This is a genomic window from Photorhabdus sp. P32 (genome assembly GCF_038085095.1).
Lineage (GTDB): Bacteria > Pseudomonadota > Gammaproteobacteria > Enterobacterales > Enterobacteriaceae > Photorhabdus > Photorhabdus luminescens.
The window spans coordinates 1-49,001 of record NZ_JAZGJN010000266.1 but is presented as its reverse complement, the minus strand read 5'-3'; the positions used below and the strand labels follow the sequence as shown (position 1 = coordinate 49,001).

Here is a 49,001-nt window from a genome sequence, read left to right as displayed (position 1 = left end):
AATTCACATATATTAAAAATTAATATTATGTGGAATGTTTTTTTATTAAATTTTAATTAATTCGCTTATTGATGATCGATATTAATTATTATCTATATGAGTAAATATATTTATAGGTAAGATTCATAAATATTTATATTATTATTTTTATATTATATTTTTTAATTTGTTTTTCTACACATTGATTTTTATTATTAAAAATTAAATTGTGAATTATTATTTCAATATTAGTGCCTTGATTAATTTGTAATTTATATATTACTTAAATTTGAGGTGGATAATCAGTCCTCCGAAATGGGCAGGAATCCGGCACTGGACAGTCAGTCGCTAACATCTAATGAGGAACCCCTACTGAAGTTCAGTAAGGGGTAATGTATTATAAATAAACTCAAAACCAATGGCGGTATATAAGTTTATGCACGAGATGATCTTTGTGAAACTGAATTTTCCGAAAGCAATTCTTGTGCTAGAGAAATAGTTCCAATAATGAATTTAGGAACAGTTTACCTTTTTGCGTAATTTGCCAGTGTGTTGCTGTTTCAGAGAGATAGCCTGCTGCTAAGGCTTGTTCAATTTGAACACGGATTGAAGCCTCAGATAACCCGGTGAAATCACTGAAATCTTGTTTGGGCATCATTTCCAGTAAACGGAATCGGTTCATAAAAAATTCAAATGGCCGATCTTCATTTTCTACTTGATTCTGTTTATCCAGATAGCGCCCTTGCATATATCCGCGGGGGTGTTTGGTTTTCACTGTACGCAGAATACGGCCATCTTCAAATGTGATTTTTCCATGAGCGCCACAGCCAATACCAAGGTAATCCCCAAAACGCCAGTAGTTAAGATTATGCTGGCATTGATAGCTTGGTTTGGCATAAGCAGAAGTTTCGTATTGCTGATAACCTGCTGCTGTCAGCAATTGGTGACCTTGTGAAAAGATATCCCATAAAGCATCATCGTCGGGCAGAACCGGAGGGCGAGAGCCAAAGCGGGTATTAGGTTCAATAGTCAACTGATACCATGAAAGATGCGGTGGTGATAACGCGATTGCCTGATGTAAATCATCCAGCGCCTCATCAAGGCTTTGGTTCGGCAAACCATGCATCAAATCCAGATTAAAACTGCGTAGCCCCAGACTAGCGGCTAAATGCGCTGCCCGTTTGGCTTCATCCGGCCCGTGAATACGGCCAAGGCGTGCTAGTTTATCCGGGCTGAAACTTTGCACGCCAATGGATATTCGGTTAATACCCGCTTGCTGATAACCACTAAAGCGGTCGGCTTCCACAGTACCCGGATTGGCTTCCATAGTAATTTCAGCTTGCGGCGATACCGGTAGGAGAGCACGGACGCCATCCAGCAATTGTTGCATTGCCTGTGAGCTAAGCAAGCTAGGGGTTCCACCACCAATAAAGATAGTGGTAACTTCCCGTTCATTGACCATTGGCAGATCTGTGTTCAGATCTGCCAATAAATGGTCAACATACTCCTGGTGCGGAACGTCGCCTTTCAAAGCATGAGAGTTGAAATCACAGTAAGGGCACTTTTGTACACACCACGGAATATGGATGTAAAGACTCAGTGGTGGGAGCTTAAGCATTACTTAGTGTATCCAACATCATCTTTAGTGCCTGACCACGGTGCGAAACGGCATTTTTTTGTTCACCAGTTAATTCAGCCGCGGTACAACCTAATTCTGGTATGTAAAAGATGGGATCATAACCGAACCCGCCATTACCGGCAGGTTTACGTGCGATAATCCCCGGCCAGCGGCCATGAAATACCAGTGGTGTTGGATCTTCCGCGTGGCGCATATAAACCAGCACACAGTTAAACTGAGCTTGACGTTGATCATCAGGAACATCTTTCATCGTATCTAGCAATTTTTCTAGATTTTGCTGATCGGTGCTGTTTTCACCTGCATAGCGCGCTGAATAGATGCCTGGAGCGCCGCCAAGGATGTCTACGGATAGACCAGAGTCATCCGCAATCGCCGGTAGGCCGGTAATTTGCGCGGCGTGACGGGCTTTAAGAATGGCATTTTCAATAAATGTCAGACCGGTTTCTTCGGCTGAGTCTACGCCTAATTCAGTTTGAGCGACAATATCCAGACCAAAATCAGCCAGTAATTGTGCCAGTTCACGAACTTTTCCGGGGTTGCCGGTTGCCAGAACGACTGTTTGCATTATTTTGAATCCAATTTAATTCTTATTTACTGTATCAGCCATGAAAGAACATCAGCGCGAAGATAGTTCAGTGCGTAGAGGATCAAAATGACGATCATGGCTGAAAAATCAAGGCCGCCCATTGTTGGGATAATACGGCGGATAGGCGCCATCAACGGTTCTGTCAGTTGCATCAGAACATAGTCAATCGGATTGCGCCCCTGGCTTATCCAACTTAGTAAAGCACGTGCCAGCACTAACCAAAATACCAGTTTACCTGCTGCTGTCAGCAATTCGATTAATCCGATAGGAAGGAAAAGTGTGTGGAAAACAACCTCACCGGTATTGAACAAAGGTTGCATGATAAATTTAAACAATACCAGAACGTAAGCGACAACAATGGAAGCGGTATCGAGCGAACCAATAGCGGGTATAACTCGGCGTAATGGTCGAATGATCGGTTGCGTCATCTTCACAATAAATTGGGCAAATGGGTTATAAAAATCACAACGAGCCCATTGCATCCATACACGAAGTAATAAAACAGCGATGTATAAATCCAGAACTGTGGACAGAATAAAGGTTAAAAATTGCATTTAGCGGCCTTGATAAAATTAAAATTGTTTTTCCATTTCCTGTGCCCGGCGAATAGCCGCTTGCATAGCGTTGGATACGGTTTCCGGCAGTTTGCCTTCATAAAAGATACGTAGTGCTTCCGCAGTAGTACCGCCTTTAGATGTTACCTGTTCACGCAGGATTGCAAAAGGGAGATCTACATTTGATGCGGCCAGTGCCGCAGAACCTATTGCCGTTTGCAAAACAATTTCACGGGCTGTTTGGCTATCGAAACCTAAACGTTCCGCTTCCTGTTGCATTGATTCCATAAATAGGAAGAAATAAGCGGGCGCACTGCCTGCTACGGCGATAATGTCATTGATGCCGTTTTCATCTTTTACCCAGTAGGTTTTACCGACACTGTTCATTAATGCTTGGGTGAAATCACGGTCAGACTGGCTGACTTGTTCAGATGCGAATAATCCACTCAACCCCTGACCAATTAGAGCCGGCGTGTTTGGCATGATACGAACAATATTGAGTTTGTCTTGTAATAAAGCATCAAAGCGGGCAACGGAAATACCTGAGGCGATAGACAGAACCAGTTTGTTATTGAAATCTACGTTTTCTTTCAGCGGCTGACAAACTTCTGCCATCACTTGCGGTTTTACCGCCAGAACGATAACGTCGGCTTCTTGTGCGTAGCGAATATTGTCACTGCTGCTGTTAACGCCATACTCTTTTGTTAGTGCATCACGACGAGCATTACTTGGCGAGCAGACATGAATTAGCTCGGCAGGGTACCCTCCTTTTACTAATCCGGCGATGATGGCGTGAGCCATATTACCTGCACCAATAAAGGTAATTTTACGTTTTTCCATTAAATACCTCGTAGCGTTGAAATGGTTAATTGTGATACTGGCGTGCACCGAAAATGGCTGTTCCAATTCGTACTAATGTGGAACCGCAATTAATAGCAGCAGCCATATCATCAGTCATCCCCATTGAGAGGGTATCTATTTGAGAATATTTAGTTTTCAGGTTAAGGAAGGCTTGCTCCATTCTCCTGAAAACCGCCAATTGACGTTCATAGTCAGGTTCTGGCGCCGGGATTGCCATTAAACCCCGGAGCTTTACATTCGGCAGTTTGTTCACTTCGGCAGCCAGCGTTGATAGTTCATCAAGTCGAATACCTGATTTGCTCTGTTCATCACTGATATTTATTTGAATAAGAATATTCAGCGGTTCCATTCCTTTCGGGCGTTGTTCGCTCAGGCGTTGTGCTATTTTGAAGCGGTCAACGGTGTGGCACCAGTTAAAATTTTCTGCTACCAACCGGCTTTTATTAGACTGTAACGGACCGATAAAGTGCCATATCAAATCGTTACGATTTGCAAAATAAGTAATTTTTTCCACACTTTCCTGCACATAATTTTCACCAAATTGGCGTTGCCCGGCAGCGATTGCTTTTTCGATATCTTCCACAGGTTTGGTTTTACTGACTGCAAGCAAGGTAATTTCTTCTGGAGCACGTTCGCATTTCTGTGCGGCAATGGCTATATGGGTCCTGACATCTTGTAAATTTTGTTCAATATTGTTCATGGTGACTCAGGAGATTAAAAAAATGAATATGGATAAGCTAGTGGCCCTTAGTGTAAAGCATAATGCTTCAGATCTGCATCTTTGTATTGGACAAGTTCCTGTATTACGTATAAATGGAGGGCTTTGTCCGCAAACTCAACTGCCAGCGGTAAATAATCTATTGTTGGAAGAGTGGAGTAGACAGTTTTTATCAGAAAGTCAGCGACAACAGCTATTAACGGGTGGACATGTGGATTTTGCGCTGGAAACAGAAAATGGCCAGCGATTGAGAGGCAATATCTTTCGTCAGCACTCCGGGTTGTCAGCCGTTTTGCGTTTAATTCACTCTCAGTGTTCAACTCTGGAACAGCTAAAAGCGCCTGAAATTATCCGTGAAATGGCTTTGCGGGAAGAAAGTGGGTTGATCTTGGTAACCGGCGCTACAGGCAGCGGGAAGTCGACAACGTTAACGGCCATTGTGGATATGTTGAACAGCCACAGTTGTCAGCACATTATTACATTGGAAGATCCCGTGGAATTTATCCACCATAGCCGCAATTGTCTGATACAACAGCGACAAATTGGATTGGATTCACCCAGTTATCAGGCCGCGTTAAAAGGGGCTCTCCGGCAAGATCCTGATGTATTGCTGTTGGGGGAGTTGCGGGATAAGGAGACAATACGCTTGGCGTTAACTGCGGCAGAGACTGGGCATCTGGTATTGTCGACATTGCATACCAGAGGCGCTGTACAAGCAATTGACCGGTTGGTAGATATTTTCTCTGCTGAAGAAAAAGGATGGGTACGTAGTCAGTTAGCAGGCAGTTTGAAAGCCGTGATAGCGCAGCAATTAGTCTCTGCCCAGGGAGGTGGGCGAGTCGCTGTATATGAAGTATTGGTGGTTAATCAGGCTGTGAGTCATCTGATACGAGAAGGAAAAAATTATCAAATAACAACGCTTATGCAGACCGGTACTGCCAGTGGGATGCAAACCTATGAGCAGGGCTGGCAGCAGCGTAAATTGCAGGGATTACTGGCAGAGCAAACGGAAAGGAAGATTAAAGAAAATGCTATCAGTTAATCGCGAATTGTAGTTTACGGTTGCTGTTAATTGATTGCTGTTACTGTAAGTTGATCGTAATTACACTATACCCGTCATCTTTCAAGTTGCCTCTTTGTTGGCTGCACTCACTCACCCCGGTCACATAGTTATCTATGCTCCCGGGGATTCGCTCCCTTGCCGTCGCGATGCATCTTGAAATCTATTGGGTATATTAGCTATTACGTTATTAATAGCGCTGTTCAAACCAGCTTTCCAGAATAATAACAGCGGAAGTAGCATCTACTTTTCCTTTACTTAAGGCTTTATAACCACCTCGGTCGAACAGATGAGCGCGGGCTTCAACAGTTGTCAGGCGTTCATCTTGGAGTTGAACTTGTACGCCAAACCGGCCATGCAGCCGGTTTGCAAATTTACGTGCTTGTACTGTGACTAATTGCTCAGTGCCATCCATATTGAGGGGAAGACCAACGATAACCAGATCGGGTTGCCACTCTTTAAGTAATTTTTCGATTTGTTGCCAATTGGGGATACCCTCTGTGGCTTTAAACGAGGTTAATGCTCTGGCGGTACCCGTGATTTCTTGTCCGATGGCTGCGCCGATGCTGCGGGTGCCAAAATCGAAAGCCATTATTGTACGGTTACTCATCTACGCATGTCCTGCTTGTGGCGCAATATTGTAGATATTGATACCGAGCAAAGATGCGGCTTCATGCCAACGGTCCGCAATGGGTGAGTTGAAAATAATATGTGGATCAGCGTTTGCTGTTAGCCAGCTATTCTCCATTATCTCTTTTTCAAGTTGGCCTTTTTCCCAACTGGCATACCCCAATGTGACCAATATCTGTTTTGGTTGGCGTGGTGTACCCAAGGTTTCAAGGACATCTTTGGATGTGGTGATCATTGTGTCATCGGAAATTTTAATACTTGAACTAAAACCGGGTCTGGGAGTGTGTAATATAAAACCATGATCTTCAGCCAGTGGGCCGCCAGTCATGACAGGTTTGTTTAGATTGATACTTTCATCCCGATCTTCTGGTGATATTTTCAGCTTTTGTAAAACTTTCCGAACGGAGATTTGCTCAATAGGTTTATTTATCACCAATCCCATTGCCCCATTTTCATTATGTTCACAAATGTAAACAACTGAGCGTTTGAAATAGGGATCAGATAATGAGGGCATGGCGATAAGAAAATGGTGCTGTAGATTCATTTTGTTTCTAGTAATTAACCTTGCTGTGTAAGGATTATTTAGCCCACAGTATGTGGGCTAAAAGTATAAATGACAAACCCTGACAGGCAAATTCGCAAAAAGAATTTTTTATTTCTCTAACCGTTGTTCAATCGCATTCATTAACATGCCAATGATTGAAATATCAGGGAAAGCGGCTTCTATCTCGCGTGCACAGGTTGGGCTGGTGACATTAATTTCAGTCAGTTTGTCACCAATGATGTCCAGGCCGACAAAAATTAACCCTTTTTCTTTTAAAGTCGGAGCAACAGCTTTGGCGATAGCCCAGTCACTTTCTGAAAGCGGGCGAGCTTCACCACGGCCGCCCGCAGCAAGATTACCTCGGGTTTCACCTTGGGCAGGGATGCGAGCCAGGCAATAAGGAACGGGTTCGCCATCGACAATTAATACCCGTTTATCGCCTTCGTTGATGGCCGGTAAGAAATTTTGCGCCATGCAGAAGCGACTGCCATGTTCCGTCAAGGTTTCAATAATAACCCCAACGTTTGGGTCATCTTTTTTCAGACGGAATATTGATGCGCCGCCCATACCATCTAGTGGTTTAAAGATGACATCGCCATGTTTCTGGTGGAATTCACGTAAGTGAGCAGCGTTGCGAGTCACTAATGTATCTGGTGTTAAATCAGGGAACCAGGCTGTGAATAGTTTTTCGTTACAATCGCGCAGGCTTTGCGGTTTATTGACAATAAGAGCGCCTTTCTCTTCTGCGCGCTCCAAAATATAAGTGGCGTAAATGTATTCAGTATCAAATGGAGGATCTTTACGCATCAGGATGACATCCAATGTTTCCAGTGTCAGATCTTGTTCTCCATCGAACTGATACCATTGCTGTGGGCTGTTTTCTACCTGCAATAAGCGGGTACGTGCGCGGGCTTCCCCTTGGTGCAGATAGAGATCGCTCATCTCCATATAATGGAGTTCCCAGCCGCGGCGTTGTGCTTCCAATAGCATGGCAAAACTGGTGTCTTTCTTGATGTTGATGGATGAAATGGGGTCCATCACGATGCCGATTTTGATCATTCTTTCTCCTTAACCCAAATCGCCGAAACGCACTTGTAATGCAGTAATTGCGGTGAGCGCTGTCGTTTCTGTTCTCAGTACCCGTGGTCCTAACAGGATATCAGTAAATTGGTAATTAGTTGTCATAGCAATTTCATCTATCGATAATCCTCCTTCCGGGCCAATCAGTAAACGGACTTTTTCTACAGGTAAAGGCAGGGTATTGATGCTTTGGCTGGCTCGTGGATGTAGATTTAATTTTAAACTGCCATCATCTTCCGCACACCAGTGTTCGAGTTGCATCACTGGGCGAATTTCAGGTATACGGTTGCGGCAGCATTGCTCGCAGGCAGCAATAGCAATTTTCTGCCACTGTTGAAGTTTTTTAGCCAGCCGTTCTCCATCCAGCTTTACACCGCAACGTTCAGAAATTAAAGGCGTAATAACATTTACCCCTAGTTCTACAGATTTTTGAATGGTGAACTCCATTTTCTCACCGCGGGATATGACTTGCCCTAAATGGAGATGAAGTGGTGATTCATTATCGGCAAGTTCGCTATTGCTGATATGTACTTTGATAGATTTTTTGCTAGCTTCGGTAATCTGAGCGTTGAAGATTTGATTGCTGCCGTCAAACAGTTGCAACTGTTGACCATGACTCATTCTGAGTACCCGCCCAACATGGTTAGCCGCCTCATCACTCAGATAAATTTCAGTATTCGATGAGAGTAATTCCGGGTGATATATGCGGGGTATGCGCATGTTTTTCTTTCCTTCCTGCGGGGTATACCCGTCATCTTTCAAGTTGCCTCTTTGTTGGCTGCACTCGCTCACCCCGGTCGCATAGTTATCTATGCTCCCGGGGATTCGCTCCCTTGCCGTCGCGATGCATCTTGAAATCCATTGGGTATATACATAAAGCAATAAATAATGAAAGATATGATAAGGGAGGATTAATCCAATTATCAAGCTATCTCGATGCAGATTGTTATCTCTGAATAAATGTTGCGAGTCTGCTCGCAGATTTATATTTAATTTGACTGTTTTATATTTATTTTGTTGTTTTAAAGTAGAGGTGTTTATTATTATCTTTTTATGCCAAAAACATAATGAATATTTGTTTTATTACTTAATTAAAATATTAATTATATAATTAATTCGGAGGTGTTTTATTAAATGAATTTTAATATTAAGATTATTGTTTTAGCTATTTTGGTTGGAATAGTGTCAGGAATAACTTTGAATAAAGTGACATCTGCATTTATTAAGGTTATTTATGGATATAAAGAAATGGTTTTTAGTTATTTTCAGGTTGAATTAGTGACGCTGTTTATAACGGCTTTCTTTATGATTTATTTTCCATGGAATTTTAATTTATATGTTGCTTTGATATTTGTTTGGACGCTAATTATATTATCTTTTATTGATATAAAAATTAAATTATTGCCAGATATAATAAATTATTCACTTTTATGGTTAGGGTTATTACTGAATTTGAATCAAACTTTTGTGCCTATCGAACAAGCTGTGACAGGTGCGATTGCGGGTTATTTAATTTTATGGTCGCTCTATTGGTTATTCAGAATAATTTGTCATAAAAAAGGGTTAGGCTATGGTGATTTTAAGTTAATGGCTGCGGTTAGTGCTTGGTTGGGGATTGGCGCCATTCCTTTATTAATGTTTTTGTCCTCACTGTTTGGTTTGATTGGGTACTTTTGGATGTGGAGAATACGAAAAAATTACCAAGAGTCTGTTGCTTTTGGCCCATATATAGCCATTTCTGCGGCCATCATGATCTATATGCATTTATTGGGAGTGGATGGGTTGTCGTGGATGGCGCCCGATAGCTGAAAATGTATGGGCGCCAGTAGTTAAAATTGTGGTATTAAAACTGATCGTGAATCAACGCATCTTGCCAACGTTTGGGTTGTCCCAGGTATTTATCAAGAGAAATAATAGATAGCTCGTTTCTGTTATTTTCCAAAATAAACGTAGGGAAGCCTGAGCCGCCAACTGCTGCCAATAGTTCACGGCTTTTCCTAATGTGTTGGAGACTTTCTGATTCATTATTCAGTGTAAGCTCTTGCTGAAAGAGTACTGAATTAAGCTGTAATTCATTTGCTAAATTCAATAATGTTTCAGTTTTGCTGATTTTTAATCCACGAACATAATGCGCTTTTTGTACTGCCAGTAACATGTCGACACCTTTACTAGCCAGTTTTTCTGCTGCAAGAATGGCTGATATTGGCGGCAATGAATCCATAATCAGTGACTTATCATTTAACAGTGCGACATATTGCTCACTGAAAGTTTGCCCGGTAAGGCTTGCGATCCGTTTATCCTGACTAAGAACATAATCACGCCATGTGCTGTCTATTTGGCGTCTGTTATCACCTGTCAGCATTCCGCCGCCATGCAATTCAATTTTTACATTTGCGACCTCTTTTGCTGCTTGTATCAGAGAGGAAACGCCATAACACCAGCCACATAGTGGATCATAGATATAATGCAGAGTCATTCCGGGCATATTACTTATTCCTAAAAATACTTGTTCCTAAAAATACTCATTCCTAAAAAAGAGTTAATTTATTTACTGGGGCCACTTCATTTCGCCTTTCAGCACCTTAGCACTTAATTCAAGACTGGATTTGTCTCCAAGTTTTGGATAGTGCTTTTCCATTGCGGCTATTAGCGCTTTTGAATCTTTCGCTTTTGCCAGCTCTTTCTCAAAAATAGTCAGGTATTCTTGCGTGAAATGAACGGATTCCAACGTCATTGGTGTGTTACCAATGAAATGTCCCGGAACCACAGTTGTCGGTTTCAGATCTTTTATACGATCTAATGTCTGCATCCAATTTTTACGGGATGCTTTAGATTGTGTATCTGCCATCCAGACATGAATGTTGCTTGAAACAGTGACGCCTCCGACTACCGCTTTTAGCTTAGGTATCCAAACGAAAGTGCGGTCAGCCGCAGGGCCATCAAGACCTTCGACGATTAACTTTTCACCGTCAACTGTAAAAGTGTTACCTTCCAGTGGTTGCGGCACGATAACTTTTTTGGGGGCCTTTTCTTTCAGAACACCTCCCCAATAAGCCAGTTTGCCATCTTTGGTCTTTTTGATTTCTTTAATGGTTTCTGGTGATGCAATGACTTTTGCGTTAGGGAACGCTTTGGTCAGTGTATCAAGGCCAAAATAGAAATCAGGATCAGACTGACTGATATAGATAGTCGTCAGTTTTCTGCCGGTATATTTAATTCTTCTGGCCAGTGCTTCAGCGTCATTTTTTTGGAACTGAGCATCGATCAGTACAACTTCTCTATCACCGATGATGAGCTCAGAAGAGACGGGAAATAGGCTTCTTTCACCTGGATTGAAAACATCCAGTTTTAGGTTAGCGGCTTGTGCCAGAGAAATGGTACCCAAGGAAAGGATACCTGTCAGCGCAATATTTAATGTTGTTTTGCGAGTCATGATTGAATTCCTGATGTTGTGTGTAGCAAGGTTCATAATAAGTTGCGTTTTTCGATGAAAAAACCGCATAATTGGCAATTATTTGTTGCATAAATCGAGCTAATTGATGGATAGAGTCACTGCTGCGCAAGTGTTCTCTATAATTGTAGAACAAGGCAGCATGATTGCCGCATCGGAACGGTTAGATATGTCGCGGGCAATGGTATCTCGTTATCTGGCTGAGATGGAAAAATGGGCGGGAGTGCGTCTGTTACATCGTACAACGAGAAAGATCAGCCTGACATCGGCAGGAGAGATCGTCTATCAGAGCAGTCGTAAGTTATTGCAATTGGCGGAAGAGATTCCGGTTCATCAACCAGTAGAAGCGCAGGAGCTGAGCGGCCTTCTGCGAATAAGCAGTTCTCAATCTCTGGCGGTGAGCGCATTGTCTGTGGCGATTCCTGAATTTATGCAGCTTTATCCTCAAATAGCCATTGATATGCAAATGAGCAACAAGGCAATAAATTTGGTCGAAGAACGGATAGATTTAGCGTTGCGCATCACGAATAATCTGGAACCGAATTTGATCGCCAGACCGTTATCGACATGTCATTCTGTGATCTGTGCCGCTCCTTCCTATCTGATGGAAAAAATGCTCCCACAAAAGCCTGCTGATTTAGCCCTGCATAACTGTATGACTTATAATTTTTTTGGCAAAAGTCTTTGGTTATTTGAACGTCGAGGAGAAAAATATTCTGTTCCTGTTAGTGGCACTTTGAGCGCCAATGAGTCTATGGTGTTAATGGAAGCAACATTGCAAGGCGCGGGAATCGCTATGCAACCCTATTATTCTGTTGCTTCGTATTTAGCGTCGGGAAAATTGATTCAGTTGTTGCCGGAATATCAACCCCAAGCTATGGGAATTTATGGTATTTATGCCAGCCGTCAAAATATGCCAGCAACGCTGAGGGCATTCCTGGATTTTCTGGTGCAATGGTTTGCTTCTTCTCCGTACTGGCAAGCGCTAATGCTGAAAAGCTGACTTTAGTTTCTGAGGAAACCGGGCAATTTGTGCTTTTAAGTGTTCAATAAAAGTATCGACTGGGGCGGAAGAAGGGCGGTGAATGGGCTTTATCAGGCTGACAGTAAAAGGAATATTAAGGCTGAATGGGCGGGCGCATATTTCAGATTTACTGTGGCTATCCAGATAATCGAGTACCGTCAGTGGATTGACAATAGAGACACCAATGCCTTCGCGCACCATTGCACATACTGACGCCGCACTGTGAGTTTCCATAATCATGCGGCGGCGAATACGGTGTTCTGCGAATATTCCATCAATGAGTTGACGATAGCTATCCGTTATCGAAAGGCTAATAAAATTTTGTTCGCTGAAATCTTCGGGAGTCAATAACGGTTTATGACTGAGAGGATGAGCGGCGGGTAATACGCAAATTTCATTCAGTGTGATCAGTGTTTCTCTCTGCGTACCGGGTGGTGTCTGCAAATGTTCTGTTAGACCTAGATCATGGCGTTGAGCGGAGAGCCACTCTTCCAGTAGCGGTGATTCCTGAGGGATGATTGTTAAGTTAGTATCGGGGTATTGACGGGTGAAGCGGCGGCAAACTTTCGGTAATAGTGATTGAGAAAATACCGGCAGGCAGGCGATGGAAAGCTGAGCATGTTGAAATTTACGTATATTGTCAGCCGCATTCATTATTCTTTCGAGTCCATAATAAGAGCGCTGGACTTCTTCAAAAAGGCGCAGTCCTTGTGCTGTCGGATGCAGGCGGCCTTTTACTCGGTCAAATAGTTTGAATTTTATTAGATGCTCGAATCGTGCTAATTCACGACTGACTGTTGGTTGTGATGTTTGTAATAAAATAGCCGCTTCTGTCAGGTTTTTTGTCGTCATTACCGCATGGAAGATTTCAATATGGCGCCATGAACAAGAAGACATAAATTGTTCCTTCAAATGATAATGCTATATCACAGATGAATAGACTATAACGAAATGGATATTTTTATTCCTGCTTTTTACTGCCAATAATGGGTTATTTGTCGACTTTGTGAGAGGAACCCTGATGAGCGCTTTTACCCGCAATAATTGTCCTAATTTGATACCAGAGAATTTGAGTCTCCTACCAGAGACATATGGTACTCCATTATGGGTTTACGATAGTGAAACAATTATTCAAAAAATCAAATCATTATATCAATTTGATGTAATTAGGTTTGCTCAGAAGGCTTGTTCTAATACTCATATTTTGCGCTTGATGCGTGAGTATGGTGTGAAAGTTGATGCCGTTTCGCTAGGGGAAATTGAGCGTGCTTTGCGGGCTGGATTTTGTCCAGGGCAAGAAATAGCAGACATTGTTTTCACTGCTGATTTAATCGATGGGCCGACGTTGCAAAGAGTAACCGAATTGGATATTCCGGTTAATGCGGGTTCTATCGATATGTTGGAACAGATTGGTCAATGTAAACAAGGGCATCCGGTATGGTTGCGGATTAATCCTGGGTTTGGTCATGGTCATAGCCAGAAGACGAATACGGGAGGGGAAAACAGTAAACATGGTATTTGGTATCAGGATGTTCCACAGGCAATTGAGAAAATCCGCTACTATGGATTGAAATTGCTTGGTTTACATATGCATATCGGTTCTGGTGTCGATTATCATCACCTTGCCAGTGTGTGCAATGCGATGGTTGAACAGGTTATTCTTTGTGGCGAAGATATTCAGGCAATTTCAGCCGGCGGGGGTTTATCGACTCCTTATCATCAGGGAGATGAGCGAATCAATATCGCTCATTATTTTGGGTTGTGGGATGATGCTCGTAAAAGAATTGAGCAGCATTTAGGTCATAAAATTGAGCTAGAAATTGAACCGGGGCGTTTTTTGGTAGCAGAATCTGGCGTTCTGATGACAGAAGTTCGGGCGGTTAAGCAGATGGGGAACCGTAATTATGTTCTAGTGGATGCGGGGTTCAATGACTTAATGCGTCCAGTAATGTATGGCAGTTATCACCATATCTCAGTTTTGCCTGCTGATGGACGTGAGATTGAGCGATTGCCATTGCGGGAAACATTAGTTGCGGGGCCGTTATGTGAATCCGGTGATATTTTTACGCAGGTTGAGGGCGGGGGGGTAGCGCCAAGAGCGTTGCCTCCTGTGCAAGTTGGCGACTATTTAGTTTTTCATGACACTGGTGCCTATGGTGCGTCGATGTCCTCCAATTACAATAGTCGTCCGTTGATCTCTGAAGTGTTGTTTGTTAATGGTCACCCCCAATTAATTCGTCGCCGTCAAACAATTGAAGAGTTGTTAGCATTGGAAGAAGTATCCTTTGCTTCTATGTCTACGTCATAAAATACGGGGCGATATTTGTTAAGATATCGCCCCGTGATTAATTTAGAACTCTCTTTAAATCATTAATTTCAAGCGGCTTCTGTTCTCCGCTTTTCAATGTGAGCAGGAACAGCCAGTGCTTCTGGTTCAAACTCATCGACATTAATAGAACGTAGACGGCTTGCTTCAGCACGTTTTAGAATTGCGGCTTCGTCTGGCGTGATCTTACGTTCTGCGAGTGCGCGTTCTGCCAGTTTATCCAGGCGAGTAAAGCCAAGGCGTTTACCTGCTTCGCGACTCAAACGGGCATGAATCGGTTCTGCGGCAATAATGTCGTGCAGCGCTTCTTCCAATAATCCGTGAGGATTGTGTTCGCTTGGTGTCAGATATTGACCTCGGCCAATGCGATCGCGGGTAGCTGAAGGTTGTTGTAAAATCTGGGCCAGTTTGTGATCCAGACGGTCAGATGGCGCTGAATGTACACGCCCTAGCGGGAAGACGATAACACGCATCAGACCGGCAACCAGACGATTCGGGAAGTTACTCAGTAAATTATCTATCGCCTGTTCTGCCTGATATAAGCTATCTTGAACGGCCCACTGAACTAGCGGTAAATCTTCTTTTTGACGACCTTCATCTTCATAGCGTTTCAACGTCGCGGAAGCCAGATAAGTTTGACTCAGAACATCGCCAAGACGGGCAGAGACACGTTCACGGCGTTTCAGGCTACCGCCTAATACACCCATTGCTACATCTGATAATAGCGCAAGGTTGGCGCTCTGGCGGTTTAATTGCTGATAGTAACGGCGTGTTGCATCATTGACCGGCGTGCTGCTGGTGCGGCCATTGGTTAAGCCGAGCCAGAAGCTGCGTAACATGTTACTGGCAACGTGACCAAGGTGGCTAAACAGTGCCTTATCAAAGTCTTTAATACGGTTATTTTCCGCCGCAGCCATTTCATCAAGTACATAAGGATGGCAGCGGATAGCTCCCTGACCGTAGATAATCATGTTGCGGGTCAGAATATTGGCGCCTTCAACGGTAATGGCGATAGGCGCGCCTTGATAAGCGCGAGCAAGGAAGTTGGATGGACCAAGGCAAATACCTTTACCACCGGCAATGTCCATTGCGTCAATAATTGAGCGTTGGCCCCGGTGAGTACAGTGATATTTCACGATAGCGGATAACACAGAGGGTTTTTCACCTAGCATAATACCGGTTGTTGCAAGCGTTGCAGCGGCATCCATCAAATAGGCGTTACCGGCAATGCGTGCCAGTGGTTCTTCAATTCCTTCCATTTTACCGATTGGCATTTTGAATTGGCGGCGGATATAAGAGTATGCGCCAATCGCCATCGCAACACTTTTCAAACCGCCGGTTGCATTTGACGGCAGAGTGATGCCACGGCCGACAGACAGACACTCAACCAGCATACGCCAGCCTTGTCCGGCCATTTTGGGCCCGCCAATGATATAGTCGATGGGGACAAAGATATCTTTACCGCGAGTTGGGCCATTCTGGAACGGAACGTTCAGTGGGAAATGACGGTGACCAATTTCTACTCCCGGTACATTGGTTGGAATCAACGCACAGGTAATACCCAATTCTTCTTTATCGCCTAATAAACGGTCAGGGTCAGACAGTTTGAAAGCCAGACCGAGTACGGTAGCGATAGGTGCAAGTGTGATATAGCGTTTGTTCCAGGTCAGGCGCATACCCAGAATTTGCTCACCTTGCCATTCTCCCATACAGACTACGCCTGTATCTGGGATTGATCCGGCATCAGAGCCAGCTTCCGGGCTGGTCAATGCGAAACATGGGATCTCTTCGCCACGGGCAAGCCCAGGTAGATAGCGGTTCTTCTGCTCTTCGGTGCCATAATGCTGTAATAGTTCACCAGGGCCGAGAGAGTTAGGTACACCTACGGTGATTGCCAGAATGCCGGATGTCCCCGCCAATTTTTGCAGCACTCGTGCTTGTGCATAGGCTGAGAATTCCAGGCCGCCATACTCTTTTTTAATGATCATGGCAAAGAAACGGTGCTCTTTCAGGTAACGCCATAACTCAGGTGGTAAATCAGCAAGTTCATGGCTTATCTGGAAATCATTGGTCATACGGCAAGCTTCTTCTACCGGACCATCCAGAAATGCTTGTTCTTCAGCGGTTAACTGAGGCTTTGGATAGTCATGCAATTTTTTCCAGTCGGGTTTACCGCGGAACAGTTCGCCTTCCCACCAGGTAGTACCTGCATCAAGAGCTTCTTTTTCCGTGCGAGATAGACTTGGCATTACTTTACGGAAGGCTTTTAGGGCCGGAACGGTAAGTAAGGAGTGGCGCATTGGCGCAAAATTCAGTGGGAACAGAATAATGGCCATTGGTAACAACATCCAGTAGCTCCATGCATCAATAGCGCCCATCAAGACGGTATAGACAAGGAGCAGTAGGCTGCTGAGACTGAGATTGACTTTGTGATAGCAAAGTATCCCAATCAATACTAAGAATAGAATAATACTCAATGTGGTCATAATAAAAGCTCCTGGTTAATCTCAGGGTCAGGTAAGTCATCAGAGGTCGGACCTGTTGTGGTGTTCTTCTCTTTTTAGACCAGGAAATTGTTTTTAGCAATATCTTTACATCTTAATTACAATGTAGCTCACAAACTCAAGGTGATCGGCAGCGGATTAATTCTCCAGAAACGAGATGTTGTCTTCTTTCAATTCTCTTGATCCGGTAAACTGCCATCCGGCACAACATTAAAGATTACCTGACCGAAGTGAGGAGCCTATGTATCAAGACCTGATCCGTAGTGAATTGAACGAAGCCGCGGATACGCTGGCAAAGTTTTTAAGTGACGATGCAAATATTGAAGCAATTCAAAAAGCAGCAGTATTACTGGCTGATTCATTTAAAGCGGGCGGCAAGGTACTGTCCTGCGGTAATGGGGGGTCGCATTGTGATGCAATGCATTTTGCAGAAGAATTGACAGGCCGTTACCGCGAAAATCGCCCTGGCTATCCAGCGATTGCGATTTCTGATGTCAGTCACCTTTCCTGCGTCAGTAATGATTTCGGGTATGAATTTGTTTTTTCTCGTTATGTGGAAGCCGTTGGGAAAGAGGGAGATGTATTATTGGGTCTCTCTACTTCCGGTAATTCCGGTAATATTATTAAAGCAGTTGAAGCTGCCCGCTTAAAAGGCATGAAAGTTATTACTCTGACAGGCAAGGATGGCGGTAAAATGGCAGGAACCGCTGATGTGGAAATCCGTGTCCCGCATTTTGGTTATGCAGATCGTATTCAGGAAATTCATATCAAAGTTATTCATATCCTGATTCAACTTATCGAAAAAGAGATGGTTAAAGCCTGATTTTATAGGCTACAGAGGTGAGCAATGTGTGAATTACTTGGCATGAGTGCAAATGTGCCAACAGATATCTGCTTTAGTTTAGGTGGTCTGATTCAACGGGGTGGTCATACCGGGCCCCATAAGGATGGTTGGGGGATCACATTTTATGAGGGGCGGGGCTGTCGCACATTTAAAGATCATCAACCAAGTTACAATTCGCCCGTTGCTCGCTTCGTACAAGAGTATCCAATTAAATCCAGAGTAGTGGTTTCTCATATCCGGCAGGCTAACCGCGGTAATGTTGCGTTGGAAAATACTCATCCTTTCATCCGCGAAATGTGGGGACGTAACTGGACTTATGCCCATAATGGGCAGCTTCGAGGCTATCGGCAGCTTGAAACTGGTCAGTATCGTCCCGTTGGGCAAACGGATAGTGAACATGCTTTTTGCTGGATTTTGCATCAACTTGCGCAAAAATATCCAAGAACCCCTTCCAACTGGCCTCAGGTTTTTCGTTTTATCGCCTCACTGGCAGACGAACTCAGCAAAAAAGGCGTATTCAATATGTTGCTGTCAGATGGGCGTTTTGTGATGGCATATTGCTCAACCAACCTCTATTGGATTACCCGTCGGGCGCCGTTTGGAAAAGCAAAACTTCTGGATCAGGATGTTGAAATTGATTTTCAACAGCATACACAACCGGATGATGTTGTTTCTGTTATTGTGACCCAACCGTTAACTGGCAATGAAGCTTGGCATCGTATTGAGCCGGGTTGTTATGCGCTATTTCATCTTGGTGAACGCGTATTGTGATTGATGCTGCAAAAGTGGCGATTTGTTAGGTGTAGCATTAACTACATATTGACCATTAATGACGTTGATCGTGGCCGGCCGATGATTTTTTGCAAAATACTCATAGGCCGGTTGTAATTGTAGCCAAAACATATAATGGGAGGATGAACGGTGGCGTAACATATTCTGTGGTGTCATTCTGAATGGATAAATACTGATATTAATTTCGTATTGCCCGCGCAATAATGCATTTTCTACATAATAGTAGATCTCATCCATGTAACCATTAGTCATAGCGTAGCAACCGACAGATTTACACTCTCCGTGGATCATTAAATAATTGCCGGAATAGCCTCTGAATTTATCGTATTCATTTGGAAATCCCAGATTAATAGATCGGTAATACCGACTATTTGGATTGAGTTGATTATTTTTTACACGATAGAAGCCTTCAGGGCTTTTCAGGTCGCCTTCTGTGGTTTTGGGACCAAGGCCGCCAGAGTAATTACAGATGGGGTAGCTTTTAGACAGTTGGTAGCTTCCATGACTATTTTTAGTATAAAGCTCCAGTATCCGCTCTTCTTTGAATATTTGGATAAAGACAGGAGAGCCGGTTTGTGCAGGAGAATTTTGCGTCAATTGAACGAAAGTATCCTGAGCATAGATAGGAGTGAATGAACTTAATAGCAACAATATTATTGCAGGCAAAGCCGCGGTTTTTTTCATGTGACTACCATAATAGCGATGTAGCGGACTGACTAAAAATTTAGCTTAAGATTGCCATGAGTCATCGACTTTGTGAATAAAAAATGACGATGATAACTTTGTCCTACAAAATGATTGTTAGGTTAAAATATAATCGATTGTCGGTAAAGGTGATATAATAATTCGTTTTTTGCGAACTGTTAATGGTTCAGCGCCAAAATTATTCCTGTTTGCTTGAACTAAATCACTTGATTAGTCAGACAGTCCAAGAAGGGAGATGTTAAAATTACCGCCCGGAGATTAAAGAAAATCGTAACAATTATCGGAGAATTATAACCTGAGCACGATTCGTGACTTAAGGGGTTTTTTATAGAGTGGCTATGTTACCACCAGGTAATCTGTAGCATATGATTTAATTGATAAACTTGTGCAAATCTTATGATTAAAATTAAAAAAGGACTCGACCTCCCGATTGCAGGAGCGCCTGCTCAAGTAATAGAAGACGGTCCGACGATTCGCCATGTAGCACTGTTGGGTGAAGAGTATGTTGGAATGCGTCCTTCTATGTTGGTTAAAGAAGGTGAGCATGTTAAGAAAGGCCAGATTCTTTTTGAAGATAAAAAGAATCCAGGTGTGGTTTTCACCAGTCCTGCCTGTGGGCAGGTTATGGCGATTAATCGTGGTGAACAACGTATTTTGCAGTCAATTGTGATTGAGATAATGGGAGACGAACAGGTTGATTTTGACCGTTATGATCGTTCCCAACTTGCTCAGTTATCCCGAGAACAAGTGGAAAAGAATCTGATCGATTCCGGGTTATGGACTGCGCTACGTACCCGCCCTTACAGCCGAAGTCCTGCTCCCGGCTCCTCGCCAAAAGCAATTTTTGTGACCGCTATGGATACTCAGCCTTTGGCTGCAAATCCACAGGTTATTATTGCTGCCGAGGAAGAGGCTTTTGTTGATGGCCTGAATGTGCTGACTAAACTGACCGAAGGTAAAGTCCATGTTTGCCATAGTGCAGGAAGCTTGCCGAATGTCGGTAATAATGCGCGAATCACTTATAATCAATTTTTTGGTCCGCACCCTGCGGGATTAGCTGGAACTCACATTCATTTCATTGAACCCGTCAGTGCGACGAAAACGGTATGGCACTTGGGATATCAGGATGTGATTGCTATCGGCAAATTATTCACTACCGGCACACTTTATACCGATCGTGTCATTGCACTGGCAGGCCCGCAGGTTGAGAAACCACGTCTTATACGCACCTGCTTAGGGGCTGATTTGCTTGAGTTAACTCAGGAGCAGCTTAAAGAGGGTGAAAACCGTATTATTTCAGGTTCCGTATTGTGCGGTACTCAGTCGGATGAAGTTCATCACTATCTTGGTCGTTTCCACACTTTGGTCTCTGTTTTGTGTGAAGGCCGCGAAAAAGAGCTATTTGGTTGGATCATGCCGGGTATCGATAAATTTTCCATTACCCGCACCACCATTGGTCATTTCCTGAAAAATAAGCGTTTTGCTTTTTCAACGGCAATGAATGGCGGTGAACGTTCTATGGTGCCAATCGGCAACTATGAGCGTGTTATGCCTTTGGATATCATGGCAACGCATTTGTTGCGGGATCTGCTGGTGGGTGATACCGATAGCGCTCAGGCGCTAGGTTGTCTGGAGTTAGATGAGGAAGACTTGGCGCTTTGTACCTATGTCTGTCCTGGCAAATATGAATATGGTCCGGTACTGCGTGAAGTGCTGACTAAGATTGAGCAGGAAGGATGATTTCATGGGCCTGAAAAACTATTTTGAAAAAATTGAGCGCCATTTTGAGCCCGAGGGCAAATTAGAAAAATATTATCCGCTGTATGAAGCGGTAACGACGATTTTCTATACACCAGGTACAGTCACTTCCGGCCGTGCCCATGTCCGTGATGCTATCGATCTAAAGCGTATGATGATCATGGTATGGCTGGCGGTATTTCCGGCAATGTTCTGGGGAATGTATAACGTTGGTCAGCAGGCGATCCCTGCGTTATACCATTTATACAGTGGCGCAGAATTACAACAAGTTCTGGCATCTGACTGGCACTACCGTGTTGCTCAGTTTTTCGGCGCGTCACTGACGCCAGGCGCTAGCTGGTGTAGCGAAATGTTGCTTGGCGCAACTTACTTTTTACCTATTTACATCGTGGTATTTGTGGTTGGCGGCTTCTGGGAAGTACTGTTTGCCATTATCCGTAAACATGAAATTAACGAAGGGTTTTTTGTTACTTCTATTTTGTTTGCGTTGATTGTTCCACCCACTATTCCTCTGTGGCAGGCGGCGCTAGGCATTACATTCGGTGTTGTAATTGCGAAAGAGGTTTTCGGTGGCACAGGCCGTAACTTCCTGAACCCGGCGCTGGCTGGCCGCGCTTTTTTGTTCTTTGCTTATCCTGCGCAAATTTCAGGTGACTTGGTATGGACTGCGGTTGATGGTTTCTCTGGCGCGACTCCGTTATCCCAATGGGCGGCTGGTGGTAGTCAGGGATTAGTGAATACCGTTACCGGTCAACCTATTACCTGGATGGATGCTTTCATTGGCAATCTTCCTGGTTCCATCGGTGAAGTCTCTACGTTGATGATTTTCATCGGCGGTGCGATTATTCTGTTTACCCGTATTGCTTCATGGCGCATTGTCGCCGGGGTGATGTTGGGTATGATTGCAACTTCCTACCTATTTAATGCTATCGGTTCAACTACTAACCCATTGTTTGCTATGCCGTGGTATTGGCATATGGTTCTGGGTGGTTTCGCTTTTGGTATGATCTTTATGGCAACAGATCCGGTATCCGCTTCATTTACTAATAAAGGTAAATGGTGGTACGGCATTCTGATTGGTGTGATGTGTGTTCTGATCAGGGTGGTTAACCCGGCATATCCAGAAGGTATGATGCTGGCGATTCTGTTCGCAAACCTGTTTGCGCCATTGTTTGATTATCTGGTCGTGCAAGCCAATATTAAGCGGAGAAAAGCCCGTGGCTAATGATAAACCCAAAAATAATGACAGCGTCGGCAGAACATTTATCGTTGTTTTTGTGCTATGTCTTGTTTGTTCAATTGTTGTAGCAGGTTCTGCGGTAGGGCTGAAATCTCAGCAACAGGAACAAAAATTGATGGATAAACAGCGTAATATCCTCGATGTTGCTGGACTACTCAATCCCCAAATGAGTGCCGATGAAGTTAAAGAAACGTTCAAAAGCCGTATTAAAACTGAGTTATTGAATCTGGATACTGCAACGCTTGAAAGCAGTCAGGGCAAGTTTAACCTGAACGATGCGTTGCGCAGTGACGATACGAGTATTGCATTACCGCCTGAAAAGGATTTGGCGAAAATTCGCCGTCGCGCCAATATGGCCGAAATCTATCTGGTGAAGAATGAGCAGGGTAAAACGCGTGAAATCGTGCTGCCTGTTTATGGTTCTGGCCTGTGGTCTGTCATGTATGCTTTTATCTCCGTTGATGTGGACGGCAAAACGGCCCGTGGTATCACTTATTATTCGCACGGTGAAACGCCGGGGTTGGGGGGAGAAGTGGATAACCCACAATGGCGTAAAAAGTGGATAGGTAAAAAACTGTATAATGATGAAGGCAAGCCGGCGATCAAAATTGTTCGTGGCGGCGCTGCTGTCGATGACCCTTATGGTGTTGATGGCTTGTCTGGTGCGACTCTCACCTCTACCGGTGTCCAGAATATGTTTAATTTCTGGTTAGGGGATAACGGTTTTGGTCCGTTCCTGAAAAAAGTACGCGAAGGAGCGTTGAAAGATGGCTGATAGTAAAGAAATAAAACGAGTCCTTCTTGGGCCGCTTTTGGATAACAACCCGATTGCATTGCAGGTTCTGGGGATTTGCTCAGCGCTGGCGGTAACAACCAAGCTGGAAACGGCGTTGGTAATGACAATCGCGGTAACCTTGGTTACTGCCTTTTCCAGCTTTTTTATCTCGTTGATCCGTCATTACATCCCCGGCAGTGTGCGAATCATTGTCCAGATGGCTATTATTGCATCACTGGTTATCGTGGTGGATCAGATTTTGCAGGCTTATGCTTATGAAATTTCCAAGCAGTTGTCTGTATTTGTTGGCCTTATCATTACTAACTGTATCGTGATGGGGCGAGCGGAAGCCTATGCGATGAAGTCTCCACCTATTGAGAGCTTTATGGATGGTATCGGTAATGGTCTGGGTTACGGCGTTATTCTGGTCATGGTTGGTTTCCTGCGCGAGTTGTTTGGTTCCGGCAAACTGTTCGGAATTACCGTGATGGAATCGGTACAAAATGGCGGTTGGTATCAGCCTAATGGTTTGTTCTTGCTAGCACCTAGCGCGTTTTTCATTATTGGTATGCTGATTTGGGGTCTGAGGACGTTGAAACCGGCGCAGGTTGATAAGGAGTAACTGACAACATGGAACATTTTATAAGCCTGTTTGTCCGCGCCGTCTTTATTGAGAATATGGCGTTGGCTTTCTTCCTCGGAATGTGCACTTTTTTGGCAGTATCGAAAAATGTCACAACTGCGTTTGGTTTGGGTATTGCCGTCACGGTGGTTTTAGGGATTTCCGTTCCTGCGAATAACCTGGTGTATAACTTGGTGTTGCGTGATGGCGCATTGGTTGAAGGAGTTGATCTCAGCTTCCTAAACTTTATTACGTTTATTGGCGTGATTGCTGCATTAGTGCAGATTCTCGAAATGATCCTTGATCGTTATTTCCCTTCACTCTATAACGCGCTCGGCATTTTTTTACCGCTGATTACCGTTAACTGTGCGATTTTTGGTGGCGTCTCTTTCATGGCGCAGCGTGACTATAACTTTTCTGAATCCATCGTGTATGGTTTTGGTTCAGGCATAGGTTGGATGTTGGCAATTGTTCTGCTGGCTTCTATTCGTGAAAAAATGAAATATGCTGATGTTCCGGCAGGTCTGAAAGGATTGGGGATCACCTTTGTCACTACGGGTTTGATGGCATTGGGTTTTATGTCCTTCTCTGGTGTGCAGTTATAAAGGCGAGAAGCGTTCATGGATATAATAATTTTAGGCGTAGTGATGTTTACCCTAATTGTGTTGGTACTGACGGCGCTGATTTTGTTCGCGAAATCAAAGTTAGTTAACACTGGGGATATTAGGGTTGAAGTTAATGGTGATCCGGAAAAGAGTTTTACCGCTCCTGCCGGTGATAAATTACTCAATATGTTGTCAAGCCAGGGTATTTTTGTCTCTTCTGCTTGTGGTGGCGGTGGCTCTTGCGGTCAGTGTCGCGTAAAAATTAAAGATGGCGGTGGCGACATTCTGCCAACAGAACTTTCTCACATTAGTAAGCGTGAAGCGAAAGAGGGCTGTCGTCTGGCTTGTCAGGTCAATGTAAGACAGGACCTGAAAATTAAGTTACCGGAAGAGATCTTCGGTGTTAAGAAATGGGAATGTGAAGTTATCTCCAACGATAACAAAGCAACTTTCATTAAAGAGCTGAAATTGAAGATCCCTGATGGGGAAGTTGTGCCTTTCCGTGCTGGTGGCTATATTCAGATTGAAGCTCAACCACATACTGCTCGTTACGCGGATTATGATGTGCCGGAGGAATACCGTGAGGATTGGGATAAATTTAATTTATTCCGCTTTGTTTCTGAGGTGAAAGAGCCGACAGTTCGTGCTTACTCAATGGCGAACTATCCAGAAGAGCACGGTATTATCATGCTTAACGTTCGTATTGCGACGCCGCCGCCAAGAAATTCGGAAGCGCCTCCGGGAATTATGTCTTCTTATATTTGGTCACTGAAACCTGGTGATAAAGTGACTATTTCTGGCCCGTTCGGTGAATTTTTCGCGAAAGATACTGATGCGGAAATGATCTTCATTGGCGGTGGCGCAGGTATGGCGCCAATGCGCTCTCATATCTTTGACCAGCTTAATCGATTGAATTCCAAGCGTAAAATTAGCTTCTGGTATGGTGCCCGTTCTAAACGTGAAATGTTCTATACCGAGGATTTTGATCAGCTAGCGGCTGAAAATGAAAACTTTACCTGGAATGTAGCCCTATCTGATGCATTGCCTGAAGACAACTGGGATGGTTACACCGGCTTTATCCATAATGTTCTGTATGAGAATTACTTGAAGGATCATCCGGCTCCTGAAGATTGCGAGTTCTACATGTGTGGGCCTCCGGTCATGAATGCCGCGGTTATCAAGATGTTGAAAGATCTTGGTGTCGAGGATGAAAACATCATGCTGGATGATTTCGGTGGCTGATAGGCCATAAATAGTTTGATTTTAATGACTGGCTGGCGCCCACAACTTTGTGGGCGCTAACAATTCGGAATAGAGTAATTAACTGTGCGTAAAAAGATAACTGGCTGGATAGCGTTAATATTTGCAGTACTGCTGCTGGCGGCATGCGATGGTCTGGAGCAGAAAAATATTCGTGGGCAAACAATGGGGACTTACTATTCCATTAAATTTGTCACGGGTTCGTCGGCTCCTTCGCCAGAGGTTCTGCAAAAAGATATTGATCGTTTGCTGGAAGAGGTTAACGACCAGATGTCCACATATCGCCCTGATTCTGAATTGAGTCGTTTTAATCAAAGTCGCCAAATTGATCGGCCATTCCCGGTATCACCCGCGACAGCCAAAGTAGTTAAAGAAGCGATCTACATTAATAAATTGACGGATGGCGCGTTGGATGTGACGGTTGGCCCATTGGTTAATTTATGGGGGTTTGGTCCTGAGGGGCATGTGACGAAAACACCTTCTGCAAGTGAACTGGAAAAACGCCGTGAATGGACTGGGATTGATAAACTGGTGATAGAAGGTAATAACCTGATTAAAACCGTTCCAGAGCTGTATATCGATTTATCGTCTATCGCTAAAGGTTATGGCGTAGATGTTGTTGCTGAATATCTGGAGTCGCAGAATATCAGAGATTATATGGTTGATATTGGCGGTGAAGTCCGTACATCAGGTAATAATGGTAAAGATCTGCCGTGGCGGATTGCGATTGAAAAGCCATCTGACACCGGCATGGCGCAAAATGCTCAGGAAGTGATAATGCCGGGAAATATGTCGATAGCGACTTCGGGCGATTACCGTAATTACTTTGAACAAGATGGTGTGCGCTATTCACATACGATTGATCCAAAAACGGGGAACCCTATTTCTCATAATTTAGTTTCTATTACGGTGATTGCCCCGGCTTGTATGAGTGCCGATGGTCTGTCTACTGGACTGAATGTTTTAGGGCCGGAAAAAGGGATGGAAGTGGCAGAAAATCTGAGTATCCCGGTTTTTATGATTATAAAAACGAAAAATGGTTTTGAAGAGCGTTATAGCAAAGCCTTTGAGCCATACCTACAGAAAAATCAATGAGAAGGGGAAGACAGTGCTGAAAGTATTTATTGCAGCCTTCGTCTTTTTCCTGCTGGCTTTTGCGGGAATGTCGTTGGGCTATATGATTAAACGTAAGAGCATACAAGGGAGCTGTGGTGGTTTAAGCAGTATTGGTGTGGAGAAAGTATGTGATTGTCCAGAACCTTGTGATGCTCGTAAGAGACGTATGGCTCGTGAGGCTGCGCGGCAGGTTCAATTAGAGAAACATCGGATTATCTGAGTTTAACAAATCTGCGGAATTCTCCTTCTTGAATACTCATTGAGAGCAAAGCGAATTTTTAGGGAGATTTCGTGTAGTTTGAGATAAATTAAATAAAAAGTAGAGATGATAGTTTGATAAAACCTCCTTCACATTAAGTAGTTTATTGTGAAGGGGGTTTTTCTAGTATACCTTTCGTCAATATAATCACCAAAGGTTTCAAAAGAAAGAGCACAACCTAAATTCATATAAATGTGAAATTCAGATTGTTTAATTGTGCCTTTTGAAAATGGTTTAATCGACAGGGAGCCCTTCACATTGCTTGAGGAGTTTTTTTAAATAAGAAATTAAATTCCCAATTTAAAAAGGTAATGGCACTTTTGCTAATATATATGATTGGGGTGAGGTTAGATGGTATCTTAAAGGTTATAAATATTTAGATTATTGCGGAAAATATGTCGCTTTATATGAAGGTAGAGGTTTATAAGATTTCACCTAAAAGCCTCAATAATCTGGGCCAAATATTATAAATATCTGGCTCATTATATTATGTTCGGTATGAGGGAAAGAATCAGAGTACCAGTAATGGTGCTACTCATTGGCACGTTTAAAGAAAGCCTTTGTATAATAGACTGATGAGTTGAGTTACCATATATTTTGTGTTTTTATATGTTTAGCGTAGGCAGCATGTTGGCCTTTTTTGATATCAGGTGAATTCATCTTGAAGTTTTCCCTGCAAAGGAATTAGTTTAAAAAATACTTTTACAAAATATATGCTAAAGTTATCCCAGTTACGAAGAAATTAAAATCAACAATATTAATCACATAGCTTAATATCTTTTACATAGGTGTTAGGAGACATCCAGGATATTCTTTTACATACCAAATAATAATTTATAATCCACATAGAAAGATAGGGGGAAAGCTTAAAACAAATGAAATGATAGCTATAAACTCAAAGCAGTTAATAAAACTATCGTGATATTTTGGGCGACGGTCAGTTGGTATTGAAACCATTTACCTTTTTATTTATCCTTTTTTCGGAGAGAAACGCCTGTTTTTTTAGTTTAATTATCATGGTTTTATCTTCATAAATCAGTGAGTAAATAGCATGATGATATAAGATACCATTTTATGTTCTTTCAGGTAATCTATTGTCTTTTTCATGGTTTTCTTCGTAAAATAGTGGCGGGAAAACACTTTAATATGAACCTATTTAGATTAGATTAGATTAGATTAATTGCTGATTTGTTTTAAATTCTTTTTTAATGTTTAATAGATTTAGATTAAATACGATTTATCTGAAAAGTGTATTTGTTTATTTAAATCGGTCTTTTATTTGAAATTTTGATCCCTTTATATTAGTGTTTTTAACCTTTATCTGTTTTCCTTTTCTGGAGTTTGATTTTTTAAGTTTAAAGACAGAGAGAGTAAAAGAGATGACAATAGGATTAAAATTAAATCCCATTGCTTTAATCGTTTTTGATCCGACTAAACGTTATTGTTCTTTTTCCGTCATGAAGTTAACTCTATTAAGAATTTTAATATAATTTTATATTTTTGTGATTGGGTTAACTTTATCATTTTTGTTGATCAATTTAAAATCCGTTTTTCCTGATGTTTTCTCTGCTAATGTCAGTGTATCGATGTTTTTAGAGAGCATAAAAAAGTGTAGGGCATTATTTTATGCTCTCTTGGCTTAGAGTATTATTTTTTCTATTTTCTATAATTAACCCAATTAGATATTAGTTAAGGTTTGAAAATATAATGAAAATACAAATTTTTTGAAATATCTTACATTTGTTTTTTATTGTTCTTAATTCTAATGTGGATGTTGAGTTGTCAAAAACATTACCATGAGCAATATCATGTCTTTTTGTATTAATATTATCAAAAAATGATTCCCAAAGACTTCTGTCTTGTGATTGTGTTGACTGTGTTTTTCTTATTAACGCAAATGTATCTAACTTATTTTGTTTTGATAGTCTTTTTTTTGCTGCTATATCTATGATTTTTTCGAATCGCTCTATTTCCTTATCAGTCATAGAGAATACGTTATCAAATATTGTTCCATTCAGCTGTTTAAATATTTTTTTTGTTCCTAAATTATCGCATATTGATTCAATAATGCTAGGTTTTGGATTTTTATTTTTGTTTGGAAGAAACGCATCGTAAGATAATTTGAAATTACCATGTTGTTCTAATTCTTTAATTAGAGATACTATCTTTTCATTATTTTCTCTGCTTTCGTCATATCCGATAAATTTCCTACAAAATTGCCTTTTCATTGCGTCAGGAAGTAATTTGAAATCCATTATTTCTATATCTGAAATGAAGTTTTTCACTAATTCCTTATAAAAATTTTCCATATGAGATACACATAAGACCATAGCTGAACGGCATAAGCTATTATATGTATCAATGTGGCTATGTATGTGTTTATCTGCCAAGTCAATTATGTAATCAATTTCTCTCCATTGAGCATTAAGCTTACTTAGATAGTCGACAGTAAACGTTCTCATTATTTATATAACTCCATAGCTTTAGTCATTCTGGCTTTTAACTTTGATATATCGTTATAGCTTCCAGAATTAGCTTCTACATAGCTAGGATCACTGAACAGGAAATCGGTTAGTGATTCTCTTGTTAATTTTTTATTACCTAAAACATATATTCTGCAAACTGTGTCATATACAGCAACATTAAAGTTTGATTTTTTCTTTATTTTACCAGTTGTTTTGTTATTACTCCAGTTTGAAAATGGTATGTCAATATTGCTATTTACAATCTTTTTGAATGTATTTTCAAATAGAGCTTTCATTTCTTTTAGTTCATTTTCATCTAATCCGTTAAAAAGCTCCATTTTATCGTTGAGGAATTTTTTAAATCCGGGTTTATAGTCTTTATATCCATCTTTGTAATGTAGTGAAAAGAATCTAAGAATGATTTCTTGATCATCCATTTTTGCTATTTTTTTATCGCTCAGATTTGTTGTCTTTTTAAAATCACTATTTAAACATAATTCAACTAGGAGATCTTTAAATGGTCCTCTGTAAATGGCATTCCTTAGCTCTTGTGACTCGAGTTTTAATGCTCCTGTGTTAAGTCTTTCAAAGATGTCATATTTTACTTGTGAATCAACAGTTGAATCTATTCTTAGACATTTAATGGTTCTTTCTTCTAATCTTCTTATTAAGAATGGCGGTAAATCTTTATAGTAAGAGCCATTTAATGGAGATAATACTTCTAATCCAGATAAAGGATATTTATTTTTCATAAATTCATATATTGCAGTAATTCGCTGCTGGCCGTCAATAACTGAATATCTATATTGTTCATCTTCATCATCGATTTCATCATCTACATCAACGTCTAAAGATATATATACATAAGGTATAGGTATGTTAAGTATTAGGCTTTCTATTAGCCGAGATGAAGCTTCCGTTGTCCAGCGATGTCTGCGCTGATAATCAGGATTAAGCTTTATTGTTTTACGGTCTATTTTTTTTACTAATGTCTCTAAGTCATACTCTATGTTCTGAGTTTTTACAGTTCTTTCTTTGGCTTTTTTCTGTAAGTCAGCCAATTGATTTTTCAATGTCATGTTATAAACCTCAAAAAAGTAAAGTATGTAGCATTATACATCACCACTTGCATCTAGGTGAACTAAAATAAGCTTATATCTGTAGTGACCTGTAATCGAAAACTGTTATTGATTGCAGGTCACTACACGTATAGTTCAAACTGATACTAATGCTTAGCATACTATTTTCTACTAATTCTGTTGGAGCCCTTATTTAAAGGGAAAAGGGTGACTTTGTGAAACTATGTGATACAGTTAATATGTAAGATAAAGTTACACATTGATTGGAAGTTATTATGTCAATAACATGTTTACGTCAACAGGGTGGAGCCGTAGGTATAAAATTGAATGTAAAAGCGTTAGGTGACAGAATAAACATCAAACCAGCAGGTAGAGTTGCCAGAGGCAGGAAGTCTCTCTCTGAATTGTTGCAGGGAATTGATAAGACAGAAGTGCGCACTTTCAACGAAGCAACAGCCGACAATCTAAATTCTCATCCTGTTGGTAATGAGGTGATTTAATAATGCGTAGAAGGAATATCCCAAGTAAGGGTGACATCTGGCATGCTAACTTGGGTTAATGACAAACTTACTTTTTCCAGATTTTAAAATCAAACTTGCTGACAAAATACTGGTTTTTTATTTGGCGTTTAATTTTTCCCTTATTTCATTGCTAAGAATGAAACTGTATTTTATGAAACGTAAAATTCGCTAAAAGGAAAGCTGAAACCCGCCATTATCCGTAAAATATTTTCAATAAAAAACTTCCTTATAAATATTATCGGTTTAAAATCCACTATTTAAATTGGTTGAGTAGGAGGCATTTTACAACAACTACAACCCACATGGTGGTTTGAAAAGTAAAATGCCTTATGAGACTCTTATTGAAAAAATAAGAATTTAAAAATATTCTGTCGGGCAAAGTTAGGAATTTCACATTTGCGATATTCTTTTATCTTTGATTTCAGATTTAGCACCTTTAATTAAAGTAGGCAATGTATGTATATTTTGCTGACTTATTTGTTGTTCAATATGTTGTACCACATAGGCGGCATCCTGATCGATCCCCAGAAAACGTCCAGAACCCCATGTATATAACCACGGCAAACCAATAAACGTGACATCTGGATCAATGGTAATACCACGGTCATGTTTTGGATAACCATTGGCTTGAAAAATATCTAAATCAATCCATGAATAATCTGGTCTAAAACCAATACACCAAATTATTGAGGTGATATTTTCTTTTGCTAAATCAATATGTGTGATTTCCTGCTCAGGCTGCCAAACAGGTTGATACACCGAGGCAGGTTCTTTGGTTGTAATATTGTTTTTCTCTAAATATTCATCAATTGAGGCATTAATGCGATTATAAGTGATATCGGCATGGTCCAGATTTTCTGATAAATTGGGTTTAAACCAGAATTGACCCTCTTTAAAGTCATCAAAATGTCCGAACAGTTGCATACCTTCTAAGGCAAATTTACGCAGGTCAATATCACGTCCGCCGTCACGTCCTGTGACATAGTGGTTGGTACTGTTACGTACTTCTTCGCTATAACGATGATTTTTGACCGTCGTTTCGTAATAACCCATATCAAACAGCCATTTCACCACATCTTTACCGCGATAGAAGCGAGCGCAACGTGGCGCATTGCCTGTCGATAAATAGACTTTTTTGCCTGCCAGATGTAAATCTTCGGCAATCTGTGCGCCGGATTGTCCTGACCCGACCACCAACACCGCACCTTTAGGCAGTTGATCGACATTTAAATATTCTTCCGAATGCATCACTTTCACATGTTGAGGCAAGGTATCGCTTAATTTTGGATAAATCGGGGTGTGATACCCGCCTGCCGCAATGACAAGCTGTTTGGCTGTGGTTGCGCCGTGATTGGTTTCAATGACAAATTCATGTGCTGCCACTTTTTTCACATTTTCTACCTGAATGTTTAAAATGGCGGGAGGATTAATTTTCTCAATAAATTCGTCAAGATATGTCACAATTTCATGCTTTTTCATAAAGCCGTCAGGGTCGTTTCCCTGATAAGGATGTTCAGGCAATAGACACTGCCAGTTCGGTGTCACCAAGGTAAAATTATCCCAACGTTTATGGCGCCAGCTATGGGTTAACTCGGATTCTTTTTCCAATACTACATGGTTAATGCTTGCTTTTTGTAAATAGTGACTGATACATAAACCTGCCTGACCACCACCAATAATCACCACGTCATAATTTGGCTGTAATATTTGATTTTGGATACTTAACATGGAATATCCCTCTCATTCATTCTTCATTTCAATAACTTCAATGTGATCTTCCGGATTTAACCCGAAGAATTTGGCTTGGCGTTTGATTATCGCCAGATTGTCCGCGGCCGAACTACAGAAAAAGCCATAACGCGCCCGTACTCTTTCCGAGGCGGCATGCAGGCCATTTTCAACCTGATGTAAGAATTGCATACTTGGGTAACGCTGACCGATGGACAAATATTCATAAATCACCGTTGAGGGGGAGTAATATTGAATCAGCTCCCCATTAGGCCATTTCACAGTAAAATTCACACTGGGCATAACATCGACTCCTGCTGATTTTTAGGTTTAATCTGTACGGATTGAGTTTGTAATTTTTTTAAAGCATCGACATAACAAAAACCGGTGAACATTTGGCGGTTAAAATCCCAAAATATGCCGTATTGCTGCTGTTGCTGCACGGCAACTACACCACTGACATTGGTTTCACCAATCACCGCGCAGGCAATGCCCTGACGGTGAAACAGCTCGATAATCTCTTCACATTCATTTGCCTCGGCCGTCAGTAAAAAACCAAAACTGGGGAAGATTTGGAGCCATTTAAACCAATCCACATTCTCAGGTTTAGGAATGGCATCTAAGTTGATATGTGCCCCCGATGCTGTAGCTTCGAGCAGCATCAATAAACTGCCTAAGATACCGGCATTGCTGATATCACGGGCGGCATGAGCCAGATTTGCTTCCGCCAATTGCGGTAACAAGGCAATTTGTGACTGTAAAATGCGGTCAGACACCCGTTCAAAGCATTTCCAATAAGTGGTATTGGGGTGGAATTGCCCTTTCAGGTTTAAAGCGATCAGAATTTTTTGTTGTGGTTTGACATGCAACACCGAGAGCAGTTTTCGCGCTATGCCTTGAATCGCAACTGATAAAGTGGGCTGATAAATCACGCCAAGGTTGGTATGTCCGCCGACCAGTAGCACGCCATAAGCACGACAGGCATCTTGCATACCTTGCATTAACAATTGGGCATGTTCGCTACGGGTATGCCAAAAACTGTTCACCACTGATAATGCCCGACCACCCATTGCGGCAATATCACTAATATTCGCCATGACCGCTGACCATCCGGCAAAATAAGGATGATTGGCAACAAAGCTTGGTAACATGCCTTCACAGGCGTGCAATATATATTGACCATTTAGCGGCACTGCTGCCGTGTCATCTCCGGGATAGGCATATAAGTTATCCAATGAATCCACATGGCAAGTTGTGTTGATTGAAACTGTGTTGATTGAAATATTGTGAGCAATCGCCTGCTTAGACTGCATAGCAGGTGTATGTTTTAACATTTCGAGTAATTGATTGAGTTTCATCATTGTGTCTCCTTTTGCATATAGGCTTGCATCGGGACATGCGGTAATGGATAGTTTTCAATCTGTGCCTGCATCAGCACATGTGGAATGTTAGCAACGGTCAACTGATGCAAACTATCCCAACACAACCTTCGAAAATAGTGTTCATTTTGACTTTGCACGGTGGCTAAAAAAGTACGGCATCCCAAGTTTTTAGCGGTCGATACTGCTGCGTTGATTAATGCTTTACCAATGGTATGACGACGTCGATATAAAGGTTCTACGCATAAACGCCCGCCATACCACGTCTGTTCGCCATCAGGGAAAATTCGCACTGCGCCAATCACGCGGTCATGCTCACCACACATTTTTCCAATGGCGACAATGCCTAATGCTTTAACATCGTATTCGTCACGATCTTGTTGCAAGATTTTCTGTTCATCGCGAAAGGTCATTTCACGCAAACGATAATATTGGCGACGTTCCCAATCTTCCGACACAATTTTGATGGCAATGTCATCGCTAACAAATTGTTTCAGCCCTTTATTTAGTTCAAGCAGCCAGGGATGGTGAGAAAGTTCCATATCACATTCTCCTTATTCATACGCTTTCAGCGAAGAGCAGGCGCCACATTTGGCACAGCCGGCTTGAGTATTTTCTGAGTTCAAACCATGTTGTTTGAGTTGCTGTCCGATTTTCGGATAGAGCGACTGCATAAAAGCTTGATCAGGTTTAGGGTGATGCTCTAATGGCGTGCCTCGAATCGGCACAAACGGTACCACAAATGGATATACCCCAATTTCAGTCAGTTTGGCGGTCATCTCCACGATTTCCAGTTCAGTGTCGCCCAAACCTGCCAAAATGTAGGTACTGACCTGTCCTCGACCGAACACCGCAACGGCTGCTTCAAATGCCGCAAAGTATTTTTCCAACGATACTTCGGCTTTGCCCGGCATAATTTTCTGCCGTACACGCTCGCTTACCGCTTCAAGATGCATGCCAATCGATACCGCTCCTGCATCTTTTAAACGTTGAAACCATGCAAAATCGTCAGGCGGTTCGCACTGTACCTGTATCGGTAAATCTACTTGCGCTTTAATCGCTTTAACGGAGTCATATAAAATTTTAGCGCCACGATCTCCCGTATTTGGCGTACCTGTAGTGATCACCATTTGTTTGACACCATCTAGCTCAACGGCCGCTTTCGCTACCTCAGCCAATTGTTCCGGGCGTTTGCGGATCAGGGTTCGACCCTCTGTTAAAGATTGCTCAATTGAGCAAAATTGGCAGGCAGTTGCCTTGTCCTTCATACGAATGCAGTGCTGTAACACGGTTGTCGCCAACACATCACGGCTATGTAAGGTCGCAATTTGTTCGTAGGCAATGCCTTCTGCGGTTTTTAAATCGTAAAAACGTGGTCGTGCAGGTGCAGTTAAGGTTGCCACCGGAATCCGGTTTTTAAAAACAATTACCTTGTCAGAGTGTGGTTCAGGCTTTGCGGTATAGGGAGAGTCTTGTGCTGCAAGGTTCAGCACAGGAATCATCATGGTCTGCCCGCCAAGGCTTAGCGCCTTATGATCGCTTGGCCCTGCGCCACCTTTACGGGACAAGCCAAAATCGCCTTCCCAGTTCAGACCATTACATTGCAAATCGGTTAATAGTTGCAAACCGGTTAATAGTTGTATTGCAGACATCTTTAACCCCCTATCGATTGGGTTTACATCAATACGGTTTCGGCATGTTCTTCATTAAGTTTTGAGAGTTTTTCGAGATGACTTTGAGCTGATGTTTCAACTTTCAGTTCGTGTAATACCTGTGTTGGACGACGATCAATCAGTAAGCTGAGTAATTCAGGTCGGCTGTAGTGTCCAATCGAATCCATCATGCGTTTGCGTTTATCAATCAGATTAAAGTCCAGATCAGCAATGCAATAACCTTCACCTTGTGTGATGGGTTCAGCCAGCAGCTTGCCTTCGGGAGAAACGATAGCGGCAAAACATCCCCCTGAAATTGGACCGATATCACAGCCAGTATCCTGCATAATTTGCTGTTGCTGTTCGGGATGCAGCCATGCGGTGGCGTTGATCACAAAGCAGCCGGATTCTAAAGCATGGTGTTGAATGGTTGCGCGGATTTGATCGGCAAAGACTTGTCCTACTAACGAACCGGGAAACATAGCGGCATGAATTTGCTCACCATCTGCCATTAAGGCAAAACGCGCCAACGGGTTGTAATGTTCCCAACATGCCAACGAACCAATACGCCCCACAGCAGAATTAATGGCACGTAAACCACTGCCATCACCTTGCCCCCACACCATTCGTTCATGGTAAGTTGGGGTAATTTTGCGGCGATGCTGAATGATTGAACCATCGGCATTAAATAACAGTTGCGCGTTATAAATCGTACTGCCAGCACGTTCATTAATGCCAATCGATACCACCATGCTGGCTTCAAGACAGGCTTGACCAATCGCTGAGGTTGCTTCGGAAGGTACAACCACCGATTCATTCAACAGCTTTAGATGTTCTTTACCCATAGCAAATGGCGGCTGTACAAAGGAAAAATAGGGGTAATAAGGCACGACGGTTTCAGGAAAGACTGCAAATTGCACTCCCTGTTTTCCAAGCTCTAAAATAATGTCACAGACTTTTTTTACCGTGGCGGCTTGACTATAAAGCACTGGGCTACATTGCACTGCGGCAGCTTTAATTATTCGGTTCATAACCTTATCCCCCTCATAGTTTATGTTTTCTTAGACGGTCCAGGTATCAATGATCAAGGCATTGTCGCGACGCATCAGCAGCTTTAAATCCATCACATCCAATGGATTAATGGGACGAATTCCCGGAATAAGCGCTTTTTCGGTTTGACCATACAACGCTTGCAACGCAAAACGGCAGGCATAGACTTCGCCGCCTTCTTCCATAAAGGCTTTCAACTGATTGTTGACGGCTAAATGACCCGGAAAAGCTTCCGCTCCTAAAGTTGGAAAACCTCGTTGTACACCCAACTGCACGCCTGGGCCGTAAAGCAGGATTTTGGTTTCAAAGCCTTTGCGTAATAAACGCTTTGCCTGTAATACATTGATCAGGCCAATAGAGCCTTCAAATGCAACAGTATGGAAAGTCACTAATGCTTTTTCCCCTGGCTGGGCTTTGACGTCCTCAAACACTTTTTCTTCGTAATCAACAAGAAAATCACCGTCTTTATATTGTTCGATATCGATCTTTGGCATAACCAACTCCTAGTTCAATGTTATTTGGGAATGAACCAACATGTAGTTTGTCTGTACTCTTGCGAGAAATTATTGCGAGAGTTGTGCCAAGTTATATTTTGGAATGGAAGTTAATTTCTATCACATTGAAAAATATCATTTAAATTTTATAAAAACATTTTTCATGGAGAGAAATTGAACTGCTAGGGAATTAGGATTTTTCGTAGTATTATGAAATTTCATAGCTTAAATTATGAAACTTCATAGTATGAATACGACTGACTTTATTTCTGACTGGGTAGTTTCTGAAAACTCGATTCGCCCATTGGTGTTTGAACACACGTCACAGGCATTAATTGTGTTGGACCCACACCAAAACCAGTTTATTGATGTGAATATCAGTGCTGCTCAACTATTACGATATGAACGTCATGAAATTATTCAAAAAACGGTGACTTCTATTTTTGGTCATTGCAAACAACTGCCATACCTTATGGCATTTACCGAAGAAGCTTTGGTAAACGGTTGGGCCTGGAACAATAAGCTGTATGTTTTTGATAAAAATGGTGAAAGAATCCAGTTGGATATTACTTCCATTTCATTGCCCTATAAAAACAAAACCTTGCTGATATGGTCGCTAGTGGATATCAAAGATTTAGAACTACGCCAATTCAATAAAAATGCCGATAAAGTTATCCTCAGAGAATTAAAAGAATCGCAAGCCTTACAAGAGCTATTTATTGATTCCGACACAGGCAAGCATTTATTACTGAGTTCAGTTGGCGACGGCATTTACAGTATTAACAAACAAGGTTTGTGTACCTTTATTAACCCTGTTGGGGCTAAAATGTTGGGGCTGCAACCAGAAGATGTATTGAGTGACAATATCCATAAGATTCATCACCATACCCATGAAAATGGCGACCCCTATCCTGAAGAAGAGTGCCCGATTTATGCAGCGGTCCATGACGGTATTGTGCATGAAGGTATTCAGGAAATTTTTTGGCGCCGTGACGGCAGTTGCTTTCCAGTAGAATTTACTAGTACCCCAGTGATTCGTGATGGTGAAATTATTGGCGCGGTAGTGGTGTTCCGTGATATTACCGAGCGGCTAAATACCGAAAAACAACTAACCCATGCCCTTGAAGAGCTGCAAGATTTAAAAAGCCGACTGGAACAGCAAAATGAATATCTGCAAGAAGAAATTTTACAAGAAAATCAATACCACGAAATTATTGGCAGTAGTGAATCCATTTTACAGATTATTGAAAAAATCAAGGTGGTCGCTCCAACCGATGCCAATGTGATGATTTATGGTGAATCAGGTACAGGCAAAGAACTGATTGCCCGTGCTATTCACCAATCTAGTCACCGTAAACAGCAACCACTTATTCGGGTCAACTGTGCCGCTATTCCTTCGGAATTGTTTGAAAGTGAATTTTTCGGACATGTCAAAGGTGCATTTACTGGGGCTGTGCGTGACCGTGCCGGACGTTTTGAATTGGCAGACCAAGGTACACTGTTTTTAGATGAAATTGGCGAAATTCCTATCGAGCTACAAAGTAAATTGCTGCGTGTATTGCAGGAAGGAACCTTTGAGCGGGTTGGAGAAGAAAAAACGCGACATGTGAATGTGCGGATTATTGCTGCTACCAATCGTAATTTAAAAGAAGAAGTTAAACACAAGCGCTTTCGTGAAGACTTGTATTTTCGTTTAAATGTATTCCCGATTTACTCACCGGCTTTACGTGACCGTAAAGAAGATATCCCACTTTTGGTTAGGAATTTTACTAAGTTGATTTGTGACAAGCGTAAAATTAATTATCTACCATTTTCACGAAAGCATATTTTAGAATTACAGCAATATGACTGGCCTGGCAATATTCGTGAATTGCAAAACGTCATTGAACGCGCACTAATTATAGCGAAACAAGGCACGGTTTCTTTTAAATATTTGCTAGAGCAAGATCAACAGCAAAATGAAACTACGTATCAGAATATTCACAATAAACTTCAACAGATTGAAGACGTGCTGACCATGCAACAACTGAAAGAGTTGGAAATTAAAAATTTCTCTCTTGCCGTTAAACAATGCAAAAGGAAAATTTTTGGTGATGACGGTGCAGCAAATTTATTGGGAATGAACCCAACGACATTGATCTCACGCTTAAAGAAATTGGGGATTGATTATTAAAAATCTTATCTTGAGTTTAGAAAAGACACCTCAGCAGCAAAAACCCGCAAAAAATTGCGGGTTCTGCTTATATAGGGTTTTGTCTGATAGGAAAAAGTGTTCCTACAAAATAGTGACTGGAGAAGTTTCTTTTTGAGAACCCCCAATGCTTATTTTGTTTTAAAGGTACTGAACAGTTTGGGAGAATCTACCAGCACACCATCGGCGCCAAGCTCTTTAGCTTGTTTGAAATCTTCTTCAGTTTTAATGCCGAAGAGAATGATATTCGCGCCGCCCTTAGCACGGAAACATTCCATTGCTTCTTTATCCCATGATAATACTGACTTAGAACGTGCTTCACCAAGAGTGTATTTTTCAACAACTTCTACGTTACGGCGCATTTCCAAACCATACCAGCGAGTGGTGTCGGTATTTGCAGGGATATCACATTGGTGAGCGATTGTGATATTTGCCAGCATGGTGCGAGTTTTATCACGGCTTTCAAAACGCTGAATTATTGCTGGTAATGCGTTAAGGTAAGTCTCGTTAGTGGAATAGAAACGGGTACGGGCAAGCGCTTTTTGTTTGGTTAGTACTTTTTCTAGTGCTTTGGCTTGCTGTGCTGGATCTGCATTCGGTGATTTCAGATCAATATAGAAGAAAGTATCTGGGTATTTTTTTAAGACTTGTTCTAATGTTGGAATACCTAATCCTTTATTACGGAATGGATGATGACCATCAGAGCCAAATTTGTAACCGGCATCAAATTTAGCCAACTGACTTGCTTTATAAACAGAGACGAGTCCGCTTTTATTGGTCAAGCTATTTAGGTCTGATGGACGATAGAGTACTGGAATACCATCCTTTGAAAGCTGAGCAGTAATCCAAATAGCATCTGCTTTATTCTCCAGGGAGTTAGAAATTGCGTACTCGGTATTTTCAGGCGCATCACCTGTACCAGCACGATGAGCGATAATTTGTGGTGTTGTTGCGAAAGCGCTGGCAGAGCAGCAAAGTAGGATTGCAGCAGTAATTCCGTGTCGCATCGTTTTCTCCATAAAATCTAATTATAGTTAAGTTAAAATAATTAACTTTATTAATGATTTCATCATGAAATCAATTTTGAATGTAACACGGTTTTTTGAATTTTAAGTGAGAATTTGAATTTTTTTACATTTGTTATGTGCTCGTCGCAAGTATTGTTTTACTGAACTGGAAGAAACCTGAAGTTGATCAGCTATTTCGCTATAACGCAGACCTTGTAGCTGTGCCAGCAAAAAAGCGCTTTTTACCTGGACTGGCAATTTATCCAGAGTGATATCAAGTTCTTTAAGCTGCTCAAATGTGGCGATTCTGTTTTCAGCAGAAGGCATGGTCATTTCTGGTGTGGAGTTTATATATTCCAAATAGCTCTCTTCGGTCTTTCTTCGACGGTAATAGTTGGCAACCAAACATCGGGCCACGGTCGCCAGAAAAGGCCGTGGTTGGCGGATTTCTGACAAATTTGAACTTGATATAACGTTCAGGAAAGTGTCCTGAGTGAGATCTTCAGCTTGACAGGGGCAAGGGACTTTATGGTGTAGCCAGTTGTATAACCAGTCATGATGTTCAACGTAAAATTGTTGAGCAAAACTATCAATTTCAGATATGGCTTTCTGGATTGCCATGATGATTTCCAATAACTCGTGAAAATGATAATGATTATTATTTGAATGTAAGCATTGGCTGTCAAGTGATTGTCATCACATGAGGTTCTTAGATTACTGACTTTTAGCGTTTCGATTATCACTGCTGAGTTTTCATCAATGATAAAACAAGTGTTAAGGAACGCCATTTTTTAGCTGTCAACGTGGTTTTAAAATCGGGAAAAAAGCGTAAGTTTGCGATGAAAAAACAGATAAAACTTTAATCATTAAAGGTGAAAATCAATGATTAAAGCTTTTTTAAAGCGGGTAAAAAACTTGATGTTATACTGGTATTGAAAGAGAAAACACTAGGAAAAATGGGTTTTAAATTGATTAATAAGGTGACAAAATAACTGGGTTAACCAAATAACAGGAATATTATATAAAAACATTTAACAGGATTAGCCGCATTAAAAAGTTTTCTCAAAAAAGATTTTACATTTTTGCATGATTACAAGAGGCTTTCGAAAAATCAAAGATAATTGTTAAAAAAAGCCGATAAGTCTTTTGATTAAACCTGATTAGCAGCAAAAAAGGATAAAAATATTTAACAGTATTAAAAACCATTAAAGAAATGGACTTTGATTTAATACCATTAGCATATCCTTTACTCTTTCTGGTTTTAAATCTAAATGCCATTGTGGAAGCAGATAGCCGTCCGGGTATGAGTTATGTACTGGAGAAGACGTTAGATCAACAGAACGGGTTCGCCAGCAATTGATGAAAAACCAAAGGATTCTGGTTTTAGTTGCTATTTAAATTTGATTGTCTACACATTCCAACCCAAAAAAATGAGTTTGAATCTGTGTGCCTCTGACTGACCATCCTTAAACAGAGATAATTTTTTTCAATATCATAAAAAATGCAGAGTTAAACTTATCTGGTGATTAATGCAAGGTCTATAAACCGGGCAAGGTAAATTTATTGAATAAAATTGTAGTGATTTAGCTGATTAAGACGGATTTTCAGCACGATTATTGGCATTGTTTTGTGATTCGTATCGCATTTAATTAAATTAATTGGGTATTAATTCACCTAACAATCAAGACATAGCCGATTTTTTGTTATATCTTTTTGTCTGAATATTAAACGGACAGTATTATTGATTGTATAAATTTATTGATGACAGAGCAGGGAGTACCCCCTGAATCTGTTTAATCAGGATTATCAATGTTGTTGCTATGTTCGGCATTCCTATATAAGACAAAAGAAAGATGGACAATCAAGCACGTTGTCGGTTCACTGAAGGCAGCATTCTGTTACCCGCAGGCTATCAGGAACAGACGGTAAACATCCTCATCGCGCCCGATGCGCCCGCGCTAAATATCGCGCGTGATAAGCTGGTTGAAGGCGAAGATCTCCCCAGTTACCTCACCCGCCAAAAAGATCTGCTGAAAAATGGTCTGCGCAACTGGCAATTATTGGAAGAAAAACCCGCAACGCTGGGCGATAACCGGCTGCAAGGCATGGCGCTGCTTTCCCGTTATCGGCCCAAAAAGGGGCAGCAAGTTTATCAATATCAGGCGGTATTTCTGCTGAATGAGAAAAAAGCGCTGATTTTCACCCTGTCATCCCAGCAGGCGTTCACCGATGCTCAACGGCAGTGGCTGGATGACTGCCTGAAAAGTTTCCAATTCTAGGGGGGAGACGTTATGCCAGAAGCCGCGCGAGTTGGGGACACGATAGGCCATTCCAGCGTCATGGCGGGATTGGTTGCGGGCACCGTCATCGGTTCATTAATTTCCGCTGCCGGGGGAATTCTGTCGGGGGCTCTCTTTATCGCCGGATTAGCTACATCCTGTCTCGGGGTAGGCGTTTTGCTGATTGGCGCCGCCGTTGTGGTGGGCATGGCGGCGGGATATTTAGGCGACATGGCGCGTGACGCCTGCGTCTCTAAGGGGGCCTCGTCGCGAAGTCCCTGCGGGGAAATCACGCGAGGCTCCCCCAATGTCTTTATCAACAACCAACCCGCTGCTATCGCGACACGCAGCCAAGTAGAGTGCAGTAAAGAGAATGGCCTGCGCCAGATGGCAGAAGGCTCTGCTTCCGTTTTCATCAATGGCTATCCTGCGGTGCGGGTCGGAGACAAAACGGTCTGTGATGCAGCGGTCATGACCGGTTCGTCGAATGTCTTCATCGGCGGCGGGACGGCGCAGACAGCAAAGATTGTGCCGGAAATCCCCCAATGGGCGTATACCGTTTCCGATTTAACCATGTTTGCAGCCGGGTTAATCAGTTTCGGCGGCGCGGCAGCCAAAGGCCCCGGCGCGTTGCAGACGCTGTTTAACAAGATACCGGGCGCGGCAAAAATCCGCAAAATCGTCTGCCGGCTGGGGGCGCTTGCCGTGGCTGCGCCTGTCGCGGGTATTCTGACGAACCCGGTGGAAGTCATTGCCGGTCAGAAATTCCTGAACGATGAGGATGAGCTGGACTTCGTTTTTGATGCTGAATTACCGCTCTACTGGCAGCGTAGTTACCTGAGCCGTTATCAGTATGACAGCGTACTGGGTCGGGGCTGGAGCCTGTTCTGGGAGAGCCATCTCACGCGCGTGGAAGGCGGCTTGCTCTGGCGTTCCCCTGCCGGGGATACCGTACCCTTTCCTGACGTGCCGGCAGGTCATCGCTGTTTTTGCCCTGAGGCTCAAAGCGACCTGATACACACGGAAGAGGGCAAATGGGAAATTCGTGATGCAGGCGAATTAGTTTATCACTATACGGCTTTTGATAATGACGGCCTCAGCCGCCTGAGCCACATCCGCAATAATGTCGGTAACGAACAGCGTTTTCATTATAATGAGCAGAACCGGATGGTCAGCATCACGGGTCATGGCGGTCTGAACCTGCACTGCGATTACGTAATGATGGAAAACGATAACCAACCTGTCTCCCGTCTTACCGCCGTCTGGCGCGAACTGCGCGACGGCCATCGTATTCAGCTTTGCCGTTACCATTATAATGAGCACGCCCAACTGACGGGGGTCAGCCATCGCAATGACCTTCTCCAGCGTCAGTTCGGCTGGACGAAACAGGGCGTGATGGCATGGCATCAGGACAGACGGGGGTTGCGCTGTGATTACCAGTGGGCACAGACAGCCGAAGGGCTGTGGCGGGTCATTGCCCGGCAAACCAGCGAGGGTGCGGGCTACCGGCTGGAATACGACGATGAGAACCTCACCCGCACGGCGCACTGGCACGACGGCACCCGCACGGTTTGGCATCTCAACGACGCGCGCCACATCATCCACTGCCTCGACCGCAACGGCACGGAGCACCATATCCTGTGGGATGAATTTGACCTGCCGAACGGCTACAAAGATGCGGACGGGCACACCCGTCTGAGTGAATGGGACAAGCACGGCCGTCAGCTGAGCTTCACCGATGCCAACGGCAACCAGACCGGCTGGCAGTACCAGAATGATACCGACCGGCTCACTGTTATCTTCTGGCCGGATGGTACCGAGACGGCGCTGGCTTACGATGAATTTGGGCGGCTGATCAGTGAAACCTCGCCGCTGAAGCAAACTACCCGTTATCACTACGTCTTTGATAATACGGCGCGTCCCTACAAAGTGACTGATGCCAAAGGTGGGGAAAGCCATTTTACGTGGAATGGTCAGGGGCAGTTGACGCGCCACACCGACTGTTCCGGGCAAAGCAGCACATGGCGCTACGACGATGAGAACCGACTGAGCCGCTTTACCAACGCGCTGATGGAAACGACCCGTTATGACTATAACGATAGCGGCCAGTTAATCCTCATCACCTATCCTGACGATTCCACAGAACACCTGGCATGGGACAGCGCGGGTCAGCTAACCCAACACCAGCGTAATGAGAATGCGCCCCGCGCCTGGGAATACAATGCATTAGGTCAGGTGGTCTGTGCGACGGACCGTTTACAACGTCAAATTCGCTATCAGTACAGTCCCGAGGGCCATCTGATACAGCTCGACAACGCCAACGATGACCGCTATCGGCTGAACCGTGATGCCGAAGGGCGCTTAATCGAAGAAATCCGTCCTGACGACACCCTCATCCGGTACGAATACAACGCGGCGGGCTTATTAAGCGCCGAACGGCGTATGGGTGACCGCGTGTTCCAGTACCCGGAACGGCAGGTACACCAGCATTATGATGCGGCCGGTCGGCTGATCCAGCGGGAAACTTACACAGACACTTACCAGTACCGGTGGGACAGCATGGGCAGGCTGCTGGAGGCTAGCCGTGAACCGAACGACAACGGCAAACAACTGGGAATAGAGCCCAACACCGTGCGTTTTGACTATGACGCATTGGGGCGGGTTATTCGCGAGCAGAACGGCGACGACGTCCTCCAGTTCAGCTATGACGAACTGGATAACCTGACCGCCCTCACGCTGCCACAGGGCGGCACCTTAAGCTGGCTCTACTACGGCTCCGGTCACCTGAGTGCGATCCGGCATGAACAGACACTCCTTACTGAATTTGAGCGTGACCGGCTGCATCGTGAAACCCGCCGCACGCAGGGCAAACTGTTCCAGCTGCGCGATTATGATCCGCTGGGGCGCTGTATCCACCAGTACAGCCTGCCGTTGAAACAGGTCGATGCCGAGCCCCTGCCCTATCTCAGTGAGGGCAAGCCGTGGCGGGCGTGGGTCTACGGCCCTCAGGACGAATTGCAGATGATGGAAGATCATTACCGGGGCATAGTTGACTATCTTTATGACTCTGAAAGTCGCCTGAAAAAAGTGACGCGTCAGGGCTGCGCTTATGAGGATATGTTGTGGTATGACCGGGCGGATAACCTGCTGGATCAACCGCAGTCGATATTGGAACAGGAAGCGGAAGAGCAGGGGGTCCCTAAAGCGGTGACGCCGCAGGGCGACCGTCTGAGCTACTGGCGGGAATGGCGCTATGAGCACGACCCGCACGGCAATATTACCCGCCGGGGAACCCAGGATTACTGCTATGATGGCGACAACCGCCTGACGGTGGCGAAAATCGGCAACACAACGGCACGTTATCACTATGATGCCCTTGGGCGGCGTATCCGCAAGGGGGTAAAAATCGGGATTGATGGACTGGCGCGTTATGAACAAACTGATTTTGTCTGGCATGGTCTGCGGCTGTTGCAGGAGCGTGACACGAAAAGTGGCGAAACCCAGACCTACTGCTATGAATCCCATGACAGCTACACCCCGCTGGCCAGCATCGTCACACGGGGAGCCAGGCACAATTACTTCTGGTACCACACCGATATCAACGGTGCGCCGCTGGAAGTCACGGACGAGGACGGGAAAATTGCGTGGGCGGGAAAATATCACATTTTTGGTGAACTGGATGGCCCGCCGCTGGCTTACTTCACCGATCCGGCCCTGTCATCGACAAGCTATAATTTCAGGCAAAACCTGCGTTATGCCGGTCAATATTTTGACAAAGAGACCGGGCTGCATTTTAATACGTTCAGGTATTATGCGCCGGAAATTGGCCGGTTTATAACGCCTGATCCGATCGGCTTAGCCGGTGGATTGAACCTGTATACCTATGCGCCCAATCCGATGACATGGATTGATCCTTGGGGGTTATACAAAGGGGAAGGTCAGCGGGGTTTAGGGAAGTACCATGTGTTCCATGAACACACCCTGAATCCATCTGAATACCAGTTATCCGATCGTCAGCATTTTAAACGGGGTAATGAATCCGTCTATAAACGCTTACAGACTGATCCAGAGTTCAGGCGTGAGATACAAACTAAATATCCCGGAACAGTAGAGCATGTCCAGCCTAGTAGCCGTGGTAATTTCAAAGGTGATGCTCCTACGGGAATGACTTGGCATCATGAAAATGAATCAGGCAAGTTAAGCTTAGTTGATCGTAAAGATCATAATTCTTATCATAAAGTTTATCACCCCGATGGTTCAGGCGGTCGAAAAAAGTGGGGTGGTGGCAATGGATGTCGTTAAGGGGGAACACTAAATGCGGACAATCAAAGGTTTTGATGGGTTGCTGTCCATCTATAAAGAGCGCCCAGAAGCATGGTATTTTTTTGTTGACTCTGATTTTATGAATGAAATCAACTGTATTAATAATGCAAATTATTATCTTCCTGAAACGAGAGATGAAGAGGAAGATATGGATGAAATGGAAGATAAATATAAAGGTTGGCTGGAATATGCAACATTCTTAGATATTATCGACAACAAACTGAAACATCACCCCAATGTAACCCGTGATGAGCTGTTAGAGGCTGTGATCTACTATCTCGAAGAAGATGACTTCTTAGATTAAATCAGACGGGGAGCCCGAAGAGAGCTTCCCACTGTGCTTCATGGTTATCTCGTGCCGTAGTTGTTAATCATCTCCTGCATACGCAGCTTTATCATCTCACGTTTCAGGAAAAATCTGCGCTATACGGGACAATATTTTGACAAAGACAAATTTGTTGGGAACAAATTTGAATAGCGCGTAGCGCTACCCTGAAAGGGCGAGTATCAGGATGATACGAGTAAACCGGGCTGCATTTTAATACGTTCAGGTATTATGCGCCGGAAATTGGCCGGTTTATAACGCCTGACCCGATCGGGTTGGCAGGGGGCCTGAACTTATATCAGTATGCCCCCAATCCAATGATGTGGATCGACCCTTGGGGGTTGGTCCCTAAAGCACCATTATCTTTGCCTGACGGCTACAAAGGACGAATAGATAGATTTAATGTTGGTAGTGGAACTTCATTTGAAATTCATGTATACGCTCCAAGCGGAAAAGAGGTTGGTATATATGGGCCTGATGGCTTCTTTAATAAGCATGGAACTATCGCGAATGAGGTTAAAGTTCCTAAAAATGTTTCTGATACATTAAACGGTATTTCTGTTGATGAATTGAGAAAAATAGGAAAACTTCCTCAGAAAGGCACTCCTGGTAGCAGGAAATCTATTAAAGAATATTCTGAAAAAATCAGAAATAACCGACGTGCGGGATGTTAATGATACTATGGAAATAATAAAACTCATTGAGAATAAAGATGGATATACAATGGATAGTTCAGGTTATCCTGATTATGTGAATAATGTGAGTGAGTTTATTCCTGACGAAGCATTGCAATTTATGAGAGCAAGTTGGCATTATGATCATAGTGATAAGAGATGCCCTCACGATTCTAGAATAAAAAATTTATCCATTTTAGAAGAGAGTTTGGGGGACTTTAGAGTAAACAATATTCATATCTCGTTATTAGGTGCCTATGAAAATACTATAGAATTATTTTATTCTAATGTATTTACTTATTCTATTGAAAAGAAAAAATGTGAGTGGCCTGATGATGATTATTCTCATGGAGATTGGCTAATTGATGAAATATTATTATCAAGTGATAATTTCTTAATGCATGAAATTATATTTACAGACGCAATAATAAATATAAAATGCAAGAATATAAGCTATTCAATAGTGTAAATTAGACTTCATAAATAACCGGAAAGATCTTCCCAGATCCTTCCGATTTTATTCATGATCTACCGTGGCGCATAGCCACGGTACGCCAGCGCGGACTGGAACTTAGAGATCGCAGCTTTGATTTGGTATGCTTCCTCATCATTCACGATACAGGCGAGTATTTCCGCCCAGTTGGGCAAAAACTAAATAAGGTTTCATAATTCCGCTACACATGGTTTTATTCAACTCATTGTTATACATATGGTTGTTGGTAGATAAGGTATAGCACCATTTTGGAAAGTTATTTAGCGCTTCAATGTGAGTCAACTGAATGAGATTATACCCAATAAACTTCAAAATGCAGTTTTTAGCACCTGAAAATGGTCGTTAATTCTGGACGTCAGCGAGTCCGCTATATCAGGTAGCGTTGTAGTGAAAAATTTGAACACTTTGT

47 protein-coding genes and 3 pseudogenes are annotated in these 49,001 nt (G+C 42.9%); 23 read left to right on the top strand and 27 right to left on the bottom strand.

Features of this window, described 5'->3' with window-relative positions; all coding sequences use genetic code 11:
• Nucleotides 1-466: 466 nt before the first annotated feature.
• From hemW to V2H77_RS12845, 5 genes are read right to left on the bottom strand one after another with little or no spacing between them, the layout of a single operon-like run.
• Complete coding sequence (hemW, locus tag V2H77_RS12865; RefSeq protein ID WP_341499109.1) at nucleotides 467-1,597, bottom strand: radical SAM family heme chaperone HemW; 1,131 nt, start codon at nucleotides 1,595-1,597, stop codon at nucleotides 467-469.
• Complete coding sequence (locus tag V2H77_RS12860; protein WP_341499108.1) at nucleotides 1,590-2,183, bottom strand: XTP/dITP diphosphatase; 594 nt, start codon at nucleotides 2,181-2,183, stop codon at nucleotides 1,590-1,592. Before V2H77_RS12860 ends, hemW begins: the two co-directional genes overlap by 8 nt.
• Before the next feature lie 26 nt (nucleotides 2,184-2,209).
• Nucleotides 2,210-2,758 (bottom strand): YggT family protein, encoded by a 549-nt coding sequence (locus V2H77_RS12855; RefSeq protein WP_341499107.1) that lies wholly within the window; start codon nucleotides 2,756-2,758, stop codon nucleotides 2,210-2,212.
• An 18-nt stretch (nucleotides 2,759-2,776) separates the two neighbouring features.
• A complete protein-coding gene (gene proC / locus V2H77_RS12850; RefSeq protein WP_341499106.1) occupies nucleotides 2,777-3,598 on the bottom strand; it encodes a pyrroline-5-carboxylate reductase in 822 nt (273 codons plus the stop codon).
• A 25-nt stretch (nucleotides 3,599-3,623) separates the two neighbouring features.
• Nucleotides 3,624-4,319, bottom strand: a complete 696-nt coding sequence (locus tag V2H77_RS12845; RefSeq protein ID WP_341499105.1) for a YggS family pyridoxal phosphate-dependent enzyme — start codon at nucleotides 4,317-4,319, stop codon at nucleotides 3,624-3,626.
• 22 nt (nucleotides 4,320-4,341) lie between these two features.
• Between V2H77_RS12845 and V2H77_RS12840 the strand changes: the two genes are divergently transcribed.
• A complete protein-coding gene (locus V2H77_RS12840; protein WP_341499104.1) occupies nucleotides 4,342-5,379 on the top strand; it encodes a type IV pilus twitching motility protein PilT in 1,038 nt (345 codons plus the stop codon).
• Nucleotides 5,380-5,587: 208 nt separating this feature from the next.
• Here V2H77_RS12840 and ruvX read toward each other — a convergent pair whose 3' ends face one another.
• From ruvX to rsmE, 4 genes are all read right to left on the bottom strand, one after another.
• Complete coding sequence (ruvX, locus tag V2H77_RS12835; protein WP_341499103.1) at nucleotides 5,588-6,007, bottom strand: Holliday junction resolvase RuvX; 420 nt, start codon at nucleotides 6,005-6,007, stop codon at nucleotides 5,588-5,590.
• Entirely contained in the window at nucleotides 6,008-6,571 is a 564-nt protein-coding gene (locus V2H77_RS12830) for a YqgE/AlgH family protein (protein ID WP_341499102.1), read from the bottom strand.
• Between the two features lie 108 nt (nucleotides 6,572-6,679).
• On the bottom strand, nucleotides 6,680-7,630 hold the full coding sequence (gene gshB, locus V2H77_RS12825) for a glutathione synthase (protein ID WP_341499101.1): 951 nt from the start codon (nucleotides 7,628-7,630) through the stop codon (nucleotides 6,680-6,682).
• 9 nt (nucleotides 7,631-7,639) lie between these two features.
• Entirely contained in the window at nucleotides 7,640-8,371 is a 732-nt protein-coding gene (rsmE, locus tag V2H77_RS12820) for a 16S rRNA (uracil(1498)-N(3))-methyltransferase (RefSeq protein ID WP_341499110.1), read from the bottom strand.
• 414 nt (nucleotides 8,372-8,785) lie between these two features.
• On the opposite strand from rsmE, the gene V2H77_RS12815 reads away from it, so the two are divergent.
• Nucleotides 8,786-9,460: a prepilin peptidase gene (locus V2H77_RS12815; RefSeq protein ID WP_341499100.1), complete on the top strand. Its 675-nt coding sequence runs from the start codon at nucleotides 8,786-8,788 to the stop codon at nucleotides 9,458-9,460.
• A gap of 34 nt (nucleotides 9,461-9,494) precedes the next feature.
• Here V2H77_RS12815 and V2H77_RS12810 read toward each other — a convergent pair whose 3' ends face one another.
• Together V2H77_RS12810 and V2H77_RS12805 are read right to left on the bottom strand one after the other, a co-directional pair.
• Entirely contained in the window at nucleotides 9,495-10,136 is a 642-nt protein-coding gene (locus V2H77_RS12810; protein WP_341499099.1) for a DsbA family protein, read from the bottom strand.
• A 63-nt stretch (nucleotides 10,137-10,199) separates the two neighbouring features.
• Nucleotides 10,200-11,084, bottom strand: coding sequence for an MBL fold metallo-hydrolase (locus V2H77_RS12805; RefSeq protein ID WP_341499098.1), 885 nt, complete (start codon nucleotides 11,082-11,084; stop codon nucleotides 10,200-10,202).
• Between the two features lie 106 nt (nucleotides 11,085-11,190).
• Here V2H77_RS12805 and V2H77_RS12800 point away from each other — a divergent pair, with 106 nt between their 5' ends.
• Nucleotides 11,191-12,105: a LysR family transcriptional regulator gene (locus tag V2H77_RS12800; protein WP_341499097.1), complete on the top strand. Its 915-nt coding sequence runs from the start codon at nucleotides 11,191-11,193 to the stop codon at nucleotides 12,103-12,105.
• Here the strand turns inward: V2H77_RS12800 and V2H77_RS12795 are convergent.
• On the bottom strand, nucleotides 12,088-13,023 hold the full coding sequence (locus V2H77_RS12795) for a LysR family transcriptional regulator (RefSeq protein ID WP_341499096.1): 936 nt from the start codon (nucleotides 13,021-13,023) through the stop codon (nucleotides 12,088-12,090). The genes V2H77_RS12800 and V2H77_RS12795 overlap by 18 nt on opposite strands.
• A gap of 124 nt (nucleotides 13,024-13,147) precedes the next feature.
• Here V2H77_RS12795 and lysA point away from each other — a divergent pair, with 124 nt between their 5' ends.
• The gene (lysA, locus tag V2H77_RS12790; RefSeq protein WP_341499095.1) at nucleotides 13,148-14,434 is read left to right on the top strand and encodes a diaminopimelate decarboxylase; all 1,287 of its coding nucleotides are present in this window, start codon (nucleotides 13,148-13,150) and stop codon (nucleotides 14,432-14,434) included.
• Between the two features lie 68 nt (nucleotides 14,435-14,502).
• On the opposite strand, the gene fadE is transcribed toward lysA, so the two are convergent.
• A complete protein-coding gene (gene fadE / locus V2H77_RS12785) occupies nucleotides 14,503-16,938 on the bottom strand; it encodes an acyl-CoA dehydrogenase FadE (RefSeq protein WP_265514317.1) in 2,436 nt (811 codons plus the stop codon).
• A 259-nt stretch (nucleotides 16,939-17,197) separates the two neighbouring features.
• On the opposite strand from fadE, the gene lpcA reads away from it, so the two are divergent.
• The gene (gene lpcA / locus V2H77_RS12780; protein ID WP_049583143.1) at nucleotides 17,198-17,779 is read left to right on the top strand and encodes a D-sedoheptulose 7-phosphate isomerase; all 582 of its coding nucleotides are present in this window, start codon (nucleotides 17,198-17,200) and stop codon (nucleotides 17,777-17,779) included.
• A 24-nt stretch (nucleotides 17,780-17,803) separates the two neighbouring features.
• Nucleotides 17,804-18,571, top strand: a complete 768-nt coding sequence (locus V2H77_RS12775; RefSeq protein WP_265379401.1) for a class II glutamine amidotransferase — start codon at nucleotides 17,804-17,806, stop codon at nucleotides 18,569-18,571.
• Here the strand turns inward: V2H77_RS12775 and V2H77_RS12770 are convergent.
• The gene (locus V2H77_RS12770; RefSeq protein WP_341499094.1) at nucleotides 18,542-19,276 is read right to left on the bottom strand and encodes a murein L,D-transpeptidase family protein; all 735 of its coding nucleotides are present in this window, start codon (nucleotides 19,274-19,276) and stop codon (nucleotides 18,542-18,544) included. The genes V2H77_RS12775 and V2H77_RS12770 overlap by 30 nt on opposite strands.
• A 417-nt stretch (nucleotides 19,277-19,693) precedes the next feature.
• Between V2H77_RS12770 and V2H77_RS12765 the strand changes: the two genes are divergently transcribed.
• The 9 genes and pseudogenes from V2H77_RS12765 to V2H77_RS23660 all read left to right on the top strand — a co-directional run.
• The gene (locus tag V2H77_RS12765; RefSeq protein ID WP_341499093.1) at nucleotides 19,694-21,037 is read left to right on the top strand and encodes a Na(+)-translocating NADH-quinone reductase subunit A; all 1,344 of its coding nucleotides are present in this window, start codon (nucleotides 19,694-19,696) and stop codon (nucleotides 21,035-21,037) included.
• Between the two features lie 4 nt (nucleotides 21,038-21,041).
• A complete protein-coding gene (locus V2H77_RS12760; protein WP_341499092.1) occupies nucleotides 21,042-22,280 on the top strand; it encodes an NADH:ubiquinone reductase (Na(+)-transporting) subunit B in 1,239 nt (412 codons plus the stop codon).
• On the top strand, nucleotides 22,273-23,070 hold the full coding sequence (locus V2H77_RS12755) for a Na(+)-translocating NADH-quinone reductase subunit C (protein WP_341499091.1): 798 nt from the start codon (nucleotides 22,273-22,275) through the stop codon (nucleotides 23,068-23,070). The genes V2H77_RS12760 and V2H77_RS12755 overlap by 8 nt, the downstream gene beginning before the upstream one ends.
• Nucleotides 23,063-23,692, top strand: coding sequence for an NADH:ubiquinone reductase (Na(+)-transporting) subunit D (locus V2H77_RS12750; RefSeq protein WP_049583138.1), 630 nt, complete (start codon nucleotides 23,063-23,065; stop codon nucleotides 23,690-23,692). The genes V2H77_RS12755 and V2H77_RS12750 overlap by 8 nt, the downstream gene beginning before the upstream one ends.
• 8 nt (nucleotides 23,693-23,700) lie before the next feature.
• Nucleotides 23,701-24,297, top strand: a complete 597-nt coding sequence (gene nqrE / locus V2H77_RS12745; protein ID WP_011145527.1) for an NADH:ubiquinone reductase (Na(+)-transporting) subunit E — start codon at nucleotides 23,701-23,703, stop codon at nucleotides 24,295-24,297.
• Nucleotides 24,298-24,312: 15 nt separating this feature from the next.
• A complete protein-coding gene (nqrF, locus tag V2H77_RS12740) occupies nucleotides 24,313-25,539 on the top strand; it encodes an NADH:ubiquinone reductase (Na(+)-transporting) subunit F (RefSeq protein ID WP_341499090.1) in 1,227 nt (408 codons plus the stop codon).
• Between the two features lie 84 nt (nucleotides 25,540-25,623).
• Nucleotides 25,624-26,652 (top strand): FAD:protein FMN transferase, encoded by a 1,029-nt coding sequence (locus V2H77_RS12735; protein WP_341499089.1) that lies wholly within the window; start codon nucleotides 25,624-25,626, stop codon nucleotides 26,650-26,652.
• A gap of 13 nt (nucleotides 26,653-26,665) precedes the next feature.
• The gene (nqrM, locus tag V2H77_RS12730; RefSeq protein WP_040152259.1) at nucleotides 26,666-26,893 is read left to right on the top strand and encodes a (Na+)-NQR maturation NqrM; all 228 of its coding nucleotides are present in this window, start codon (nucleotides 26,666-26,668) and stop codon (nucleotides 26,891-26,893) included.
• 361 nt (nucleotides 26,894-27,254) lie between these two features.
• A pseudogene (locus V2H77_RS23660) lies at nucleotides 27,255-27,359 on the top strand (hypothetical protein); the annotation flags it as partial.
• A 330-nt stretch (nucleotides 27,360-27,689) separates the two neighbouring features.
• On the opposite strand, the pseudogene V2H77_RS12725 reads toward V2H77_RS23660, so the two are convergent.
• The 3 genes and pseudogenes from V2H77_RS12725 to V2H77_RS12715 all read right to left on the bottom strand — a co-directional run bounded on the left by V2H77_RS12725 (nucleotide 27,690) and on the right by V2H77_RS12715 (nucleotide 30,476).
• A pseudogene (locus V2H77_RS12725) lies at nucleotides 27,690-27,889 on the bottom strand (DUF1240 domain-containing protein).
• A 728-nt stretch (nucleotides 27,890-28,617) separates the two neighbouring features.
• A complete protein-coding gene (locus V2H77_RS12720) occupies nucleotides 28,618-29,394 on the bottom strand; it encodes a HEPN domain-containing protein (RefSeq protein ID WP_341499088.1) in 777 nt (258 codons plus the stop codon).
• Nucleotides 29,394-30,476: a GmrSD restriction endonuclease domain-containing protein gene (locus V2H77_RS12715; protein ID WP_341499087.1), complete on the bottom strand. Its 1,083-nt coding sequence runs from the start codon at nucleotides 30,474-30,476 to the stop codon at nucleotides 29,394-29,396. Before V2H77_RS12715 ends, V2H77_RS12720 begins: the two co-directional genes overlap by 1 nt.
• Before the next feature lie 275 nt (nucleotides 30,477-30,751).
• Between V2H77_RS12715 and V2H77_RS12710 the strand changes: the two genes are divergently transcribed.
• A complete protein-coding gene (locus tag V2H77_RS12710; protein ID WP_341499086.1) occupies nucleotides 30,752-30,976 on the top strand; it encodes an AbrB/MazE/SpoVT family DNA-binding domain-containing protein in 225 nt (74 codons plus the stop codon).
• Between the two features lie 411 nt (nucleotides 30,977-31,387).
• Here the strand turns inward: V2H77_RS12710 and V2H77_RS12705 are convergent, their stop codons facing one another.
• Genes V2H77_RS12705 through V2H77_RS12675 form a run of 7 tightly spaced genes read right to left on the bottom strand, consistent with a single transcriptional unit; the run spans nucleotide 31,388 to nucleotide 37,300 of the window.
• Nucleotides 31,388-32,725 carry an MSMEG_0569 family flavin-dependent oxidoreductase gene (locus V2H77_RS12705; protein WP_341499085.1) on the bottom strand — a complete coding sequence of 446 codons (1,338 nt, stop codon included), beginning with the start codon at nucleotides 32,723-32,725 and terminating at the stop codon, nucleotides 31,388-31,390.
• Nucleotides 32,726-32,737: 12 nt separating this feature from the next.
• On the bottom strand, nucleotides 32,738-33,028 hold the full coding sequence (locus tag V2H77_RS12700; protein WP_341499084.1) for an MSMEG_0570 family nitrogen starvation response protein: 291 nt from the start codon (nucleotides 33,026-33,028) through the stop codon (nucleotides 32,738-32,740).
• Nucleotides 33,016-34,086, bottom strand: a complete 1,071-nt coding sequence (locus V2H77_RS12695; protein ID WP_341499083.1) for a sll0787 family AIR synthase-like protein — start codon at nucleotides 34,084-34,086, stop codon at nucleotides 33,016-33,018. Before V2H77_RS12695 ends, V2H77_RS12700 begins: the two co-directional genes overlap by 13 nt.
• Nucleotides 34,083-34,646, bottom strand: coding sequence for an MSMEG_0567/Sll0786 family nitrogen starvation N-acetyltransferase (locus tag V2H77_RS12690; RefSeq protein ID WP_341499082.1), 564 nt, complete (start codon nucleotides 34,644-34,646; stop codon nucleotides 34,083-34,085). Before V2H77_RS12690 ends, V2H77_RS12695 begins: the two co-directional genes overlap by 4 nt.
• A 12-nt stretch (nucleotides 34,647-34,658) precedes the next feature.
• Nucleotides 34,659-35,756 carry an MSMEG_0568 family radical SAM protein gene (locus tag V2H77_RS12685; protein ID WP_341499081.1) on the bottom strand — a complete coding sequence of 366 codons (1,098 nt, stop codon included), beginning with the start codon at nucleotides 35,754-35,756 and terminating at the stop codon, nucleotides 34,659-34,661.
• 23 nt (nucleotides 35,757-35,779) lie between these two features.
• Nucleotides 35,780-36,787 carry a Nit6803 family nitrilase gene (locus V2H77_RS12680; protein ID WP_341499080.1) on the bottom strand — a complete coding sequence of 336 codons (1,008 nt, stop codon included), beginning with the start codon at nucleotides 36,785-36,787 and terminating at the stop codon, nucleotides 35,780-35,782.
• A 30-nt stretch (nucleotides 36,788-36,817) separates the two neighbouring features.
• Nucleotides 36,818-37,300 (bottom strand): MSMEG_0572/Sll0783 family nitrogen starvation response protein, encoded by a 483-nt coding sequence (locus V2H77_RS12675; protein ID WP_228902444.1) that lies wholly within the window; start codon nucleotides 37,298-37,300, stop codon nucleotides 36,818-36,820.
• Nucleotides 37,301-37,547: 247 nt separating this feature from the next.
• Between V2H77_RS12675 and V2H77_RS12670 the strand changes: the two genes are divergently transcribed.
• Complete coding sequence (locus V2H77_RS12670) at nucleotides 37,548-39,473, top strand: sigma 54-interacting transcriptional regulator (protein ID WP_341499079.1); 1,926 nt, start codon at nucleotides 37,548-37,550, stop codon at nucleotides 39,471-39,473.
• 149 nt (nucleotides 39,474-39,622) lie between these two features.
• Here the strand turns inward: V2H77_RS12670 and V2H77_RS12665 are convergent, their stop codons facing one another.
• Nucleotides 39,623-40,498: a glycerophosphodiester phosphodiesterase family protein gene (locus tag V2H77_RS12665; protein ID WP_341499078.1), complete on the bottom strand. Its 876-nt coding sequence runs from the start codon at nucleotides 40,496-40,498 to the stop codon at nucleotides 39,623-39,625.
• 102 nt (nucleotides 40,499-40,600) lie between these two features.
• Complete coding sequence (locus V2H77_RS12660; RefSeq protein WP_341499077.1) at nucleotides 40,601-41,119, bottom strand: sigma-70 family RNA polymerase sigma factor; 519 nt, start codon at nucleotides 41,117-41,119, stop codon at nucleotides 40,601-40,603.
• A gap of 1,232 nt (nucleotides 41,120-42,351) precedes the next feature.
• Between V2H77_RS12660 and V2H77_RS12655 the strand changes: the two genes are divergently transcribed.
• The 6 genes and pseudogenes from V2H77_RS12655 (at nucleotide 42,352) to V2H77_RS12630 (ending at nucleotide 48,568) form a co-directional block, all read left to right on the top strand.
• Nucleotides 42,352-42,777 (top strand): DcrB-related protein, encoded by a 426-nt coding sequence (locus tag V2H77_RS12655; protein WP_049582893.1) that lies wholly within the window; start codon nucleotides 42,352-42,354, stop codon nucleotides 42,775-42,777.
• 12 nt (nucleotides 42,778-42,789) lie between these two features.
• Nucleotides 42,790-47,079, top strand: a complete 4,290-nt coding sequence (locus tag V2H77_RS12650) for an RHS repeat-associated core domain-containing protein (RefSeq protein WP_341499076.1) — start codon at nucleotides 42,790-42,792, stop codon at nucleotides 47,077-47,079.
• Between the two features lie 13 nt (nucleotides 47,080-47,092).
• Entirely contained in the window at nucleotides 47,093-47,404 is a 312-nt protein-coding gene (locus V2H77_RS12645) for a DUF7716 domain-containing protein (protein WP_341499075.1), read from the top strand.
• Between the two features lie 221 nt (nucleotides 47,405-47,625).
• A pseudogene (locus tag V2H77_RS12640) lies at nucleotides 47,626-47,770 on the top strand (RHS repeat-associated core domain-containing protein); the annotation flags it as partial.
• Complete coding sequence (locus V2H77_RS12635; RefSeq protein ID WP_341499074.1) at nucleotides 47,743-48,099, top strand: hypothetical protein; 357 nt, start codon at nucleotides 47,743-47,745, stop codon at nucleotides 48,097-48,099. The pseudogene V2H77_RS12640 and the gene V2H77_RS12635, both read left to right, overlap by 28 nt.
• A 7-nt stretch (nucleotides 48,100-48,106) precedes the next feature.
• Nucleotides 48,107-48,568 carry a hypothetical protein gene (locus V2H77_RS12630; protein ID WP_265379374.1) on the top strand — a complete coding sequence of 154 codons (462 nt, stop codon included), beginning with the start codon at nucleotides 48,107-48,109 and terminating at the stop codon, nucleotides 48,566-48,568.
• Nucleotides 48,569-48,627: 59 nt separating this feature from the next.
• Here V2H77_RS12630 and V2H77_RS23655 read toward each other — a convergent pair whose 3' ends face one another.
• On the bottom strand, nucleotides 48,628-48,747 hold the full coding sequence (locus V2H77_RS23655) for a DUF7706 family protein (RefSeq protein WP_445935489.1): 120 nt from the start codon (nucleotides 48,745-48,747) through the stop codon (nucleotides 48,628-48,630).
• Between the last annotated feature and the right edge of the window lie 254 nt (nucleotides 48,748-49,001).

Coding starts and splice junctions, on each gene's coding strand:
- V2H77_RS12760 (WP_341499092.1), top strand. CDS start 21,042: ATGGGCCTGAAAAACTATTTTGAAAAAATTGAGCGCCATTTTGAGCCC.
- gshB (WP_341499101.1), bottom strand. CDS start 7,630: ATGATCAAAATCGGCATCGTGATGGACCCCATTTCATCCATCAACATC.
- V2H77_RS12675 (WP_228902444.1), bottom strand. CDS start 37,300: ATGCCAAAGATCGATATCGAACAATATAAAGACGGTGATTTTCTTGTT.
- V2H77_RS12770 (WP_341499094.1), bottom strand. CDS start 19,276: ATGAAAAAAACCGCGGCTTTGCCTGCAATAATATTGTTGCTATTAAGT.
- nqrF (WP_341499090.1), top strand. CDS start 24,313: ATGGATATAATAATTTTAGGCGTAGTGATGTTTACCCTAATTGTGTTG.
- V2H77_RS12845 (WP_341499105.1), bottom strand. CDS start 4,319: ATGAACAATATTGAACAAAATTTACAAGATGTCAGGACCCATATAGCC.
- hemW (WP_341499109.1), bottom strand. CDS start 1,597: ATGCTTAAGCTCCCACCACTGAGTCTTTACATCCATATTCCGTGGTGT.
- V2H77_RS12645 (WP_341499075.1), top strand. CDS start 47,093: ATGCGGACAATCAAAGGTTTTGATGGGTTGCTGTCCATCTATAAAGAG.
- V2H77_RS12720 (WP_341499088.1), bottom strand. CDS start 29,394: ATGAGAACGTTTACTGTCGACTATCTAAGTAAGCTTAATGCTCAATGG.
- ruvX (WP_341499103.1), bottom strand. CDS start 6,007: ATGAGTAACCGTACAATAATGGCTTTCGATTTTGGCACCCGCAGCATC.
- V2H77_RS12750 (WP_049583138.1), top strand. CDS start 23,063: ATGGCTGATAGTAAAGAAATAAAACGAGTCCTTCTTGGGCCGCTTTTG.
- V2H77_RS12690 (WP_341499082.1), bottom strand. CDS start 34,646: ATGGAACTTTCTCACCATCCCTGGCTGCTTGAACTAAATAAAGGGCTG.
- V2H77_RS12630 (WP_265379374.1), top strand. CDS start 48,107: ATGGAAATAATAAAACTCATTGAGAATAAAGATGGATATACAATGGAT.
- V2H77_RS12700 (WP_341499084.1), bottom strand. CDS start 33,028: ATGCCCAGTGTGAATTTTACTGTGAAATGGCCTAATGGGGAGCTGATT.
- V2H77_RS12650 (WP_341499076.1), top strand. CDS start 42,790: ATGCCAGAAGCCGCGCGAGTTGGGGACACGATAGGCCATTCCAGCGTC.
- V2H77_RS12815 (WP_341499100.1), top strand. CDS start 8,786: ATGAATTTTAATATTAAGATTATTGTTTTAGCTATTTTGGTTGGAATA.
- V2H77_RS12795 (WP_341499096.1), bottom strand. CDS start 13,023: ATGTCTTCTTGTTCATGGCGCCATATTGAAATCTTCCATGCGGTAATG.
- V2H77_RS12855 (WP_341499107.1), bottom strand. CDS start 2,758: ATGCAATTTTTAACCTTTATTCTGTCCACAGTTCTGGATTTATACATC.
- V2H77_RS12655 (WP_049582893.1), top strand. CDS start 42,352: ATGGACAATCAAGCACGTTGTCGGTTCACTGAAGGCAGCATTCTGTTA.
- V2H77_RS12840 (WP_341499104.1), top strand. CDS start 4,342: ATGAATATGGATAAGCTAGTGGCCCTTAGTGTAAAGCATAATGCTTCA.
- V2H77_RS12695 (WP_341499083.1), bottom strand. CDS start 34,086: ATGATGAAACTCAATCAATTACTCGAAATGTTAAAACATACACCTGCT.
- proC (WP_341499106.1), bottom strand. CDS start 3,598: ATGGAAAAACGTAAAATTACCTTTATTGGTGCAGGTAATATGGCTCAC.
- V2H77_RS12665 (WP_341499078.1), bottom strand. CDS start 40,498: ATGCGACACGGAATTACTGCTGCAATCCTACTTTGCTGCTCTGCCAGC.
- V2H77_RS12680 (WP_341499080.1), bottom strand. CDS start 36,787: ATGAACCGAATAATTAAAGCTGCCGCAGTGCAATGTAGCCCAGTGCTT.
- V2H77_RS12860 (WP_341499108.1), bottom strand. CDS start 2,183: ATGCAAACAGTCGTTCTGGCAACCGGCAACCCCGGAAAAGTTCGTGAA.
- V2H77_RS12775 (WP_265379401.1), top strand. CDS start 17,804: ATGTGTGAATTACTTGGCATGAGTGCAAATGTGCCAACAGATATCTGC.
- V2H77_RS12635 (WP_341499074.1), top strand. CDS start 47,743: ATGATGTGGATCGACCCTTGGGGGTTGGTCCCTAAAGCACCATTATCT.
- lpcA (WP_049583143.1), top strand. CDS start 17,198: ATGTATCAAGACCTGATCCGTAGTGAATTGAACGAAGCCGCGGATACG.
- fadE (WP_265514317.1), bottom strand. CDS start 16,938: ATGACCACATTGAGTATTATTCTATTCTTAGTATTGATTGGGATACTT.
- V2H77_RS12685 (WP_341499081.1), bottom strand. CDS start 35,756: ATGTCTGCAATACAACTATTAACCGGTTTGCAACTATTAACCGATTTG.
- V2H77_RS12805 (WP_341499098.1), bottom strand. CDS start 11,084: ATGACTCGCAAAACAACATTAAATATTGCGCTGACAGGTATCCTTTCC.
- lysA (WP_341499095.1), top strand. CDS start 13,148: ATGAGCGCTTTTACCCGCAATAATTGTCCTAATTTGATACCAGAGAAT.
- nqrE (WP_011145527.1), top strand. CDS start 23,701: ATGGAACATTTTATAAGCCTGTTTGTCCGCGCCGTCTTTATTGAGAAT.
- rsmE (WP_341499110.1), bottom strand. CDS start 8,371: ATGCGCATACCCCGCATATATCACCCGGAATTACTCTCATCGAATACT.
- V2H77_RS12830 (WP_341499102.1), bottom strand. CDS start 6,571: ATGAATCTACAGCACCATTTTCTTATCGCCATGCCCTCATTATCTGAT.
- V2H77_RS12810 (WP_341499099.1), bottom strand. CDS start 10,136: ATGCCCGGAATGACTCTGCATTATATCTATGATCCACTATGTGGCTGG.
- V2H77_RS12705 (WP_341499085.1), bottom strand. CDS start 32,725: ATGTTAAGTATCCAAAATCAAATATTACAGCCAAATTATGACGTGGTG.
- V2H77_RS12660 (WP_341499077.1), bottom strand. CDS start 41,119: ATGGCAATCCAGAAAGCCATATCTGAAATTGATAGTTTTGCTCAACAA.
- V2H77_RS12710 (WP_341499086.1), top strand. CDS start 30,752: ATGTCAATAACATGTTTACGTCAACAGGGTGGAGCCGTAGGTATAAAA.
- V2H77_RS12715 (WP_341499087.1), bottom strand. CDS start 30,476: ATGACATTGAAAAATCAATTGGCTGACTTACAGAAAAAAGCCAAAGAA.
- V2H77_RS12670 (WP_341499079.1), top strand. CDS start 37,548: ATGAATACGACTGACTTTATTTCTGACTGGGTAGTTTCTGAAAACTCG.
- V2H77_RS12765 (WP_341499093.1), top strand. CDS start 19,694: ATGATTAAAATTAAAAAAGGACTCGACCTCCCGATTGCAGGAGCGCCT.
- V2H77_RS12800 (WP_341499097.1), top strand. CDS start 11,191: ATGGATAGAGTCACTGCTGCGCAAGTGTTCTCTATAATTGTAGAACAA.